This window comes from Allobosea sp. 01N443 (assembly GCF_056399325.1).
Map to the genome: position 1 here is coordinate 1 of NZ_JBFTRC010000040.1, position 48,941 is coordinate 48,941.

51 protein-coding genes are annotated in these 48,941 nt (G+C 64.9%); 23 read left to right on the forward strand and 28 right to left on the reverse strand.

The window, feature by feature from the left end:
* Together AC1DRP_RS12735 and AC1DRP_RS12740 are read right to left on the reverse strand one after the other, a co-directional pair.
* The coding region (locus AC1DRP_RS12735; protein WP_476768638.1) for a sodium:solute symporter family transporter at positions 1-425 on the reverse strand (425 nt) is incomplete at its 3' end.
* Between the two features lie 54 nt (positions 426-479).
* The gene (locus AC1DRP_RS12740) at positions 480-686 is read right to left on the reverse strand and encodes a DUF3311 domain-containing protein (protein ID WP_441507327.1); all 207 of its coding nucleotides are present in this window, start codon (positions 684-686) and stop codon (positions 480-482) included.
* A gap of 287 nt (positions 687-973) precedes the next feature.
* Here AC1DRP_RS12740 and AC1DRP_RS12745 point away from each other — a divergent pair, with 287 nt between their 5' ends.
* Positions 974-2,371, forward strand: a complete 1,398-nt coding sequence (locus AC1DRP_RS12745) for a DUF2252 domain-containing protein (RefSeq protein WP_476768639.1) — start codon at positions 974-976, stop codon at positions 2,369-2,371.
* Between the two features lie 240 nt (positions 2,372-2,611).
* Here the strand turns inward: AC1DRP_RS12745 and AC1DRP_RS12750 are convergent, their stop codons facing one another.
* From AC1DRP_RS12750 to AC1DRP_RS12760, 3 genes are all read right to left on the reverse strand, one after another.
* Entirely contained in the window at positions 2,612-3,967 is a 1,356-nt protein-coding gene (locus AC1DRP_RS12750; RefSeq protein ID WP_441507325.1) for an MFS transporter, read from the reverse strand.
* Positions 3,968-3,975: 8 nt separating this feature from the next.
* Positions 3,976-4,254, reverse strand: a complete 279-nt coding sequence (locus AC1DRP_RS12755) for a metal-sensing transcriptional repressor (RefSeq protein WP_441507324.1) — start codon at positions 4,252-4,254, stop codon at positions 3,976-3,978.
* A gap of 219 nt (positions 4,255-4,473) precedes the next feature.
* Complete coding sequence (locus AC1DRP_RS12760) at positions 4,474-4,833, reverse strand: DUF2200 domain-containing protein (RefSeq protein WP_441507323.1); 360 nt, start codon at positions 4,831-4,833, stop codon at positions 4,474-4,476.
* A 365-nt stretch (positions 4,834-5,198) separates the two neighbouring features.
* On the opposite strand from AC1DRP_RS12760, the gene AC1DRP_RS12765 reads away from it, so the two are divergent.
* From AC1DRP_RS12765 to AC1DRP_RS12780, 4 genes are all read left to right on the forward strand, one after another.
* On the forward strand, positions 5,199-6,311 hold the full coding sequence (locus tag AC1DRP_RS12765; protein ID WP_441507322.1) for a Gfo/Idh/MocA family protein: 1,113 nt from the start codon (positions 5,199-5,201) through the stop codon (positions 6,309-6,311).
* Positions 6,312-6,422: 111 nt separating this feature from the next.
* A complete protein-coding gene (locus tag AC1DRP_RS12770) occupies positions 6,423-6,743 on the forward strand; it encodes an ArsR/SmtB family transcription factor (protein ID WP_441507321.1) in 321 nt (106 codons plus the stop codon).
* A complete protein-coding gene (locus AC1DRP_RS12775) occupies positions 6,740-7,204 on the forward strand; it encodes an SRPBCC family protein (RefSeq protein ID WP_441507320.1) in 465 nt (154 codons plus the stop codon). The genes AC1DRP_RS12770 and AC1DRP_RS12775 overlap by 4 nt, the downstream gene beginning before the upstream one ends.
* 208 nt (positions 7,205-7,412) lie before the next feature.
* Positions 7,413-7,829, forward strand: a complete 417-nt coding sequence (locus AC1DRP_RS12780) for a GFA family protein (RefSeq protein WP_441507319.1) — start codon at positions 7,413-7,415, stop codon at positions 7,827-7,829.
* Between the two features lie 77 nt (positions 7,830-7,906).
* Here AC1DRP_RS12780 and AC1DRP_RS12785 read toward each other — a convergent pair whose 3' ends face one another.
* Together AC1DRP_RS12785 and AC1DRP_RS12790 are read right to left on the reverse strand one after the other, a co-directional pair.
* Positions 7,907-8,734 carry an acid phosphatase gene (locus tag AC1DRP_RS12785; protein WP_476768640.1) on the reverse strand — a complete coding sequence of 276 codons (828 nt, stop codon included), beginning with the start codon at positions 8,732-8,734 and terminating at the stop codon, positions 7,907-7,909.
* A 47-nt stretch (positions 8,735-8,781) separates the two neighbouring features.
* Complete coding sequence (locus AC1DRP_RS12790; protein ID WP_441507317.1) at positions 8,782-9,522, reverse strand: porin family protein; 741 nt, start codon at positions 9,520-9,522, stop codon at positions 8,782-8,784.
* Positions 9,523-9,871: 349 nt separating this feature from the next.
* Between AC1DRP_RS12790 and AC1DRP_RS12795 the strand changes: the two genes are divergently transcribed.
* From AC1DRP_RS12795 to argE, 5 genes are all read left to right on the forward strand, one after another.
* Positions 9,872-10,873 (forward strand): helix-turn-helix transcriptional regulator, encoded by a 1,002-nt coding sequence (locus AC1DRP_RS12795; protein ID WP_476768641.1) that lies wholly within the window; start codon positions 9,872-9,874, stop codon positions 10,871-10,873.
* A 105-nt stretch (positions 10,874-10,978) separates the two neighbouring features.
* Positions 10,979-11,809 (forward strand): AraC family transcriptional regulator, encoded by an 831-nt coding sequence (locus AC1DRP_RS12800; RefSeq protein ID WP_441507316.1) that lies wholly within the window; start codon positions 10,979-10,981, stop codon positions 11,807-11,809.
* Between the two features lie 157 nt (positions 11,810-11,966).
* The gene (locus AC1DRP_RS12805) at positions 11,967-12,692 is read left to right on the forward strand and encodes an alanyl-tRNA editing protein (RefSeq protein WP_476768642.1); all 726 of its coding nucleotides are present in this window, start codon (positions 11,967-11,969) and stop codon (positions 12,690-12,692) included.
* Positions 12,693-12,702: 10 nt separating this feature from the next.
* Complete coding sequence (locus AC1DRP_RS12810) at positions 12,703-13,638, forward strand: DMT family transporter (protein ID WP_441491260.1); 936 nt, start codon at positions 12,703-12,705, stop codon at positions 13,636-13,638.
* Complete coding sequence (gene argE, locus AC1DRP_RS12815) at positions 13,589-14,647, forward strand: acetylornithine deacetylase (RefSeq protein WP_476768658.1); 1,059 nt, start codon at positions 13,589-13,591, stop codon at positions 14,645-14,647. Before AC1DRP_RS12810 ends, argE begins: the two co-directional genes overlap by 50 nt.
* Positions 14,648-14,701: 54 nt before the next feature.
* Here the strand turns inward: argE and AC1DRP_RS12820 are convergent, their stop codons facing one another.
* Positions 14,702-15,679 (reverse strand): ABC transporter substrate-binding protein, encoded by a 978-nt coding sequence (locus AC1DRP_RS12820; RefSeq protein WP_476768643.1) that lies wholly within the window; start codon positions 15,677-15,679, stop codon positions 14,702-14,704.
* A 185-nt stretch (positions 15,680-15,864) separates the two neighbouring features.
* On the opposite strand from AC1DRP_RS12820, the gene AC1DRP_RS12825 reads away from it, so the two are divergent.
* From AC1DRP_RS12825 to AC1DRP_RS12850, 6 genes are all read left to right on the forward strand, one after another.
* Entirely contained in the window at positions 15,865-16,851 is a 987-nt protein-coding gene (locus tag AC1DRP_RS12825) for an alpha/beta hydrolase family protein (RefSeq protein ID WP_441507311.1), read from the forward strand.
* Between the two features lie 851 nt (positions 16,852-17,702).
* The gene (locus tag AC1DRP_RS12830; RefSeq protein WP_476768644.1) at positions 17,703-18,980 is read left to right on the forward strand and encodes a PQQ-dependent sugar dehydrogenase; all 1,278 of its coding nucleotides are present in this window, start codon (positions 17,703-17,705) and stop codon (positions 18,978-18,980) included.
* 351 nt (positions 18,981-19,331) lie between these two features.
* The gene (locus tag AC1DRP_RS12835; RefSeq protein ID WP_441507309.1) at positions 19,332-19,646 is read left to right on the forward strand and encodes a c-type cytochrome; all 315 of its coding nucleotides are present in this window, start codon (positions 19,332-19,334) and stop codon (positions 19,644-19,646) included.
* A 187-nt stretch (positions 19,647-19,833) separates the two neighbouring features.
* Complete coding sequence (locus AC1DRP_RS12840; RefSeq protein ID WP_441507308.1) at positions 19,834-20,277, forward strand: hypothetical protein; 444 nt, start codon at positions 19,834-19,836, stop codon at positions 20,275-20,277.
* 229 nt (positions 20,278-20,506) lie between these two features.
* The gene (locus AC1DRP_RS12845; protein ID WP_441507307.1) at positions 20,507-20,809 is read left to right on the forward strand and encodes a hypothetical protein; all 303 of its coding nucleotides are present in this window, start codon (positions 20,507-20,509) and stop codon (positions 20,807-20,809) included.
* Between the two features lie 270 nt (positions 20,810-21,079).
* Entirely contained in the window at positions 21,080-22,465 is a 1,386-nt protein-coding gene (locus AC1DRP_RS12850; protein WP_441507306.1) for an RNB domain-containing ribonuclease, read from the forward strand.
* Positions 22,466-22,543: 78 nt separating this feature from the next.
* Here AC1DRP_RS12850 and AC1DRP_RS12855 read toward each other — a convergent pair whose 3' ends face one another.
* Positions 22,544-23,548 (reverse strand): helix-turn-helix transcriptional regulator, encoded by a 1,005-nt coding sequence (locus tag AC1DRP_RS12855; RefSeq protein ID WP_476768645.1) that lies wholly within the window; start codon positions 23,546-23,548, stop codon positions 22,544-22,546.
* A gap of 153 nt (positions 23,549-23,701) precedes the next feature.
* Here AC1DRP_RS12855 and AC1DRP_RS12860 point away from each other — a divergent pair, with 153 nt between their 5' ends.
* Positions 23,702-24,526 (forward strand): hypothetical protein, encoded by an 825-nt coding sequence (locus tag AC1DRP_RS12860; RefSeq protein WP_476768646.1) that lies wholly within the window; start codon positions 23,702-23,704, stop codon positions 24,524-24,526.
* A gap of 202 nt (positions 24,527-24,728) precedes the next feature.
* Here the strand turns inward: AC1DRP_RS12860 and AC1DRP_RS12865 are convergent, their stop codons facing one another.
* From AC1DRP_RS12865 to AC1DRP_RS12930, 14 genes are all read right to left on the reverse strand, one after another.
* Positions 24,729-25,541: a c-type cytochrome gene (locus AC1DRP_RS12865; protein ID WP_476768647.1), complete on the reverse strand. Its 813-nt coding sequence runs from the start codon at positions 25,539-25,541 to the stop codon at positions 24,729-24,731.
* Positions 25,538-27,157, reverse strand: a complete 1,620-nt coding sequence (locus tag AC1DRP_RS12870; protein WP_476768648.1) for a cbb3-type cytochrome c oxidase subunit I — start codon at positions 27,155-27,157, stop codon at positions 25,538-25,540. Before AC1DRP_RS12870 ends, AC1DRP_RS12865 begins: the two co-directional genes overlap by 4 nt.
* Complete coding sequence (locus AC1DRP_RS12875; RefSeq protein ID WP_441493118.1) at positions 27,147-27,683, reverse strand: cupredoxin domain-containing protein; 537 nt, start codon at positions 27,681-27,683, stop codon at positions 27,147-27,149. Before AC1DRP_RS12875 ends, AC1DRP_RS12870 begins: the two co-directional genes overlap by 11 nt.
* The gene (locus AC1DRP_RS12880) at positions 27,676-27,900 is read right to left on the reverse strand and encodes a hypothetical protein (protein WP_476768649.1); all 225 of its coding nucleotides are present in this window, start codon (positions 27,898-27,900) and stop codon (positions 27,676-27,678) included. Before AC1DRP_RS12880 ends, AC1DRP_RS12875 begins: the two co-directional genes overlap by 8 nt.
* 4 nt (positions 27,901-27,904) lie before the next feature.
* Positions 27,905-30,136, reverse strand: coding sequence for a xanthine dehydrogenase family protein molybdopterin-binding subunit (locus AC1DRP_RS12885; protein ID WP_476768650.1), 2,232 nt, complete (start codon positions 30,134-30,136; stop codon positions 27,905-27,907).
* Positions 30,133-30,603, reverse strand: a complete 471-nt coding sequence (locus tag AC1DRP_RS12890) for a (2Fe-2S)-binding protein (RefSeq protein WP_441493121.1) — start codon at positions 30,601-30,603, stop codon at positions 30,133-30,135. The genes AC1DRP_RS12885 and AC1DRP_RS12890 overlap by 4 nt, the downstream gene beginning before the upstream one ends.
* A gap of 51 nt (positions 30,604-30,654) precedes the next feature.
* Positions 30,655-30,867 (reverse strand): twin-arginine translocation signal domain-containing protein, encoded by a 213-nt coding sequence (locus AC1DRP_RS12895; protein ID WP_476768651.1) that lies wholly within the window; start codon positions 30,865-30,867, stop codon positions 30,655-30,657.
* A complete protein-coding gene (locus tag AC1DRP_RS12900) occupies positions 30,864-32,021 on the reverse strand; it encodes a hypothetical protein (protein ID WP_476768652.1) in 1,158 nt (385 codons plus the stop codon). Before AC1DRP_RS12900 ends, AC1DRP_RS12895 begins: the two co-directional genes overlap by 4 nt.
* 10 nt (positions 32,022-32,031) lie before the next feature.
* Positions 32,032-33,531 (reverse strand): DUF4331 family protein, encoded by a 1,500-nt coding sequence (locus AC1DRP_RS12905; RefSeq protein ID WP_476768653.1) that lies wholly within the window; start codon positions 33,529-33,531, stop codon positions 32,032-32,034.
* A 79-nt stretch (positions 33,532-33,610) separates the two neighbouring features.
* The gene (locus AC1DRP_RS12910; protein ID WP_441508427.1) at positions 33,611-35,371 is read right to left on the reverse strand and encodes a di-heme-cytochrome C peroxidase; all 1,761 of its coding nucleotides are present in this window, start codon (positions 35,369-35,371) and stop codon (positions 33,611-33,613) included.
* Between the two features lie 62 nt (positions 35,372-35,433).
* A complete protein-coding gene (locus tag AC1DRP_RS12915) occupies positions 35,434-35,985 on the reverse strand; it encodes a HupE/UreJ family protein (protein ID WP_441508436.1) in 552 nt (183 codons plus the stop codon).
* Positions 35,986-36,210: 225 nt separating this feature from the next.
* The gene (locus tag AC1DRP_RS12920) at positions 36,211-37,275 is read right to left on the reverse strand and encodes an extracellular catalytic domain type 1 short-chain-length polyhydroxyalkanoate depolymerase (protein ID WP_441508426.1); all 1,065 of its coding nucleotides are present in this window, start codon (positions 37,273-37,275) and stop codon (positions 36,211-36,213) included.
* A 50-nt stretch (positions 37,276-37,325) separates the two neighbouring features.
* Positions 37,326-37,718 (reverse strand): CopG family transcriptional regulator, encoded by a 393-nt coding sequence (locus AC1DRP_RS12925; protein WP_476768654.1) that lies wholly within the window; start codon positions 37,716-37,718, stop codon positions 37,326-37,328.
* Between the two features lie 143 nt (positions 37,719-37,861).
* Positions 37,862-38,365 carry a YciE/YciF ferroxidase family protein gene (locus tag AC1DRP_RS12930; protein WP_441493127.1) on the reverse strand — a complete coding sequence of 168 codons (504 nt, stop codon included), beginning with the start codon at positions 38,363-38,365 and terminating at the stop codon, positions 37,862-37,864.
* A gap of 156 nt (positions 38,366-38,521) precedes the next feature.
* On the opposite strand from AC1DRP_RS12930, the gene AC1DRP_RS12935 reads away from it, so the two are divergent.
* The 3 genes from AC1DRP_RS12935 (at position 38,522) to AC1DRP_RS12945 (ending at position 40,056) form a co-directional block, all read left to right on the forward strand.
* Positions 38,522-38,821, forward strand: coding sequence for a PepSY domain-containing protein (locus tag AC1DRP_RS12935; protein ID WP_441493128.1), 300 nt, complete (start codon positions 38,522-38,524; stop codon positions 38,819-38,821).
* Positions 38,822-38,910: 89 nt separating this feature from the next.
* The gene (locus AC1DRP_RS12940) at positions 38,911-39,447 is read left to right on the forward strand and encodes a hypothetical protein (RefSeq protein WP_441493129.1); all 537 of its coding nucleotides are present in this window, start codon (positions 38,911-38,913) and stop codon (positions 39,445-39,447) included.
* Between the two features lie 123 nt (positions 39,448-39,570).
* Positions 39,571-40,056 (forward strand): pyridoxamine 5'-phosphate oxidase family protein, encoded by a 486-nt coding sequence (locus AC1DRP_RS12945; RefSeq protein ID WP_441508424.1) that lies wholly within the window; start codon positions 39,571-39,573, stop codon positions 40,054-40,056.
* Between the two features lie 120 nt (positions 40,057-40,176).
* Here AC1DRP_RS12945 and AC1DRP_RS12950 read toward each other — a convergent pair whose 3' ends face one another.
* The 3 genes from AC1DRP_RS12950 to AC1DRP_RS12960 all read right to left on the reverse strand — a co-directional run bounded on the left by AC1DRP_RS12950 (position 40,177) and on the right by AC1DRP_RS12960 (position 42,731).
* Positions 40,177-41,613 carry an NAD(P)/FAD-dependent oxidoreductase gene (locus AC1DRP_RS12950; RefSeq protein WP_476768655.1) on the reverse strand — a complete coding sequence of 479 codons (1,437 nt, stop codon included), beginning with the start codon at positions 41,611-41,613 and terminating at the stop codon, positions 40,177-40,179.
* A gap of 85 nt (positions 41,614-41,698) precedes the next feature.
* Entirely contained in the window at positions 41,699-42,043 is a 345-nt protein-coding gene (locus AC1DRP_RS12955; RefSeq protein WP_069881941.1) for a RidA family protein, read from the reverse strand.
* A 67-nt stretch (positions 42,044-42,110) separates the two neighbouring features.
* Positions 42,111-42,731, reverse strand: a complete 621-nt coding sequence (locus AC1DRP_RS12960; RefSeq protein ID WP_441508422.1) for a helix-turn-helix domain-containing protein — start codon at positions 42,729-42,731, stop codon at positions 42,111-42,113.
* A 303-nt stretch (positions 42,732-43,034) separates the two neighbouring features.
* Here AC1DRP_RS12960 and AC1DRP_RS12965 point away from each other — a divergent pair, with 303 nt between their 5' ends.
* The 3 genes from AC1DRP_RS12965 (at position 43,035) to AC1DRP_RS12975 (ending at position 46,675) form a co-directional block, all read left to right on the forward strand.
* Positions 43,035-44,720: a peptide ABC transporter substrate-binding protein gene (locus tag AC1DRP_RS12965; RefSeq protein ID WP_476768656.1), complete on the forward strand. Its 1,686-nt coding sequence runs from the start codon at positions 43,035-43,037 to the stop codon at positions 44,718-44,720.
* Between the two features lie 88 nt (positions 44,721-44,808).
* Complete coding sequence (locus AC1DRP_RS12970) at positions 44,809-45,762, forward strand: ABC transporter permease (RefSeq protein ID WP_476768657.1); 954 nt, start codon at positions 44,809-44,811, stop codon at positions 45,760-45,762.
* A 37-nt stretch (positions 45,763-45,799) separates the two neighbouring features.
* Positions 45,800-46,675, forward strand: coding sequence for an ABC transporter permease (locus tag AC1DRP_RS12975; protein WP_441508420.1), 876 nt, complete (start codon positions 45,800-45,802; stop codon positions 46,673-46,675).
* Positions 46,676-46,922: 247 nt separating this feature from the next.
* Here AC1DRP_RS12975 and AC1DRP_RS12980 read toward each other — a convergent pair whose 3' ends face one another.
* Positions 46,923-47,579, reverse strand: coding sequence for a MarC family protein (locus AC1DRP_RS12980; protein WP_441493136.1), 657 nt, complete (start codon positions 47,577-47,579; stop codon positions 46,923-46,925).
* Between the two features lie 135 nt (positions 47,580-47,714).
* Positions 47,715-48,608 (reverse strand): hypothetical protein, encoded by an 894-nt coding sequence (locus AC1DRP_RS12985; protein WP_441493137.1) that lies wholly within the window; start codon positions 48,606-48,608, stop codon positions 47,715-47,717.
* Positions 48,609-48,941 lie beyond the last annotated feature (333 nt).

Here is a 48,941-nt window from a genome sequence, read left to right on the forward strand (position 1 = left end):
ATATAGGGCATGGTCGCGAGGATGCCCGTGATGGTCACGGCGAGCGCCAGCCAGCGATTGCCGAAGCGGCCGCGGACGAAATCGGCGGCGGTGATGTAGCCGTGCCTGTGGCAGACATGCCAGAGCCTGGGAAAGACCAGGAACAGGATCGGGTAGATCACGATCGTGTAGGGCACGGCGAAGAACGCCACCGCCCCGGCGCCGAAGGCGAGAGCCGGCACGGCGATGAAGGTATAGGCGGTGTAGAGGTCGCCGCCGACCAGGAACCAGGTGATCCAAGTGCCGAATCTGCGGCCGCCGAGGCCCCATTCGTGCAGCTGGTCGAGATCTGCCTTGCGCCAGTTGGCGGCGGCGAAGCCGAGCCACGTGATGAAGCCGAACAACGCCACGAACACCGTGGTGGCGGTCCAGTTCACGTCATGCATGACACGCTCCTGTCGGAGCTCGTCGTCGTCAGGCACAGGGTCTGGTCGGGCGAGCTAGTCCTTGGTCCCGAAGTAGACGGTGGCGGTGAAGGCGGCTCCGATCAGCACCCAGAGCATCTGGTACCAATAGAAGAACGGAATGCCTGCCCAGACCGGGTCGAGCCGGTTGTAGAACGGCGGCCAGAGTACCGCGATGAACTGGACGATGAAGAGCAGGTACCACCAGCTCCATCCGCCCCGACGTTCCCCGGAGCCGTTCATTCCGAACCCTCCCGACATCGTGCCTTTGGGCCAGATTAGACAGTATGCTCCTCTCGGGCATTGTCTGGCAATGTCTCTCCGAATACCTGCGACAACGAGAACAGATGCTTGCGGGCTTTGGAAACGAACAGCATCCGGGTCACGGCCTCTTGCTTGGGCATCGCCCCCGGAGGCTGGTATAAACGGGTCCTGCGCAAGCGACGGGTCGCGGAATACGGCCGCCAAGGACAGGTCCGTCGACGAACAGCATGTCCATGCGGGCCGAAACGGCAAGATCGAGGTCCCCGATGACGCGACATCAACCGGCCAAGCCGCAGCTTCTGTCCCGTGCCGAGCGCTACGCCGCCGGCAAGGCCCTGCGCGGCAAGGTTCCGCGCGAGAGCCATGCCGACTGGGCGCCCCGCTCCAGCAGCGACGCTGTCGCCATTCTCGCCGGGACCGATGACAGCCGCATTCCGGAGCTTCTGCCGATCCGCTACGAGCGCATGATGCTGAGCCCGTTCGCCTTTCTGCGCGGTGCGGCGGCCGTGATGGCGGAAGATCTGGCCGGCCTGCCATCGGCCGGTCTGCCCGTTCAGGCCTGCGGCGACTGTCATCTCATGAATTTCGGCGCCTTCACCACGCCGGAAGAGAACGTCCTGTTCGACATCAACGATTTCGACGAAACGCTGCCGGGCATCGACTTCGCCGTCGATCTCAAGCGCCTGGCCGCCAGTGTCGCTGTGGCAGCGCTCGACGCCGGATTTTCCAGGAGGACCGCCCGGCTCACCGTTGCAGCGACGGTGAGCGCCTATCGCCGCCGGCTGCGCAGGCTGGCCAAGCTCACTCCGCTGGAGGCCTGGCATGCGCGCACCGAACTCGGAGAGGAACTGGAGCGGATCGACGACCCGACGCTGCGCAAGCATGTGCAAGGCCTGCTCACCAAGGCGTCGCGCAATCCGCAGCAGGACAGCAACTTTCCCCGCCTGCATACCGGGGCGGACGGCTCCTGGGGCATCGAGGACCGGCCGCCGCTGATCTACCATCTGCCTGAGGAACGCGACAGCACGCGCTCGCTGCAGGCCCACAAGGTCTTCCATCACTATCGCGAGACCCTGCCGCCCGAGCGCCGCGTGCTGGTGACGCRCTACGGCCTGCGGGACCTCGCCTTCAAGGTCGTCGGCGTCGGCAGCGTCGGCACGTTCTGCGTCGTAGGCCTGTTCATGACGGCCGATGACGAGCCGTTGTTCCTGCAGGTCAAGGAAGCCCAGACCTCGGTCCTCGCCCGGCTGACGAAGAGCAAGAACCCGGGGCCACCGCATCAGGGACAGCGGGTGGTGGAAGGCCAGCGCATGCTGCAGGCGGCCAGCGACGTCTTCCTGGGCTGGGCGGATGACAGCGCCAGCGGGCGGCATTTCTACGTTCGGCAACTCAAGAACCGCCGCCTCGGATCGATCGCCGAAGTGGTGGAGGGCCAGGCCCTGACGGCCTATGCCGAACTCTGCGGCCGCACGCTTGCACGCGCGCATGTCCGCTCGGGCGATGCGGCGACRATCGCCGGTTACATGGGGGCGTCGGGGATCTTCGACGACGCCTTGACCAGTTTCGCGATGGCCTATGCCGCGCAGACCGCACTGGACCACGAGGCGCTCGTTGCAGCCAAGGGGCCCGTCAAGACAGCGCAGGAGCGAGCCAAAGCAGCATGAAGGGCCGCGCGGCCGGGAGCTTCGCTCCCGGCATGCCCTGACCTGACATGCCACATGGTGGCGGAATAGCTTGCCTCCACGATCTGGCGCCGGCCCGCCCGCCTGATCTCGTCGCGCATCCACGGAGCCCGTGCAGGTCATTGCCGGATCGACGACCGGCGCTCGATCACCCGTCCCAGCCATCCATGCCATCGCGGTCATGGCTCTTGCCTGCACCCGGGGCATTGCATCCTGACCACCTCATCTTGCCTCGGCGGGCCACCGACTGTGCAGGTCGTCGATGATGATGGAATGGGAATGGCGCGGACCATGCTCTGCAAGATGAGGATGTCCCGGTGGAAGCTCGCGATGGTCATGCGCAAGGGCATCCGCACTGCCAGCCGGCCAAAGCTGCGATGCGAAGAGCACTGCCGCCAGCGTCGCCAGCGCGAACAGGCCTGCCAGTGTCGCCAGTGGCACTATCGCGCCGAGCCAGCCCGCCAGCGGATAGGTCACCAGCCAGCAGGCATGCGAGAGCGCGAACTGCGCGGCGAACACCGCCGGACGATCCTCGGCGTGAGCTGAGCGTCGCAGCAACCGGCCTGACGGTGTCTGTGTCGCGGAGCAACCGATGCCGAGCAGCGCCCAGGTGACCAGGAGCGCGGCCCAGCCCGTACCCGTCGCCGCCGGAGCGAGTGCCCAGCCGCTGGCCCAGAGGAGTGCAGCGAAGCCGCCAAGGACGGCAGCCAGAAAGGTCGCCGCCGTCAGCATCACCGTTCGATCTGCGACCCGTTCCAGCACACGCGGCAGCGTCAGCGCCGACAGCATGGACCCGCCGCCGAAACAGGCCAGCGCGAGCGCAACCGCGTTGTCGTCAAGGCCGAGCCGCCCCTTCACGATCACCACGGTATTCACGATGACGAGGGCGCCCCCCATCGCCACCGCCATGTTGAGCGCGAGCAGTCCGCGCAGCCTCGGCGTCGCGAGATAGATCCTGATCCCTCGCGTTGTCCTGTCGTAGATCCCGCCCTCGCGTTTCCTGGCTGGAGAGGCCGGTAATGTAAGGGAAAGGACGAGTGCTGCCGAGACGAGGAAGCCGATGACCGTGCCACCGAAAAGCCAGTGAAAGTTGATGACCGTGAGCAAGGCGGCCGCGAGCATCGGGCTGACGATGCTCTCGAGGTCATAGGCCAGGCGCGAGAGCGAGAGGGCTTTGGTGTAGTCGTCCTCGTCCGGCAGCACGTCGGGAATCGTAGCCTGGAAGGTCGGCGTGAAGGCGGCTGAGGCCGACTGAAGCAGGAACACGGCCAGATAGACCTGCCAGATCTCGGTGATGAAGGGCAGCGTGAGCGCGATGGCCGCGCGCACCAGATCCATGGCGATCAGGAAGGCGCGGCGCGGCAGCTGTGCCGCAAACGTACCGACAATGGGCGCGACGGTGACATAGGCGATCATCTTGATCGCGAGCGCCGTACCGAGGACGCCGCCGGCCCTCTCGCCGGCGAGTGCGAAGGCGAGCAGGCCGAGCGCGACCGTGAGGAGACCGGTGCCGACCAGCGCGATGATCTGCGCAGCAAACAGGCGACCGTAGACGCGATTGGACAGGACCTTGAGCATTGTGAGCCTCAGAGGAACTTCGTGATCTGCTTGAATTCGTCGATCGGCTGGCGACGCTCGGTCGGCAGGTCGCCAAGGACCTCGTCGAGGCAGTGATCGAGATGATCCTGCACCAGCGTCCGCTTTGCCTGCGTGATGGCGCTCTCGACGGCCTGGAGCTGCGTCGCGATGTCGAGGCAGGAGCGTCCGGCCTCGATCATCTCGATGACCTTGGCAAGGTGACCACCAGCGCGCTTCAGCCGCTTGATGATCGCGGGATGGGTTTCATGGATGTGGGGTTCAGACATCTTTTGCCTATATCCCCCTAGGGGGGATAAGGAAAGGCGTCCTCCATTTCGACGCGAGGTGTCGGAGTTTCGTCAAGAGTAGACCGCAGATTGCCTCTTCTCACGGCGCTTATCGGTCGTTTGCGGCGAAACCAGCCTCGCATCTCCCGCTTGAAGCACTGCCAATCCGATATCCCGAAGGGGTCAGATCGGCCTTGGACGCGAGCGCAAACGCAAGACCTATCCCGGCCGACGGTGCAGGATCTTATCGATCGCCCTCCCCTGGGCGAGTTCATCGATGAGCTTGTCCAGGTAGCGGATCTCCCGCATCACCGGCTCGGCGATCTCTTCGACGCGGACGCCGCAGACCTTCCCCCTGATGTCGGCTCGCGCAGGATTGAGCGCGGGCGCCTGGGCGAAGAAGGTCTCGTAGTCCGTGTCCTTCGCCAGCTGACAGGCGAGTGCCTCCTGGCCGTAGCCGGTCAGCCAGTGGATGATCTGGTCGACCTCCGCCTTCGTGCGGCCCTTCCTCTCCGCCTTGGCGACCAGAAGCGGATAGACCTTGGCGAAGCTCATTGTGTAAATGCGGTGCTGGGTCATCACGTCCACTACCCCAGGTCGGCGCCGGCGCTGGTGGCGTCCGAATGCTAGCCCAAGCGCCAACAGAGCAAACCTGACGCCATCGTTCAAGGTTCGGGGCGGCCAGAGCCGCCTCCAGCTCGCAGGCGTCCTGTCTGCGCAAGGATCAGCTTCGTCTGCAGGCACGCCCTACCGAAGGAACCGCATTCCGACGCCTTGCGGGAGCGGCTCTGGCCGCCCCGAACCTTGAACGATGGCGTCAGGTTTGCTCTCTTGACGCCTGGGCGCCCCTGGTGGCCGGCGGCAAAGGAACTGCGAACCCTCGGCGGCACCGTCTGAGCCATCCCTTCACCCTGACCAGCCCCCCCAAGCTCGGGAGAACTTGCATGCGCGCTTTTGGCGTCGGCCTCATCGGCACCGGCTATATGGGCAAATGCCACGCTTTGGCCTGGAATGCCGTTGCTCCGGTCTTCGGCGATGTCGCCCGCCCAAGGCTCGCCATGCTGTGCGAGGTGGACGATGCGCTGGCTGCAAGACGGGCGCGCGAGCTCGGCTTCGCCGGGTCCACCGCCGACTGGCGCGCGCTCGTCACCCATCCCGAGGTCGACATCGTCTCGATCACCGCGCCCAACGCCGTCCATGCCGAGATGGCGATTGCGGCGCTAGAGGCCGGCAAGCATGTCTGGTGCGAGAAGCCGATGGCAACGAGCCTCGCCGATGCGCAAGCGATGCTGGCTGCCGCCCGGGCGGCCGGAAAGGTCGCGGCACTGGGCTACAACTACATCCAGAACCCGGCCATCCGGCTGGCGGCGCGACTGATCGGCGAAGGCGCCATCGGGCCGGTCAACCATGTCCGCATCGAGATGGACGAGGATTTCATGGCCGATGCCGAAGCGCCTTTCTCCTGGAAGAGCGCGGCACAATCGGGCCATGGCGCGCTCGACGATTTCGGCGTCCACGCCTTCTCGCTGCTCAAGGTGCTGGTCGGCGAGGTGGCGCAGGTCATGGCCGACATGGCCAGGCCCTATCCGACGCGTCCGCAGCAGGAGGGCGGCGCGCGGCCGGTCGAGACGTACGACATCGCGACCCTCTTGCTGCGCTTCGCTTCGGGCGCGTCCGGGCTCGTCGCGCTCAATCGCTGCGCCTGGGGCCGCAAGGGCCGGATTTTCGTGCAGGTCTTCGGGGCGAAGGGAACGATCAGCTTCGACCAGGAAAAGATGAACGAGATCGAGCTCTACACCACTGAGGGACGCAGCGATCTGCAGGGCTTTCGCCGCATCCTGACGGCGCCGGTGCACGAGCCCTATGACCGCTTCATCCCTGCGCCCGGTCACGGACTCGGCTTCAACGAGCTCAAGATCATCGAGTGCCGCGAGCTCATGCGGACCATCGCCGGCGAGCCGGCTCATCTCATCGATTTCGAAACCGGCTTGCGCATCGAGCGCACGGTCGATGCCGCCGCCAGGAGCTTCCGTGAGGGAGGCTGGAGGACGGTGTAGCTCCCCGGCCTCGGCGCCGCAATCGGCCGTCGGGTTTGCGGTGGGTCCAAGCCGCGATTTGACATGCAGGTATTTACCTGCATAAATTGCCCTCGCAGATGAGTGAGGACGATGGACGCTGACGACGTGTTCAAGGCGCTGGGGGACCCGACGCGCAGAAAGCTGCTGGACCTGCTCTTTGAAAGGAACGGGCAGACGCTCGGCCAGCTCTGCGAGAACCTGGACATGGCCCGGCAATCCGCGACGCAGCATCTCGGCATCCTGGAGGCGGCCAATCTGGTGAGCACGGTCAGGCGCGGCCGGGAAAAGCTGCATTTCATCAATCCTGTGCCGATCCACGAGGTCTACGAACGGTGGGTCCGCAAGTTCGAACGTCACAGGCTCAGCCTGCTCCACGACCTGAAGAAAGACATCGAAGGAAACGAAGAATGACCACGGAAACGACCAGCTTTGTCTATGTGACCTATATTGTCGCGACGCCGGAGAAGGTTTTCGAAGCCATCACCAAACCCGAGATCGCACGGCGCTATTGGGGCCATGAGAACGTCTCCGACTGGCAGGCCGGATCGGGCTGGCAGCATATCCGCGCCAATGACGCGCGGACCGTCGAGCTGGTCGGCAAGGTCGTCGAGGTCTCGCCGCCGTCACGCCTCGTCATCACCTGGGCGAGCCCCGCGCAGGCCGCCGATCCGGCGAGCCATAGCCGGGTCACCTTCGAGATCGACGATTATGACGGAATGACCCGGCTGACCGTCAGCCATGACGAGCTCCAGGCCGGCAGCAGCATGGCGAAGGGGATCAGCCAGGGGTGGCCGGTGGTTCTTTCCAGCCTGAAATCCTTCCTGGAAACCGGCCGGGGGCTCGACGTCTTCGGCAAGAAGAAAGCGGCCTGAGCCCTCAGAGCATCGGCCCGAAAAGTGGATTGCGATTTTCGGAAGAGGCGATGAAAACACAAAGAGTCAGAGCATCGGCCCGAAGGGCGGAATCTGGTTCTCGGAAAGATCCGATGCTCGAACAAGGAGCTGGATCGCCCATCCCCGCGTCCGAACGGACGCGCGGCGATCCAGTGCCCATCGGCAACCTGGCAGCAGGAGAACGACGATGACCAGGCACTTTGCCGGCGGATGCGCCTGTGGCGCGATCCGTTACGAGACAAGCAGCGAACCCATCGTCGAGATCCACTGCCAGTGCAGGGATTGCCAGAAGCGAAGCGGCACGGGGCACAGTTCCTATCTGACCTTCGCCGGGCGCGCCGATGTGGCCATCGCAGGCGAAGCGAAGAGCTGGCGGGTGGCGGGCGACAGCGGGAACGACAAGATCCACGCCTTCTGTCCCACCTGCGGAACGCCCGTTTACCTGACATTCCAGGCCATGCCGGAGCTGATCGCGGTGCATGCGGCAAGCCTTGACGACCCCGGCCAGTTCAATCCGCACATGGTCGCCTATGGCATTCGCGGCCATGGCTGGGACAGGATCGACCCCGCGCTACGGGTCTTCGAGCGCATGCCGCCGGGGTGACCGGCGGCGGACGCGGAGCTTCGATGGACAGCCGGCGCCACCTTGTGAGGCGCATGGCGGCCGCCCAGCTGGACATATTACTGCCCGGACAGCGCCGCGGTCTCGGCAGCACAATCCGGCATCGGGTTCAAGCGCTTCACCTTCGCTGCCTTCACTTCCGCCTTCGCCGCCCTGAGGTCGGCAAGGAAGGCCGGATTGGTCTGCAGCCGCGCAACGGTCGCCGCCCCCATGATGCGCCCGGCATCGACATCGCTCTGCCAGTGGGCGTCGCAGATGACGCGGCTCTGCCCGAATTCGATGCCGCGCTTGAGCAATTCATTCGAGCGCTCGGGATTGATCTGCGCGAAGACCAGGGCCCATCCCCAGCCCGCGGCGGTGTGGCCGGACGGATACGAGCCGTCGGTCCTCAGAATCGCCTCCTGATCCGCCCTGCAGGTCGATTCATTGTGAACGACGAAGGGCCGGACGCGGTTGTATTTGTTCTTCACGCCATAAGTGGAGAGGCCGAAATCGGACAGCATCTTCTGCGTCATCGCGTAGAGGCGCGGGGTCTGCTTCTGGTCGATCCTGACACCCATCGCGCAGGAGAAATTGTCGGCCGCCTGCGGAAAGGCGAGATCGGCATCGGTAGAGGCGAGCTTCCAGCGACTGGTGTTCCGCAGCGGGAGCGTCGCCTTGCGCGCTTCTTCGTCCCTGGCCAAGGCAGCCGAGTCCTTCTCGGGCGGCGGCCCCAGCAGGACCAGGCTGTCGGGCAGTTCGGATGGCTTGAGATAGCCCGGCGCGATCTTGAAATGCGGATCGGTGACCTTGGACTGGGTTTCACCCGCTTGCGCAAAGGCCTGCCCGCAGAGCGCGATGAGCGCAACCATCGAAACACCTGCGGCCCGAACCGCGCTCGCCGTCATAGACATATCCATTCCTTTCGCCATCGTCGAACTCATAGGCAGACCGGTCAGAACCGGTATGTTGCCGCAATCGCGGGACCGTGCTGCGTCACATCGTAGGAAAAACCGCCCCTGCGATAATCGACATGGAGCGCCCTGTAACCGGCCTTCAACGTCAGGCTCTCGCTCCAGGCGTAATTGACGCTGCCCAAGCCCTGCCAGGTCAGGTGCGAGCCGACGCCGAAGCCCCCGACATCGCCTGCAACCGTCACGCTCCATGGGCCACCGAGCTTGATTCCGAGCCGGGCGCCGAGGATGGGGTCGGCCCAGATCTCGGAGTCGCGGTGGTCGATCCGGAGATTGGCCGGGCCCGGCAGGACCTCCAGCTTATTGTTCAGGTTCCAGAACCGGACGCCGCCGCCCAGGTCCAGCGAAACGGCCGCGTCCTCATAGACGCGATAAAGGGCGGAGCCCTGCACGATCGTGCTCTGCGAGCGCAGCTTCAGCGCGGAGAAGAAGGGCCCGGGCAGGTTGCCGCCGGTCGTCACCTGCGAAAACTGGCCATCGACCAGGAAGCCCCAGCGGTCGATACGCATCTCTGCGGAGGCCATCATCGCGCCGTTCAATTCCTTCAGCACGTCGCGGAAGCGCAGGTGGATATCCGCGGCCGGCAGCGGCGGGAAGGTTGCGCTCTTTCCGTCGATCGCCGTCGCCCAGAGATAGCTCGTGATGGAGAAGCTTGGCCCTGAAGCAATGACAGGGGCTGGCGGCCGGGCTGGCTGCGGGAGATCGGACGCCCAGGCGGGCATGTATAATGCTGCCGACGTCAACGCGATGATGAGAGAGCGCACCGTTTCCCCTGACATTGATCTCTGGTCTCGTGGCCTGTCCGTGGCCTGTGTCGACCCGCCGCACGGGCGGAGCGACGGCGTTGCCGACCCTTCGTGCAGGCGGACCGTCCGCGGAAGCCGACGCCTCCGTGCCGCCGATCATGTCCCGACCGGCAGGCGAACTCCGTTCCCAGCATTTCGTGCATGGGCAGATCGCAGTCTTGCCATTTCGCGCCAATCGCGACCGGCTATTCTGCGCGTCGTTGGCGAATCCTGGGGTAGCCCTGCCCCAGGAAACGCGGCGCCCCGATGATCACGGCGAGATCCGATGGCTGATATCCCTTTGACGCGCGGCCAGTTCCTTCTGCCCTTCGTCGGAATTCTCGACGAGAGGGGGGCGCCGACACATTCGCTCCTGGAGAAGTTCCGGCTTCCCTCGTCCCTGGAGGAGAAGAGCGACTTCTACCTGCCGCTCCTGCCGGTGCTGCGCTTCGCGGCAACCGCCGGGAGAACCCAGGGCATCGAGGATTTCGGCTTCCTCGCGACCCAGCGGCTGCATTTCCTGCATTTGAGAGAAAGGACCCGGGCGCTGATCGCGCACGCCCCGACACTGCTCGTTGCGCTCAGGCACGCCTGCCGCTGGGCGTCACGGGAGGATACGATCCTGAGCATGTGGATCGAACACCATGACGATCATGCGCGCGTCTGCAGCAGGCTCGCCGGGACAGATGGGCTGCTCAATCTGGAATACGCACAATGGATCCAGAATATTTTCCCGGTCTACATCATCCGGCAGTTTGCAGGGCCCGACTGGATGCCGGGAACGATCGCCTTCGAGACGAGGTACACGCCGGGTCCTGCGACGCGGGCCGCCTGGCCCAATGTGCAGTTCCTGTCAGGCCAGCACGCTGCCTGGATCAGCCTGCCGGTCTCCCACCTTGGTCTTTCCAACCGTTCGACCGACTCATTTGCCCCCCCGCACGATCACGCGGATGGTCCCTCGGCCTTTGACATCGTCGAACTGCTCAAGCTGATGTTGCCGGCCTATCTGGATGAGCGAACCCCGGCTCTGGCCGAGGTCGCGGAGATGGCAGGCGTCAGCGCCCGCAGCTTTCAGCGCAAGCTCGCCCATGTCGGCCTGACCTATTCGGACATCCTCGACACGGTCAGATATGAGAATGCGGCCAGGCTTTTGCGCGACACGGATTCCAGGATCATCGATGTCGCATTTTCGACCGGCTACACGGACCCGGCGCATTTCAGCCGCGCCTTCCGCCGCATTGCCGGCGTAACGCCGCGTCAGTTCCGTGAGCAATCGCGGCTGGGATGAGCGCGTTTCGAGGAGCCGATGGCGCGCCTTCGGCAATGCAGCATGGTTGCGATCCGGCCTGGATCGTCGCACCATCGCACCCGTCCTCACCGTCCGGATCGCATCTTGGCCCGCATCGACCTCCGCAACTCCTCGCGCTACTGGCACGACCCGCGGGTTCCGGGCCTGAGCTGCCTCGTTGCCGATTTCACCAGCCATGATTATGCGCCCCATAGCCATGACGGCTTCGTCGTCGCCGTCACCGAAGCCGGCGGCGCCGAATTCAAGAGCCGCGGACGCAGCGACGAGGCCAGGACCTCGAGCCTCTTGGTGTTCAACCCCGACGAGCCCCATTCCGGGCGGATGGGCTGGAGCCGGCGCTGGCTCTATCGCGGGTTCTACCTGACGCCACCGGCGATCGAGACGCTGAAGACCGCGCTGGGCCTGGATGAGACCGCCTATTTCAGCCGCAACACCGTCCACGACCCCGATCTGATCGAGGCTTTCCTCGGCCTGCACCGCATCCTCGACCAGGGCGACGATCCGCTTGAGGAGCGCGAGCTGCTGCTGCGCAGCTTCGGTGCCCTGATCCGGCGCCATGCCGCGGGCGAACCCCGGCTGGTGCTGCCGGCGCGGGACCGCGCCAAAGCCGCCCGCATCCGCGAGTTCATGCGGGAGCGTCATGCCGAGGACCTCACGCTGGAGCAGTTGGGGCTGGAGGTCGGTCTGACGCCGTTCCAGCTCATCGCCCTGTTCAAGCGCAGCACGGGGTTGACCCCGCATGCCTATCTCACGCAACTGCGCCTCAAGGCGGCGATCAGGGCGCTCGGGCGCGGCGCCACGATCGCCGCTGCTGCGCTCGACGCCGGCTTCTACGACCAGAGCGCGCTGACGCGGCATTTCAAGCGCAGCTACGGCATTACGCCGCTGCAATGGGTGCGCGCCGCGTCCGGCTGAAGCATCGGCAGGAAACGTGGATTGCGGTCTTCGGCAGAGCCGCCGCACACGGGCGATCTGATCGCGCTCTCAATTTTCGCCAATAGACACGCGCCGCGCCGCGCCACTCTCGCCTGCAGGCAAGCCCCTCGTCGGGGCTGCCCGCAAGGTGAGTTTCATGTCCCGCTATTACTGCCTCGATCATCCCGATGTCCTGACGCTGGCGACGGAGGTCGTAGAGACACGGCCAGGCCGGGTCGCGCTTTCAGAGAGCCCGTTCTATCCCGGCGGCGGCGGCCAATTGCCCGATCGCGGCACGCTCGCCTGGACTGGCGGCGAAGTCGCGATCGCGGGTTTCGAAAACGAGGGCGGCCGGCTCTGGCACATGCTGGCGGAACCGCTCGAACTGCCGGCGGCGCCCGTGGAAGCGAGGGTCGACGGGCCGTTCCGGCAGCTGATGCGGGCGCTGCACACCGATCTGCATATCGTGAATGCCGTCGTCTTCCAGGATTTCAATGGCGCGCTCGTCACCGGGGTGCAGATGAACGAGGACGGCACGGCGCGCATCGATTTCGACTTGCCCGAGGCGGATAACGAGCGCCTGCGCGCCATCGAAGGCACGGTCAACGATCTGATCCGGCGGGATTTTCCGGTGCGGCAAAGCCATGTCGCGGAAGCCGCGGCCTTCGCGGAGCCCGGCCTGATCCGCTCGCGCTCTGTCGCCCCGCCGCCGACGGCGGACGGGCAGGTCCGCATCGTCGAGATCGTCGGGCTCGACCGGCAGGCCTGCGGCGGCACGCATCTCGCGTCGACCGGGGCCTCGCCGCCGATCAGCATCCTGAAGATCGACAACAAGGGCCGGCATAACCGCCGGCTGCGCATCGGCCTCGCCGGCGTCGCGTAAGGCGCTCGCGATGTATCTCTTCCAGCGTCTCTGGTCGCAGCCCTTGCTGCTCCTGCCCCTGCCGCCGCTGTTCTGGGCCGGCAATCTCGTGCTCGGCCGGGCGCTCGCAGGATCCTTTCCGCCTGTCTCGCTGGCGGTCGGCCGCTGGCTCGTAGCGCTCGCCTGCCTGCTGCCCTTCGTTCTCGGCACGCTTCGTGCGCAGCGGCAGGCGCTCATCCGCGCGCGTGGCCTCGTCTTCGCCTGCGGCGCCTTCGGCATCGCCGGCTACAATGCGCTGGGCTATCTCGCCCTGCAAAGTGCACCGGCCGCGAGCGTCGCCTTCCTGAACTCGACCCTGCCGCTGATGGTGCCGCTCGCCGCCTTCATGCTCGGCGTCGAGCGTGTCTCGGCCCGCACGCTGGCCGGCATCGCCATCTCCTTCGTCGGCGTGAGCTGGATCGTCGCGCGCGGTGCGCCTTCGACGCTGTCGGGCTTGAGCCTCACCGGCGGCGAGCCGCTGGTTCTAATCGCGGTCGCCAATTACGCGGTCTATTCGGTGCTGCTGCGCCGCCGCCCGGCCGATCTCGACCCGCTCCTCTTCCTAGCCGCGACGATGGCGGCGGGGCTCCTGGTGCTGCTGCCGTTCTGGATCTGGGAGCTCGCCCAGGGCGCGACGATCCCGATATCGCCCGGCCCGATCGCGGCGGTGCTCTATATCGGCGTCTTCGCCTCGCTGCTCGCCTTCATCATCTGGAATCGCTGCGTCGGTGCGCTGGGGCCGAGCGTGACGGGCGCCTCCTTCCATCTCGTCGCCCTGTTCACCGCCGCCCTCGCCTTCCTGCTGCTCGGCGAGCCCGTGCAGCCGTTCCATCTCGTTGGCGCGGCCTTGATCCTCGGCGGCTTCGGCCTCGCCGCCGCTGGCGGCCGCCCGTCCGTATCCCGACGCCCCGGAGAAGCCAGATCATGACCGTGTTTGCGCAGGAGGATTTAGCCATGACGAGGGTCGCGGCAAGGCCAATATCCTCGCGAGCTTCGGCCCCCGCGCGCCGGGCGGCGTCGTCCTCTCCGGGCATACCGACACGGTTCCCGTCGACGACCAGAGCTGGTCCTCCGACCCCTTCCGGCTGAGCGAGCGCGACGGCAAGCTCCATGGCCGCGGCGCCGCCGACATGAAGGGTTTCATCGCGGCCTGCCTTGCTGCGGCGGAGAGTTTCGCGGCCGCCGATCTCGCCCGCCCGATCCATATCGCGCTGTCCTATGACGAGGAGGTCGGCTGTCTCGGCGTGCCCGGCCTGATCGCCGATCTGCTCGCCCATGAGGAGAGGCCGGAGCTCGGCATCATCGGCGAGCCGACCCTGATGCGGCTCGGCGACCGCCATCGCGGCTTTCTCGGGTTCCGCACGCGTTTCGAAGGCAAGGCGGCGCATTCGAGCGATCCGAGCGCGGGGGCGAGCGCGATCTATCCCGCGGTCGATTTCGCCGGCTTCCTCAGGGCGGTCGGGCACCGCGCCGGGGCGATCGACCGCACGACCGTCAATCTCGGCCGGATCGAGGGCGGCTCGGCGATCAACATCGTGCCCTCCGCCTGCGAGCTGCTCTGGGAATTCCGGCCGGTCACGCCTGAGGATGCCGAGGAGACCGAACGGCTGGTCGCCGCCTATCTCGCCCGCGCAACGCCGCCCGACATCCGCCAGTCGACGCGAAGGCATGTCCATGTTCCGCCTCTGGCGAGCGCCGGCGCCGAACCGGCTCTCGCTGTCGTCGCCGCACTCGGCGGCATCGGCCCGCCCTTCGCGATGCCCTTCGGCACGGAGGCCGGTTTCTTCCAGGCCGCCGGCATCTCCGCGGTGGTGTGCGGGCCGGGCTCGATCGCCCAGGCGCACCAGCCCGACGAATGGATCGCGCCCGCGCAGCTCGGGGCCGCCGACGCCTTCCTGGCCCGGCTCGCGGGCTGGGCCGGCCGCCGTCACTCCTGAAGGGCCGCGCCCACGATGCCGGTTTCGCCGGCGCAGGCGACCGGAGCCGGCGCACTATTCGATCACGCGATCGGCGCGTTCGATCAGAGCTGGCTTGACCTCGATGCCGAGCGCCCTCGCCGTCTTCAGATTGAGCACGAATTCGAACACGGTCGGGCGCTCGATCGGCAGTTCCGCCGGCTTCGTTCCCTTCAGGATGCGGTCCACGTAATAGGCGACCCGCCGATAGGATTCAGCGAGCTTCGGTCCGTATGTGTACAAGGCGCCGGCCTCCGCAAAATCGGCCCAGGCCGAGACGACGGGAATGCGGTGTGCGTTCGCGACATCGACGATCTGCCGGCGGTTCGTGAAGGTGATCGGATCGGGAAAGACCACGATCGCCTGCGGCGGGTCGGCGGCCAGGCCGGCATAGGCCAGACGGAGCGCATCGGGACCCGGGGTGGAAAAATATTGGATCGCAATGCCGAGCTTCTCAGCCATCTCGATCGAATTGCTTCGCTCCAGCTCCTCTCCGGCATGCGTCGGACTTGCGATGATCGCGACACGATTGATCTGCGGCATCACTTCCCGCAGCATTTCCAAGCGTTTGCCGTTCAGCTCGACCGAYATCAAGGTGATTCCGGTCATCTTGCGTGCGGGCCTGGCAAGGCTCTCGGCGAGCCCGGCCAGAACAGGGTCGGCGCTGAACACATAGATCACCGGGACGACGGCGCTGACCTTCTGAAGCAGGCTCGTCGCCGGACCATGGGTGACGATCACATTCACCGGCATGGYGGCCGGTTCGTCCGCCAAGGCCACGACCCGGTCACTGTCGCCATCGGCATAGCGCGCCGTCATCGTGAGATTGCGGCCCTCGACATAGCCCAGGGCGGCAAGCCCGGCACGCAATGCGTCGAGAAACGGGCTGACTTCGGCGACCCGTCCCATGGTGAGCCAGCCGAGATGGACGGCCTTGGGCTGCTGCGCACGCGATCCGAGCGGCCAGGTCAGCCCTGCGCCAGCGAGCAAGAGGACGAAATCCCGTCGCGTCATCGGCCAACCCTCCGGTGGCAGGGGGGCCATCTTGCCCGATGCGCGCCGAAATGTCGTCAGATGTCGCCGCTTCGCCCGCGGGGCGGGATGGCGTTCGCCTCCGCCCGCGAAATGAGCCAATCATGCCCTGTCCATGGATCGGCCGCGCCTGTACCGGTTCGGCGGCAACGCGTTTGGAGTCGAGGATGCGCGGTATAGGAGCTTCAAGCCGTCTCGGACTGCTGACGCTGACATTTGCCGCGGCGCCAGGACTGGCGCCGGCCTCCGCTCAATCCATCCCCGAGCGGGCGAATTTCGACCCGATCGCCGTGGTCGATGGCATCAGGATCAGCCGGACCGAGTGCGCGGCGCTGGAAGCCAAGAATACCGCGATCTGGCTCGAAACCCAGGCGACATGCCTGCGATATTATGCGGCCGGGCTGAAACCTGGCTCCGGCACGATCCCCATCGCCGCGATCTGGCTGAACGGCGACGTACTGGGACCGAAGGGGGCGAATGCGGACAAGCGGCAAAGCGGCTTCGGCCCGACGGAGATGGTCGCGCTGCAGCAGAGGCTTTCGGCCCGCTTCGGCATCCCCTCGATCTTCCTGGGGCGGCCCGGAACCTATGGAAGCGCCGGCAAGCACTACACGATGCGCGGTCGCCCCATCGAAGCGCAGCTCATCTCGGCTGCGCTCGACGGTCTCAAGGCGCGGTATCACATCCAGTCATGGGCGCTCGGCGGGCATAGCGGTGGCGGCACGCTCGTCGCGGAGATGCTGGCGCAGCGCGACGATCTGCGCTGTGCGGTGATCTCCTCCGGCGCAGCCGCCTATCGCGCCTATCTGGAAGCACGCGGCCTCGTGAGGCCGGGGCAGAGATCGGAGCGTTTCGACCCCTCGGCTGCGCTCGACAAGGTGCCGACCGATCCCGCACGGCGCGTCTTCGTGATCGGCGATCCGCGCGAGACGAATGTGCCGTTCTCCTCCCAGAAGCTCTATTTCGAAGGCCTTGCGCGCCGCGGCCATGCGGCCTGGCTGATCCCGCTGGAGCGCGCCACGGATGCCCGCCACCATGATCTCGTCGATTTCGGCGAGACGGCGAACGCGCTCTGCGCGGCAGGCGCGGGCACCGACCGGATCGTCGGCACGCTCACCTCCATGCCGGCACAGGGACCTCGCTTGTCAAACTGAGCTGTTGCAAGTGCCAAGCGGTGGCTCAGATGGCGCGAGATTCCCGTTGGCCGCCTTGGTCGGGAGTTGACAGGTCGGCGCCAGACCCTGCCCTCGCCCTCAGATTGAGATTCATCCCTGTCCTCTATCGCATTGGAAAGACGAGGTTTCCAGAAGAGGGCAGGCGGTACCCGGAGATCGGCGACGCGCGATGCTGGAGCTCTTTCCCGAACGGGATGGCGAGCGGGCTACTCCAGATCGGGACACCGGTCGCGCGCGCTCCAGAAATCCTCCGTCGCCCCCAAAGCCACTCTGCCGAAGGACGCGTATTGCGACGCGAACGGCGGATGCTGCGCCTCGCCACCATGCGAGCTGGCCGAGATTGGGGCCGGGGCGTACCGGGCCCGGGCGCCCTCCCCGGCGATCCGGCCCCGGGCTGGCGAGCCTCGCAAAGTAGCTCCCGGATATGGCCGAGACTAATCTGGAAATTCTCCAGTCTATATCTGCCCATTTTCCAGACCGTCGGCACTCAGAGCGAACCACGACTCAGCGATCATCAATTCACCTATCGTCATCGCGGCATGCAATTGGGGCGTGCCCTCGGATAACGGCATATCGCGCCGCATCCGGCGGCCTATCCTCTTGCGTAAGACTTTTCGTCATCTCCAATATTGACGCTCGCGTTAGCCAAGCAAGCTTAGCGCTGCCCCAGCGTCTCTGCCGCGGAATCGACGCACCACCTCGACGCGAAACGATGTTGCACGACATTGGACGCTCGCATAACAATCGACCTGTCGAACAATGCTTTCGGCCCAGGATCCAGCGGATCGCTGGCCTTTACAGGGATGCACAATAACTCGGAGGAGACATCGATGACTCGACGTATTCGCTTCGTGTTGCCTTATACGTTACTGGCTTCATTCGCCCTATCCGGGGCGGCGACGGCCCAAAGCCCCGGCGGAACGCCCGGGCTCACCAGCACCACGGTGATGTCCGGACGCGAGCTGACCTGGGACATGGCCTTCCTGCCCGACGGCACGATGTTCTTCACCGAGAAATGCGGTGGGCTCTCGGTCCGGCTCCCCTCCGGCAAGATCAACGCCCTGCTCGGCATCAAGGATTCCAAGAACTACCCCGAGACCGCGTCCGACCTCTTCTGCAGCGGCCAGGCCGGCATGAGCGGCGTCGCGATCGACCCCGACTTCAACAACAACCGCTTCATCTACGTGTCCTCGGCGTCGAACATCACCGCGCCGGGAACCAATCGGGTGCTGCGGCTCGTGGTCAGCCCCGATCTGACCAAGGTCTCGAACCGGCAGGATATCGTCACCGACATCGCCTACAAGGCGGCGCCGAGCAACCATCCCTTCGGCGATGCCGGCGCGCATAATGGCGGGCGCCTGCGCTTTGGCCCCGCGGACGGCTTCCTCTACGTGACGACGGGCGACACCCATAATGGCGAGGTGCCGCAGGGCCCGACCCGCATTGGGGGCAAAGTGCTGCGCATCGACCGGGACGGCAAGGCCGCGCCCGGCAACAACCCGCCACAGGGCTTCGATAYGCGCGTCTTCACCTACGGCCACCGCAACCCGCAGGGCATCTGCTTCCGGCCCGGCACCAACCAGCCCTACACGGCGGAGAACGGCCCCTGGCATAGCGACGAGGTGACGGCGCTGACCGCCGGCGGCAACGCGGGCTGGGATCCGCGCCCGAACATCGCCGGGCGCGCCGACTGCCCCGACAATTATTGCGGATACTCGCCGAACCAGATGGGCGCAGTGGATCCGAAGGAGCGCTCGGCCTTCATGCCGATGACCGACACCAAGACCTATCCCAACGCGATGAAGCCGGCCTGGAACAACGACACGCTTTCGCAGGGCATGTCGTCATGCGTATTCCTGAACGGCCCGCAATGGAAGGACTGGAACGGCCGGATGGTCGTGACCTTCATGGGCATCGGCATCCACGGAACGCCGGTCGGCAACCGCCTCGACGTGCTCAACATCACGCCCGATGGCGCGTCCGCCACGCGCAGCACGGTGTCCCTGCCGATGCCGGCCGGACGCTTCCGCTCCGTCGTGCAGGCGCCTGACGGCAGCATGTACGTGGCCACCGACCAGGGCGACGTCTACCAGCTCAAGCCCAACTGAGCCTGATGGGCAGCCGCGCCTGCCGCAGCGGCGGCGCGGCCGACCTTCCGTCTGCGGGCCCAGCCTGGCCGCGCCCGCAGACCTGACGCGATCAGCATTCGCAACCGCTTCGGACAGCGACCAGCACGAGACGATACGGACAGATGGAGCTTGGGCTTCTCGCCTGGCGGCGGACAAGTGCCGGCTCCGGCAGCGCTCGCGTTTCAGCGCATGTCCCGCAGATCATCGCGTGCCTGGCCGCCCCGACCGGAGAGCCGATGATGATCCTTGCGTTGGTGCTGTCCGCTTCGTTTCGACCACTGTTCCGCGATACCGACCGATCCGGATCGCGCATGATGGGAAGCCTGGTCCATGGTTGACTTTCGCCACCTCGCCGCAGCCGCTTTCGTCGCGCTTCTGGCATCCTCGCCCGCTTTCGCAAGCCCCGAACTGGCCAGGAGCAAGAACTGCGTCGCCTGCCATTCCATCGAACGCAAGATGATCGGTCCAGCCTACAAGGCCGTGGCCGAGCGTTATGCCAAGGACGAAGCCGCGCTCAAGACCTTGAGCGAGAAGATCATGAAGGGCGGGGGCGGCAATTGGGGTCAGATGCCGATGCCGCCTCAACCTGGCGTCTCGCCCGAGGAGGCCGAAGGTCTGGTGAAGTGGATTCTGTCCCAGCAATAGGGACCGTCATCGGCGGCAGCGGCGGCCTCCGGCACCGGTGCCGCCAGATACTGGAGCCGCTCAGCGGGTCACCCCCCGTCGGTTAGGACGACTTCTGCTTCCGGCCCATCTCTGACAATCTCGGCGGAGTGTCGCGACGTCGACAGCCGGCCTGCTGCGCGACCGACAGCGGAGAGGAATGGAAGTGATGAAGCGCATCTTCGTAGCCACGGCCCTTGCGGCAAGCTTCGCCTGGCCCGGCCTGCTTGCCGCCCAGGATCTCCCGCGGTCGATTGTGGATCTCGGCTTGACCGACATTCAGACCCGCCCGAAGCCGCACATCGCCTATGGCAGATATGTCTACGGCACCCTGCCCGGCGGCGCTCGCATCAAGGTCGAACTGGAGCAGAACGGGGAAATCGATGAAATCGAAGCGCGGGGGCGCGGCCTCTTTCCCATTGACCAGATCCGCTCGCTGGTTCCGGCCCCGGTGCTGCAAAACCCGTCCTGGCCGGCCGGTGCTACGCTCGAAAGGATTGAGTTCGAGCGAGGCGGACGCATCAAGATCGAAGGCCGCCTTGCCGATGGGATCAAGTTCGATGCCGAGTTTGCAGCCGATGGACAGCTGATCGATTTCGATAGGGACGGCTGAAGACGCGGCCAGCGCGCGCGAGTGGCCTCCTGCCAAAGGTCGATGCTACCAAGACGCAGGGATCGCCGCGCAGCCACACGCCGTCCGTGTCGCGAAGCATTTGCGACGTGAGACGCGCCAGCTTCTGTCATTCCGAGGCTATGCGGCCACCGTCCGTATCTGGGAAAGCTGCCCAAACAAAATGGGGCTCGGTTCCCTTTCGGACCGTCGGAAGCCTGAGGAGGGCTGATTGAAAGGCAGGGGGTTCTACGTATGGCTTACCGCCTTCGTCGTGGTCGTGGGCGTTCTGGTTTGGAGCCTCAGCCCCGGCCCTTCAGAACATCCATCGATCGGAGGGGGCGGTTATGACCTCTCCGGCCCAGTTTACACCTTGGTGCTTCTGGCATTCACGGGCCTCTGGACGCTTGCAACACTGCTGACCGGCCTGAACCACAGCGAGGCAGGGACCCGTCGTCGCGCGTTCATCCTGGCGGTCATCGGCCTCATCACCTTCTCGCTGTCGATCATGATCTGGGGCAACAACCTGAGTTAGCGGGCACGCGGGCGTGACACTGGAAACAGGCTATTCGCGAGGCGCAGGTCGATCGTCGATCCCACCGGCGTGCCTATCTCGAGTCGAGCAAATTGCGCCCCACGTCTGCGGGAAGCGAAGTGCGCCCCGATCCAGTCTGAGGCGCATCGCTCGACATGACCGATCGCTATCGTTGCATGTGATGCCCAAACGGTTGCAACTATAGCAGTTCGCGAACCTTCGCGCGGGCTGCTTCGCAGCAGCTCAACAACGGGCAGAGGTCTCGCGAGGATGAAGACCCTCATTGATTCCACCAATGCGCTGATCGGTGGAATGGCGGCGATACGCCGCCAATTCGGCGTGCCGGAGCAGTTTCCGCCCGCGGTTCTTGCAGCGGCGGAAACTGCTGCCCATCGCGCGCCGACCGCGCATGTCGACCGCACGGACCGGCCTTTCGTCACGCTCGACCCCGCGACATCGACGGATCTCGACCAGGCCTTCACGATCGAGCGCAGCGGCAACGACCTTTTGCTGCATTACGCCATCGCCGATGTCGCTTGGTTCGTCGACGATGGCGACGCGGTCGACCGGGAAGCGTGGCAGCGCGGCACGACGCTCTATCTGCCGGACGGCAAGGTCGGGCTGTATCCGCCGGTTCTCGCCGAGGGCGCCGCGAGCCTCCTGCCCACCGGACCTCGGCCGGCGGTGATCTTCACCACCCGGATCGACACCGATGGCAACGTCCATCTCGACAATGCAGAGCGGGCTGTCATCCGCAGCACCGCCAAGCTCGCCTATGACAGGGTCGGCGCGTCTGATCTGCCGCCCGATTTCGATGAACTGGCCCGCCGCATCGAGGCTGCCGAGAGCCGGCGCGGCGCAGCGCGCGTGGACCCACCTGAACAGGAGGTCGATGCTCTCGGCGACGGCCGCTACCAATTGATCTTCCGCCCGCGCCTACGCGCCGAGGAGCAGAACGCCACCCTGTCCCTGGCCAGCAATATCGCGATCGCGGCTGCACTCCTGACAGCCCGGACCGGCCTGTTCAGGGTCATGCAGGAACCGGATCAGAAGGCCGTCCAGCGCCTGCGCCAGACCGCGCGCGCCCTGGGCCTGTCATGGCCGGAGATGGAGACGCTCGTCCAGTTCGAGAAGACGCTGAATCCCGCCGACAGCAGCCACGCGGCCTTCATGCTGGCGGTGCGGAGGGCTAGCGGCGGCGCGAGCTATGTTCCCTATCGCGAAGGCATCGTGCCGTGGCATGCGCCGATGGCGGCGACCTATGCGCATGCCACGGCACCGCTGCGCCGTCTCGCCGATCGCTATGTGGTGCGCGCCGCCCTGGCGGTGGCGAACGGCCAGCCGGTTCCGCCAGCGGTATCGGCCGCATTCGAACAACTGCCTGCGGTGATGGCGCGGGCCGATGCGCGCGACGGTCAAGTGGACCGGGACGTCATCGATCTGGCCGAAGCTCTTATGCTCCAGGGCAGCGAAGGAACCGCGTTCGAGGCGGTCGTGACCGACGCGGATGAGCACGGCCTGCGCATCCAGCTCTGCGAGCTGCCGGTGGTCGCGCGGGTTCGCGGGCAGGACAGCAAGCCGGGCGATAGGATCCGGGTCAGGCTGACATCTGCCGACCCCCTGCAGAACATGATCACCTTCGAACGAGCAGGTTGAGGGCGATGACGCTCCGAGAACCCGTCCTACAGCCGGTGCGGATCGCAGAGCTGCGGGGTACTGCGGAACGGTGCGCGACTACATGTCCGAGCGAAACTCCCGGGGTGTGCGGCCGGTCGCCTTCTGGAAGGCGCGCGCGAAATTGGCGGGAGAGGAATAGCCCATCTCCGCCGCAACACGGGTGATCGAGCCGTTCATGTGCCGAAGCAATTCGGTCGCGCGCTGGAGCCGTGCCGCGTTTGCCAGGCTGCGGAAATCGGTGCCGGCCCGGTTCAGCTCGCGCTGCAACGTCCGGACGCTGGTCCCCATCGGTCGCGCAGCCCGATCGATCGAGACGCTGCCGGTGAGAACCTGGGCCCGGACCTGTGCCATGACGACGTCGAGCAGATCGTGTGGCGCTCCGCCGGGCCGGTCTCGCGCMACGTCCTCGATGGTGACAATGGGCCATGACCCGCGGTTCGGAGCAGCCGACAAGAGATGGCGTTCGATGACGATCGTCACGGCCGGCGCGTTGAACAGGACCGGGCAGTGGAAGAGATCTTCGAACAGGCCGGTTTGGCGCGGCCTCTCGATATTGAGCTCGATGCGCAGCGGCCGCCAGTCGAACGGCAAATAGGCCCTGATGACGCTGAGCAGAACGCCGGCCGCCGCACCGGCGATCATCTCGTAGCCAGCGTGGYCGGCGAGCGCAAAGACATAGCTGTAGCGCGCCTCGTCGCCGGTGATCGCGAGCGACATCCGGTCGTGGGTGCTGTGATAGCCAAGGGCCGCAATCGCCCGCTCGATGGAGTGGCCGAGCGTCTCGGCTCCCAGGATATAGCGCCCGAAACAGCCATAGTTGCCGGCGTTCATCATCGGGGCGATCAGGAACCCGAGATTGGGCTCGCCGGCGACTCTCGCGGCGGCATTCACGAAGCCGAGCACTGCGGCATGCGGGATGAAGCAATTGCGGCCCTCGGTCAGCTCGATATCGAAGCCTGCCGCACGGTTCGCCCGCAGAAGCGCCCTCTCCCCGAGTTCATGCCGCAGGAACGCTGGCAGGCCGTGCAGGATATGGCTGGAGATGACGGGGATTTCAGACACGCGCTGGACACTCCGGAATACCGTAAAGTTGGCGCAAAATGAGTGGTCTCGAAATCCGATTGCTGTTTTGTCGCACAGTATAAGTGCCGCGGGCAAACGGGAAACCGGTTTTGGCCGTCGGCAGCTTTATTGTCGATGAAGGAATTTCCGGCCGTGAGCGCGAGGACGTTGTTCAGCTTAGCCAGACTGACACTCTTCGCGACCTTGTCGTGTTCGGGAGGAGCGCTGGCGGAGGCTTCGACGAACAGCACGGCCGATCTGGCCAAGGCGGCGCAGAACCCCGTTGCCGACATGATCAGCCTGCCCTTCCAGAACAACTTCAACTTCAATGTCGGGCCGCATAGGCAGCTGCAGAATGTCCTCAACATCCAGCCCGTGATCCCGATCACGCTGAACAAGGACTGGAACCTGATCACGCGCTGGATCACGCCGGTGATCTCGCAACCGGCCCTGACGGTGAATGGTGACCGCGAGTTCGGCCTCGGCGACATCAACCCGAGCTTCTTCTTCTCGCCGAAGCAGCCGACGCACGGCATCATCTGGGGCATCGGGCCGACCTTCGTATTCCCGACCGGCACCGACAAGACCCTCACCAGCGGCAAGTACTCGGCGGGCCCGGCCTTCGTTGCCCTGGCGATCGAAGGGCCCTGGGTCGTCGGCGTCCTCGCCAACAATGTCTGGTCCTTCGCGGGCAAGAGCAACCGCAGCGCGGTCAATGCGATGACGCTCCAGCCCTTCGTGAACTACAATTTCCACGGCGGCTGGTATCTGACCTCGTCTCCCATCATCACCGCCGACTGGGAAGCCGGCCACGGCGACCGCTGGACGGTGCCGATTGGAGGCGGTTTCGGGCGCGTGTTCAAGATCGGCCATCAGGCCATCAACGCGCAGCTTGCAGCCTATTACAATGTCGCAAAGCCCAGCGGCGGCGCCGACTGGCAACTCCGGGCCCAGGTGCAGTTCCTGTTTCCGAAATAGCCCGGCGAACACGCCGCATCGAACGTTCAACCCAGTACCGTTCTGGTTAGGGCTGCACCATGGCAGCCGCGACTGGTTCGGCCCATTCCTCACTCCCCCTCGCATGGTTTCGCGAGGCTAGCCCAGCAGGAACCGATACCCGCTTGCAATCAGCAGGCCGCGCGCCGGCAATCCTTTTTGATGAGGCAACGCTTCCCCGCGGTTATTGCTGGCCAAGGCCGGAATAATAGGCAGCAATCATCGCGATCTCTGCGCTCGTCAGCTGGCGAGCGATGGAGCRCATTTGCTCCCTGATGTCATTGCGGCGGCTCTCCGTGGCAAAGGCCTGCAGTTCCTGTTCGAGATAGGCACGCTGCTGGCCTCGCAGGCTCGGAGCGCCAATCGTCAAGCCGAGCGGTCCGTGACATGCCGCACAGGGCGCCATGCCTCGCCGGGGATCGCCGACTTCGATCAGGGTTCGGACGTTGGAGGTCGCTGGATCGCTCTTTTCCGGAGGCCCGGCAACGGGGAGCGAGAGCGACGCAAAGTGCTTCGCGAGATCGAAAACATCCTGCTCCGACAGGGATGAGACGAATACTCCCATTACCACCGGGTTGCGCTTGCCGCTCCGGTAATCCGCGAGCTGCTTGTAGATCGCGTCCGCGCTCTGACCGACGAGATTTGGGAAGGCCGCGTCAGTGCTGATGCCGTTCAGGCCGTGGCAGTTGTTGCAGTTGACCGCAAGCGCTGCACCGCGCGCCGCGTTACCTTGCGCAAGCTGCTGTCGCGTCGAGGCGGTCCAGGCAACCGTCGAAGCGGGCTGTGCGGCTATCGCGACGGGAGCCCGCGCACTTGCGTTGGGCAGGCCGACTGCACGGCAAATCACGCTCCAGAGATCGAGACCTTCGGCGCCCCTCTGGACGGATGGCAACCATATGAAGCCGATCAGCACCGCGACGATGAACAGCGCGACGGTGGCGCTGATCCATACGGCGAACCGGGAATCGCGCGATGCTTGGCGCCCCCCGCTGCTCATCGTACCTGGCTCGAATAGGCAGGAACGCTCGTCCTGTTCAGGAAAAGAAACTGGGCCAGTGGATAGCCATAATTTGCGGCGGTCAGGGCCACGACCAGCAGCGTCCAGACCCCGAAACTGTTCAGGGATTTGGGCAATCGGAGAGGAGGATTGACCGCAAGGGAAAATCTCAGCGGCGGGATCGCGGCTTTCGGCGCACGATGAGATGCGACCAGCACGCCCACGAGCAGCATCGCCGAGACCACAAGAATGAAGCCGCCGACCGTCGACACGCTCACCCAGATCGCCTGAGGCGCGAGTGCAGAATTGGTGAAGTCGAAATAGGCCATGCGCCGCGGCTGTCCCATGACACCGACCAGATGCCAGGGTAGCGTGACGACCATCATGCCGACGAACCAGGTCCAGAGCTGCAGCCGGACGAGATGCGGCGATGCGAGCGGGCGACCGGTCAGGCGCGGCCAGAGTTCATAGGCAATCGCGAAATACATGATCACGATCGCCCCCCCGTAGATCAGGTGGAAATGCCCGGTGACCCATTGGGTGTTGTGGATCGTCAGGTTGAGCGCATAGCTCATGTTGATCAGGCCGCTGGCCCCACCCATGCCCAGCATGACCAGCGAAAGCACCGAAGCCAGCACCAGTGGGCGGTCCCATGGCAGAACGGCGATCCAGCCGAAAAGACCGCGCCCGCCCCGCAGGCGGCCCGCGATTTCGAGAGACGCGCAAATGGTGAAAATCGTGAGCAGCGTGGGGACCGCCACCATTCCCGTGAAGACCGCATGGAGAAACTTGAAGCCGGCACCGATCTGCGGATCGGCGAAGAGATGATGAAGGCCGATCGGCATCGCGAAGATCAGCAGTTGCAGGAAGGCGATCCGGCCCATCTTGTCGCTGTAGAGCCGGCCGCCGGCGGCCTGCGGCAGCAGCACGTAGAAGGCGATATAGGTGGGGATCAGCCAGAAGTAGACGATGGCATGCAAGGTCCAGGAGAACAGCAGACGCGCAAGGGCGGGGTCGATCGTGTCCGTCCAGCCGAAGGCATTGGGCAGGATCAGAAAGACGATCTCCGCCCCGACTCCCAATGACGTCCAGGCCCAGAGCAATGCGCCGGCCGTGGTGGCAAACATCGCCAGCGGAACCGGGAGATCCGGATAATCACGCTTCCAGCGCCTGAAATGCGAGATCATCAGGCCGACCCAGATCCATGAACCGATCACCGCAATCAGGATGCCCAGGTAGTAATACGGGCTGCCCAGCAGCGGTGGATAGAAGGTGTAGAGAACAGTCGCCTTGCCGGCCGCCACGGTCGCGATCGCCAGCACGCCCCCGGCGATCACCAGTCCGAGAGACGCCCAGGCAAGCCGCGCCCCGTGCATCGGCCGGCCGAGCGACACCGCGCAGACCGCATAGCCAAAGCCCATCGCAACGAGCGTCGGGAAGACATAGGCGAGCGAGGTGCCGTGCGCCGTGACCGCCCGGTAGTAGAGTTCCGGGTCTATCCACCGATGCAGCGGGCTACGCACCAGCATCTGCCAGGCGCCGAGCGGAATCATGACGGCGAAGACCGCGAAGGCGGTCCAGAAATGGGCGAGCACGAGGCGGTTGCTACCCTGCACAGGACGCTCGCAATCTGCCGCCATAGGATCGGGCGAATTCGAGGCGATCGACGACCTTCACCCGCGCCCACATGCCCTGGTGCCCAACGCTGCAATATTCCTGGCAAGGCATCAGGTGTTCGCCGGGCCGCTCGAAGCGCGTACGCGCCTCGGAGACAAACCCGGGCACCACCATGCTGTTCACATTCGTGCCGGCGATCAGGAAGCCATGCACCACGTCGGGGCTGGTGACGCGGAAAACCACCCTGGTCTCGGTGGGAACGACGATGCAGGCCGGCACGAACGAATATTGCTCGGCGACGACGCGCACGACCACCGATTGATCCGCCACGACCTCGGTGCCCAGATTGGTCTCGACAAACTCCCCGGCGAGATGGAGGCGATCCGCATCGATCGTTTCGACATTCGACGGGGGTTGCACGGCCCAGTGCACGCCGTTGAACGTGATCACCGCAAGCACGAGGACCATGACCCCGGTGACGACCCAGGCCCATCTTCGTTCGGATTCGCCTGTCAGATCAGTCAACAGCGCCTCGCGGGAGATAGATGAACAGGAGGAAGGCGAACCAGATGACGAGGATGGCGGCCACCGCCAGGCCGGCAACGGCCATGGCGCCGCTCACGCCTTCTGCGGCGACCCTTCGGATTTCGTCGGGGCTGCCCACGATGGCGACGTTTTCACGCCGAAAAGCGGAGGAGACGTAGTCCTCTCCTTCGTGATCCTGTGCTTCCACGGTGCTCATCCCGCTATCTCGCTTTCGCCAGGCGCATAGCCGCCAGAACTTTGGCCGCTCTGAACGGCACCGATCGCAAGCGCACGCCGGTCGCGTCGAAGACCGCATTCGCTATGGCCGAGGGCACGACGGAAGTAGTCGGCTCGCCCGCTCCCCATGGCGCTTCGTTTGGCCGGTCGATCAGGTCGATCATGACCTGAGGGACGTTCGGAAAGGTCAGGATGGGGTAGCTACCCCAGTTGAGGCTCGTGACCGCACTGCGGCTGAAGGTGAGTTGCTCGACCAGCGTCCGGCTGATCGTCTGGACGACGTTGCCTTCGATCTGATTGCGCAGCCCGTCAGGGTTGATGATCTGGCCGCAGTCGTGAACGACGAAGACGCGATCGACCTTGATCCGGCCGTCCGACCAATCGACCGTCACATCGGCGACGATCCCGACATAGGTCCGGACCAGCTCGTATTTGGCGTAGGACACGCCCCGCCCCCGCACCAGCATGCCGCCATCGCGCGGCCGCGAGCCGCGCGGCTCCCACTGCGCGAGGTTCCGCAGGCTCTCGAGCAGCTCGAGCCCGCGCGGGTCCTTGAGATTCCGGGTGCGGATATCGAACGGATCGACAGCCGTTGCGGCCGCAATCTCGTCGAGAAAGCTCTCATTGCCAAACGTGTTCTGCAGGCGTGCAGGCGCGCGAATCCATGCCGCCGGGAGCGGCGTGTCGGCGAGCCAATGCGCGGTCAGCTTGCTGTTGGCCAAGGCATAGGGGATGCCGAGGCCCGGATTATACACCCCGGCTCCCGACCCGAATTTCGGCAGTTTCGCGAGAGTGGCCGCCAGGAGCGTCGCACCCGAGCGCTGCATCGGTCGTTCGCTGAGGAAGATGTCGGATTGCCAGCTGGCAATTCGGCCCTGATCATCAAGACTGGCGCGGTAATCGAGCAGGACCGGCGGCCCCTTCGGATCCCAGCCATGTTCGTCGCTTCGCATCCATTGCAACCGGACCGGCCGGCCGAGCAGCTTTGCAAGCAACGCGGCTTCGGACGAGCAATCATCGGCTCCGTTGCGGCCATAGCATCCTGCGCCTTCGACAAAGATGCAGCGCACGCGCTCCTGCGACAGTCCCAGCATGGTGGCGAGTTGCGACCGCAGCAGGTGGCTCGCCTGTGACGGTGTCCAGACAGTGAGAACACCATCCTTGAAATCGGCCACCGCGCAGGACGGGCCGATCGAGCCATGCGTATTGAGGGCCAGGTCGTAGGTCGCTTCGATTATTCTGCCGCTCGCACTCTCGTCGCCGGTCGTATCGCCGGTGTTCTGTAGGACCTCATTGCGGACGACTTTCGAGCTGCGAACATATTCGAACAGCCTGGCCTCGTCGGGCAGGCCTGCCCAGGCCGACCAGGTCGCGACGATCGCGGTCGATGCCCGGATGGCCGCCCATTCATTGCCGGCGACTACGGCCAGAAAGTCGCCCTTGCGGACCGTCCGCACATAGCCCGTGATCTTGCGGCAGGCGGCGTCGTTCCAGGCTTCGAGCTTGGCGCCGAGCGCCGCTGGATGAACCATCCGCGCGTGCAGCATGCCAGGCAACGTGAAATCCTGGATGAAGGTGAACCTGCCAAGGACTTTCGCGGGAATATCAAGGCGAGGCACGGGCGTGCCGACGATCGTGTAATCTTTCGGGTCCTTCAGCGCCGCGGCGGGATCGACCTTGATCGTCAGCCGACGTTCGCCGACCAGTTGGGCATATGACAGGCCCTGGCCGCCTTGCCGGGGCGTGATCACGCCGTCGCGCACCTCGAGCATGTCCTTGGCGACCTTGAGGCGAATTGCAGCCTGATCGAGCAATGCGGCGCGTGCGGTGGCCGCAGCACGGCGAATCTGCATGCCACCGTCCTGAATGGTCAGGCTGGCATAGGTGGGCCCCTGGTTGGGCGTGAGTTCGGTATCACCCTGGATCATCGTTACCCGGCCCATCGGGATGGACAGCTCCTCGGCCGCAATCTGGGCGATGGCGGTAAGCGCACCGGTGCCGAGCTCGACCTTCCCGGATTTGATCGTGACGAGCCCGTCGGCACCGATCGCGATGAACCCGCCGACTTCGTCTGCCGCGCCGCCGTTCGCCGCGGGTGGGGCTTGCGCCCATGACGGTGATCGCAGGGCTTCGAACGTTACGACGAGCGCTCCGCCATAGGTCAAGACTGCACGACGAGAGAGTGGCGCCCCGGAGATCTGCCCCCCCGCCCTCATGACATCTGCTCGGCGGCGCGCATCACGGCGCGCAGTATCCGGACATGTGTGCCGCATTTGCAGAGGTTACTCGCCAGTGCCAGTCGGGCCTGTTCCTCCGTCGGCCGCTTCGTGGTCGAAAGAAACGCGGCCGCCTGCATGATCATGCCGTTGATGCAGTAGCCACATTGGGCAGCCTGTTCGTCGATGAAGGCCTGCTGCACCGGATGCGGCTTTTCCGCCGTCCCCAGGCCTTCCAGGGTCACGATCTCGGCCCCGGCGACCGCCGAGACCGGCATGAGGCAGCTACGCAACGCTTCCCCGTAATAGTGCACGGTGCAAGCTCCGCACTGACCGAGCCCGCAGCCGTAGTGCAAGCCATGCAGGCCAAGCTGCTCGCGCAACGCGTAGAGCAACGGCATATTGGGATCGTCAATACTTAGGACACGTGCCTCGCCATTGACGGATAGCTTGATCGTGTCGGCCAAGGTGATTCTCCGCACATAGCTTTCCGTGTCGTCGTCAGAGCCCTCGTCTCATCATCGCCAGGCCGTTCGCCATCCATGACCGACGCGCAGCCACACCTGCTCCGCCGTGTCGCCGTCGTCCGGATTGCTCCAGCCGGCGATCATCAGGACAGGCGCGATTGCGGTCGCCGGCGCCGGAGAAGGTTGCGGCAAGGACAAGGCGATGGCGGGTGTGACGGCAGCCAGGCCTGCGCCCGCTACGAACCTGCGACGGTCGATCATCATGCGACGGCTCCATCGGTTTCGGCAGCACCGTGTCGTGCCAGCGACGACAGTCGGAACGCGGCCGTGGGGGCCCAGCGTCGACGCGCCGACGCGGCGATCGCGGCGGCGGCCTCGGTTTCGCCAGCGCCAATGGCGGTCTCATGAGCCTGCTCGAAGGCGCGTAGCGTCGGTCGGTTCTCGAGATTGATCCGCGACAGTTCGAAGGCTCTCCGAGCATCGCCACCGCTGCCGGCGTAGAACTCGGCGCCATGATCGGCAAAGGCCAGCAGATGCCTGGCGAGGAGCGCTTCGAAGCCTGAGCGTGCGGCGTCCAGATACGCGTCGGCCTCGCTGCGCCTCTCGTCGGAGACGGCCAGCGTATCGGCTAGGCGCCAGAGCACTTCGGGGTCGCCGCTTGCAATGGCGGGAACAAGAGTGGCTTCAGCTTCCCTCGTCCGGCCGTCACCGGCCTGGATTTCGGCCAGATGCACGCGGGCCTTCACATAGCAGGGCAAGCAGGCGACGGCCTTTCGGTACCAGCGCTCGGCGCGGGCCAAATCGGGTTCCGGCACGAGTTCGCCCCAGAGCACGCCGAGCTGGAAGCAGGCCCAGGCCACGGGGAATGGCGACACCTCGCGGTAGTCGCGGAGCGCCTGCCGGTAGATTTGGTCGGCGCCGGCAAAGTCCCCGAGATCGGCCAGCAGGGCGCCGAGCGCCACCTGATCCGGCAAGAGCCCGGATTGCTCCGCGATACGGCGCCGCTTCTCCAGCACCGCGTCCAGCGCGGTGCCGCAGGCCTGATCGATCGTCAGCAGTAGATTTTCCGCCGCTGAAGCCTCGCCGAGGCTCGCTTGCGCCACATGTCCCCGCGCCTCGGCAAAACGGTGCAGGGCTGACGCGACCTGGGCCCGGATCAATGCGGTCCGTGGCGACGAGGGGTCGAGCCGCGCCAGCAGATCGGCCAGCGTTTCCATGCGGTCGAATGCGGACAAGTCGCCCAGGAGTTGCGCCGTCAGTTGCTCATGTTCGAGTACGGTTTCGGAGACGCCCGTTCGTTGCGGATCCTGATCGAAACGCGTCCAGGAACGCAGGCGCGCGCTATTGAGATTAATCGCGGCGATCTCGCCGTCGGTGGTCTGAAAGACCACGTTGTCGGACTCTGCTTGCGCAATCATACCCCTGTCCTCAAAAGCGCGACTTGAGGCTATCGAGCCCGGTCTTGAACAGCGTCGACACGATCGTCTTGACGATAATCGTGCCTTGGCCGTTCGGAACGAATTGTGCGCGCCACTCGACGGTGCTGCCTGAGCCACTCGGCTTGACCGAGAGCATTCCCGTGTAATTCGCCACCGGCAGCCCTGCGATATTTGTATAGCGGTAGAATCTGGCCGTGCTGTCGCTTGCGTCGAGACGTTCGATGATCTGCTTGCCTTCCGTCGTCTGGATCGTGCGCAATTGGCCAACACCCGTGCCCGTCAGCACGATCTGGGCGACCAGCGGGTGCCAGGTGCCGCCGAATGGTCCGATCAAGTCCCAGATCCGGTCGGGTGGAGCACTGAGCTCGACGGTTTCCATGATGGTCTGCAAGTCGGTGTTGGGTGTGGCGAAGTAGGGGAAATTCCTGGTGCCGGGCTTCGTTGCCTTGGTCGTACCGCCCTGGAGGTGGGTGCGGTCGCGATTCACCAGCCAGGTCAGAAGCACATCGATGACATCGGCATCGACGGTGCGTCCGCCGCCGGTCTGATAGGGTTTTCCGTTCAGCGTGCTTCTTTCGATTTCGAAATGGCTCGTATCGGTGATCGGCTTCGCCACGTCGAACAGCATGAAGTCGTCGAGAAACATGCTGGCGTTGGATGCCAGCGCGGCCGGGGTCCAATCCTGCCTGCCGTCGCGCATATCCCAGTTGGCCAGGCTGTCCTTCAGGCGCTGAAGGAACAGGGGCTTGAGCGTTTCGTCGATCGCAAACGGTGTCTGCTGGTTCCAGAGATCGCGCAGATCGTCCACGCCGGCCAGCCCACCATTGTTGAGCCGGACATTGGTCTGTTCGGGACGGCCGACCCAATCGAGGCGTGGCGGTTCGTGCCCAACAAGAGCGCCGGCATGCGGCAACGGCACCGTCTCGGCGATCACTCCAAAAAGAGCCCCCCTGTCGGGATCGAGCACACGTTGCGTATCAAATTCGATAGCGATGCAGAGCACGTTGTCGTTGTACAGGAGGTTCTCGAACTTCCTCATGCCATCGCCCCCGAGCAGCCACGCGAGGATGAATGGATCAGACCGCACCCCCGCATAGACCCTGAAGACGCCATCGGGCGTGGACGCACCGCGCTCGTCGTTGACGACGAAACGAAGCGTCTGACCATCAGGCAGGGTGCAGGTGCCACGCTGGATCGGAGGCTGTCCGGCCGCGCCATGTTCCAGCGCGTCGAACCGACAGGAGAACCGGATTTCCGGGTCGCTCGTCTCGAATTTCGTTGCCTCGCCAACCCCGGCTACCTTCGCGCGACGAACCACGATTGCGAAGCCGACAGCATTGGAGAAGATCGCGTCCGCACCACAGGTCGGAAAGGCATTGGCGGCCAGCACCGTACGAGCCGGGTTTTCGGGGCTCGTGAACGCGAACAGGTCAGTGAGATCGGCCGAGGGGTCGCCGATCTGCCTCGGCCCATCGATATGATCGGACATCGCCCGGCTCCCGTTTACGCTGTCAAAACCTCGCGACCGCCCGGCCTGATGCCGGACGATTCCCCACGCGCCCCGAAGGTCACGGCCTCGGGGGAAGGCTGGCTTGCGCTGGGCCTCCGAACGGCGTCACGCGGCCGGGCTCCTCCGGAATGGATTTCAGGTACTCGACAAGCGCCCAGCGCTCCTGTTCCGCCAGCAAGGGGCCGATGATGCCGTTTCCGCGCGGCCCGTTCTGGAACGAGTGACCAGCGTTCGAATTCCCCAACAGTGACGTATCCACGAGGAAGGTCCCGGACGTCGCGGTGGTATCGAGGCCCACCTTGACGGGATCGAAGTCGCCGCCGAGGTAGAATTTCTTGGTGCGTTCTGCCGCCGGTATCAGCATCTCGTAGAGGTTGGGCACCGACCCGTTGTGCAGGAATGGCGGTGTAGCCCAGACCCCGTCCCGCGGAGCAGCCTTGTAGACATGTTCCGCCGGGCGTGGCGTAGGAAGCTCGCGATAACCGCGCAGGTCCAATAGCTGGGCTTCGGTGAGCTTGAGCTTTGCAATCGCCAGGCCGCGCACCTCGTCACCAATCAGTGCGTTCAACAGCATCGGCGGCAAGAACGGTTGGCCGCGGAATTCGGGGGGCAGGAATTTGCTCAATTCGCCGGTAAACGCCAGTGGCTTCGGCGCCTCGATCTGGGCCCTGTCGGTGCCTACATATGTCTGTGGAGTCAGTCCAACGAGGACGAATTGCTTCCCGTGTTTGTTCGGTTCGGTCCAGCGATAAGGCCAGGCATTATGGCAGCTCGCGCAAAGCTCCACGAACAAGCCCTTGCCCACCTTCGCTTTGTCACGGTCGATCCTGCCGAACACCTCTTCCGGCCAACTTGGCGGCGCCAGTCGTTCCAGTTGCTTCTCGACCCGCCCAAGATCGAGGATGGCTGCGTTGGACTGAAACAGTCCTTCGGCGGGAGATTTGGAGCTCAGGTCAACCGGCAGGTAGACGCCCAGCGTTTCTCCAAAATTGCGACCGATCGGATTCTGGGCGAACGCGCCCCACTGTGTCCATAATCCCTGCGGAGCGTTCCATAGGAACGGCGGTTTGACCGGTGCAATTGCCATCGCCCAGTTCTCGGGGATTCCCGGTAGTGTCGCGGTCGTGCGATTGATGATCAGCGAGAGCGCGTCCATGCGGCCGGGACCCCATGGGTGCGAAGTGCGGGACGTTCGGGTGGCATACTGATTCACCCGCTCCGCTTCGCTCTCAACCCGTTTGCGCAGCTTGTCCTTCCCGTCAGGGGCAGTGGCTCCGAGCCGCCCCGCCAAACGGTCGAATTTCGCCGCATCGGTCAAAGTCGCCTGCACCGCATCGTTCAGGCTCTGAATCATCCTCTGTATATCGAACGCGGTCGCGATGCCGCCATCAATGCGAATGGCCTTGTCCTTGTAGTTCAGCTGCCCCTGATGGCAGGCGGCGCAGGTCAGACCAGCATAATCACCAGCCGGCCAACCCTTTACGGTTTCAGAAACAGCGGTCTTGGTGACGCCGATCGGCAAGCCATCCCTGTTATTGGCGCTCGCGGATTGGGGGGTAAGTCCGTGGGCCTTGTTGTTCGCGTCGGATCGAAACAAATCCTGGCTGTTGGCGACTTCCAGGTTCAGATAAAGATCGTACGTAATAATCGCGGAACCCTGCGAGAAATTATAATACCACTCGCGATCTTCCTGCGACCAAGCTTGGTTGAGATAAACGACGGACGGGCTCGTCGCAGGCGGAGCAGCCTGCTGTGCGCTTGCCGATACTGCCAGACATGATCCAACGGCGAGCAGCGACGCGTAGTTTGCCTTTTTCATGCGAGCGCTCCTGAGGACTGGCTTGAGTGATCCGGCTGGGTGCCACCGMGCCTCGATGAGCGTCACACCGTGCCGGTCAGAAAGGCGATCCCGGTGCACGCGATGGCGGCGCCTGCGGCGCAGACGGGGACCGAGCCCCAGTTCCAGCGCGTCAGCAGGCCCATCCCGATGCCAGCGAGATGAAGCAGGCCTGTCGCGACAACGAAGCCGACGAAGAACGTTACCGCCTCCGCGGCGTCCGGCACCTCACGACCATGCGCATAGCCATGGAAGACGGCGAACGCCCCGACGAGACCGGCGGCGATCCAGAGCGGCGCGCGCACGGCGAAGGCGACCATCAGGCCAAGCACAAGCGCAGATGCTGCTATTCCGCTTTCGAAACCAGGCAGAGGAAGGCCAAGGACAGCGATCACCCCCCCCAGAACCATGACGAGGGGAAAGACGATCGGCAGGACCCAGATGGCCCGACCACTGAGGTAAGCGCCCCAAAGACCAACCGCCAGCATCGTTGCGACGTGGTCGAGTCCGGTCAGGGGGTGATGAAAGCCCTCGGCAAATCCAGCGAAGGCGCTCGCCTCCGTGTGCGCCAAGGCTGGCACGGCCAAGCCGATCACAAAAATGAGCGAAGACAAAACAAGACGGCGCAAAGCACATGCTCCTCAACCGGACGGAAGGGTAGGCTTGGACTTGCCTTGGCTAAGCCCGGCCAAACTAAGGGGGCGTCCCGAGGATTGTCGACCTGTCCCTTGGGCCAGTAGCAAGCACGATCGTTACCCCAGCGACTTTGACATCAGGCTCCTTTTCCCGCCCCCCCCAGCATGCGAGGAGAGACGATCCCGTCAGGTCTCCAGGAAGAACCGGATCATCTCGCGCGAGGCATCGGGGCCCGACACATCGGTGAAGCTTCCCGCCCCATCCCCGCCCGACCACGCATGACCGGCTCCCTGGACCAGCCAGTATTCCGTGGTGGCCGGACCATGGGTGGGTCCGACCAGCGTGCGGGTGACATGCCGGCCGTTGACGACGGCATCGGTCGTCAACTCCCCCAGCGCGCCATTGCGGGCGCTAGCCCGAGCAAACAGCGTCTCGCCATTCGAGGGGTGAACGGTGGCATCGGCCGTACCGTGGAAGATGATCTGCCGGGCGCCGCTTCCCGTCCCCCGGGATATCGGCTTCGCATTGCCCTTCATCGCCGCAAAGGCCGACATGACGTCGCTTGCGGCGCCATGGGGAAGGCCGGAATGGATGCCGGCGGCGGCAAAGATATCGGGATAGGTCGAGGACAGCACATCGGCCATCGCGCCGCCCGCAGACAGGCCGGCGACAAAGACGCGCGCGCGATCGATGCCAAACTCGGCAGCGAGTTCCTGGGCCAGGCCCGCGAGAGCCGCGGGCTCTCCCGCCCCCCGCCGCTGATGACGCGGATCGAACCAGTTCCAGCAGCCCTGGGCATTGGCCGAACGCGGTTGGTGGGGATAGGCGACGATGATGCCGAATTCGTCGGCGAGCCGGTTCATCCGGGTTCCCCGCGCAAAATCATCGGGATCCTGCGTGCAGCCATGCAGCATCACGACGAGCGCGAGTTCGCGCCCGGCATGATCCGCCGGCACGTAGAGCTTGTAGGCCAGAGCTCCGGCGGCGCTGCGAAAGCTGCAGGAACGAAAGCGCCCGTCCTCCTCTGCCGGGCCAGGCTGGCGACGCGCCGTGCCGGGCTGATCGGCGACGCGCGCCTGTACAGTCCGAAGCGATTGCAAGACGTCACCGAGGCGGCGCGGGACGATCGACCCGGCCGTCCCCGTCTCGTCGCCGCCGGGTTCTTGCGGGGGCTGAACAGGCCGCCCGGCGAGCGCCTGCTGAATGGCCGCAGTCGCGCCTGCAACATCGGCGCCTCTCAGACGTGTCATGGCTTCGCCCACAGCGGAGCGGATGCGGATGTTCATGTCGCTGTGCCTTTTCATGCCAGTCGGTCGGCCAGGGCGGCCTTGATTTCGGGGGCGGCATGGAGCGCGCCGAGCACGGTCAGTGAGGCAATCGTCTCCCGCGCGAGGTCCGGCGAGACATCCGCTTCGATGACGGCGAGGCCGAGGACGCGGATCTCGAGGCGTTCGCCGGCGGCCTTGGCCGCTTCGAGATCGCGCCTCGTGAAGACGCGCAGGCCCAGCTCGAGAGAGAGCCGCGTCGTCGCCTGCGCGKCGACATCGGCATGGGTCGCGAGTTGGTTTCGCACCGCAGTGCGAATGAAGTCCGAGCGGTTCGAATAGAACCCGTCCCGGACGAGCAGGTCGATGCGCCCGAGATCGACGAAGCCGAGATTGAGCGTGAGCTTTTCGCTATCGGGCATTTTCATCTGGTCATCCATATACCATCCATAGGGATGGTATATGGATGGAATTGGCCGAAGCACAAGGGCATCGGGCGCCCCCTGTGCGAGATCGAGCCAAAGAAACGGCCCCGGCAGCCTTGGCCGCCGGGGCCGGATCGGCCGTTCGCTCAGGCCGCCTTGGCAACCGCTGCGGAATTGGCGGGCCCGCCAAGCTGCGTCAGGGCCTTGTCGGTCCTGGTCTCCTCGGCAAGGGTCGCGTCGAGCAGCTTGACGGCATCCTTGTGGCCGAGCTGCTGCGCCCATGCCTTCAGAGTGCCGTAGCGCGCCATCTCGTAATGCTCGACTGCCTGCGCGGAGGCGACGAGACCCGCATCCAGAGCCGGGCTGTCAGCATAGTCCTCCATCACGGCTTTGCCCTCCTCGAGAATGCCGAGGATGGCATCGCAGGTCTTGGCGCGCGGCGCCTTGCCGATCAGATCGAAGACCTCGCTCAGGCGTTCAACCTGGCCTTCCGTCTCGGCCCTGTGCGTCTCGAACGCCTTCTTGAGCTCGGGCGAAGTGGCGACCTTGGCCATCTTCGGCAACGCCTTCAGGATCTGCTTTTCCGCGTAATAGACGTCCTTGAGCATGTCGTGAAACAGCTCATCGAGTGGCTTCGGTGTTGTGGCCATCGGGTGTCCTCCAGCGATTTCAGGATAGCGCTGGCGAAACCGACGACGCAGCCATGTGTTCCACCCATCAGAAGTATTTATTTGCGGAACTCTCTGCCGGGGGTGCCGGTTGATACGACATCAGGACGTACAATCGCGAACCTGCGGAGAATTACCATGAAAAAGCTTCTCATCGCCTCTTTGATCGCCTCGACGACTGCTTTCGGAGCGCTTGCGCAGACCTCGACGACGTCGCCAATGCCGGCACCAAAGGCAGAGGCGGACAAGAACGCCCCGTTGCCGGGCGCAAACAGCTTCACCGAAGGCCAGGCCAAGAGCCGCCTTGAAGCCAATGGCTATTCGAACGTGACAGGCCTGAAGAAGGACGCAAACGGCGTCTGGAAGGGCACGGCCATGAATGCCGGCGCCAAGGTCGACGTCTCCGTCGACTATCGCGGCAACATCGTCCGCCACTGAGCGCCAGATCACTGAGCGCAGATCACTCGCCGCCGGCTCGCCCGGCGCCAGATCGCGCCTCCCGCTTTCTCAAAGCAAGAGAGTTGAACATGACCCGCACCATCACCCGTTCCTATGACAGCTATGAAACCGCTCTCTCGGTCGTCGAGCAACTCGAGGCCGCAGGCGTTCCCAGTCGCGATGTCAGCCTCGTCGGCCGACACAGCAAACCCGAGGAGAGCAATGCAGCCGAGGGCGCCGGGATCGGCGCCGGCGTCGGCGGCGCGGCCGGTCTGCTCGCCGGCCTCGGCATGCTCGCCATCCCGGGCATTGGCCCGGTGGTGGCAGCCGGCTGGCTCGCCTCAACCGCGGCCGGGGCGGTCGCCGGCGCGGCGGCCGGCGGGATCGTCGGGTCCTTTACCAGCGCCGGCGTCGACAAGGACGAGGCCGAATACCATGCCGAGACGGTGCGCCGCGGCGGCACGGTGATTGCGGTCAGGGCCGAGCCCGAGCACGAAGCCACCGTCGTCGCGATCATGGACGGAGCGACGCCGATCGATCGCTCCACCCGCGAGGCCGAATACCGCGCCGCCGGCTGGAGTCGCTTCGACGAGAACGGCACCGCCTATCGTCCGCCGGTCGTCTGAGGGCGGAACCGGAAACCCCGCGGCCTCGCCGCGGGGTTTTTCCGCGCATCCGCCGCCAGCGGGGACCACCCCGAACATGGCCATCACGCGGCCGTTCAACGCAAGGGAAGCAGGAGGAATGCCATGCCGACGCCAAGCGAACTGGAAGCAAAATTCTGGAAGGCCCTGAAGTCCGACATGACCGTCATGCTCGGCCTGGCCGGTTCCGAGCAGGGCCATACCCGCCCGATGACTGCGCAGCTCGAGGCCGATCATGGGCCCATCTGGTTCTTCGCCTCCCGCGACACCGAGCTGGTCAAGGCGCTGTCGGGCAGCAAGCCCGCGGCCTTCAGCCTGGTCTCGAAGGGCCATGACCTGTTCGTCTCGGTCGAGGGCGATCTCATGATCGACATGGACCGCCAGGTCATCGACCGGCTCTGGAACAGCTTCATCGCGGCCTGGTTCGAAGGCGGCAAGGATGACCCCAATCTCGCCCTGCTGCGCTTCGACCCGAGCAGCGCCGAGATCTGGGAGAACGCCAACAACCTGGTTGCCGGCATCAAGATGCTGCTCGGCGTCGACCCCAAGGACGACTACCGGGACAAGGTCGCCAAGGTCCGGCTGGGCTAAAGCATCGGCCCCAAAAGCCGATGCGGACACAAAAACCTAAAGCATCGGCCCGAAGGGTGGATTGCGGTTTTCGGGAAAGCCGATGCAAACACAAAGGGTTAGATCATCGGAGCGCGGCTCTCAGCGCGTTCCGATGCGCAGGCCGAAGAGTTTTGGGATCGCCGCTGCGGCGCTCATCGCGGAGCCAGCACGCTCGCCCCTTTCCTCGGCCTCCTCGCATCCAATGATGCCCCATCGCACCAGCCGGCCGCCGACGGCGCGGAACGGCTCGGGCGGAAGCGAGGGAAGGCTGCGGGTGCACAGCGGCAGGCTCGCCCAGTCGTCCCTGGCATTGAGGACCAGCGAGGCCAGGCATTGCCCGCCGATATAGGTCGGGTTCACGCCATGGCCGGAATAGCCGCAGCCATAATGGACGCGCGTGCCCGGCACGGTGCGGAAGAAGGGCAGCCGATCGGACGAGACGTCGATGCCGCCGCCCCAGATCTTGGCGATGCCGACATCGGCGAAGCCCGGCAGCAGCCTGCGCAGCCCCTTCTCGGCCCGAGCGGCCGAGGCGAGGTCGGTGGTCAGGCGCGGATCGCGGGCATTGCCGCCGAAGCTGATCGGGCCGGAGCCCGAGCCCATCAGGATGCGCCCGTCGACCGTCTTGCGGAAATAGTGGACGAACATCCTGAGATCCGCGAGCCCTTCATCGCGGGTCCAGCCCATTGCGGCGAGCTTCTCGGGCGCCGGATCGGTCATCAGCGCAAAGGAGGAGAACACGCTGACATGCGGCTTCACCTCCGGGCGCTTCGCCAGCTCGGTATTGGTGGCGAGCACGACCTCCCGGGCGATGATCTCGCCATCCGGGGTTCGCACGCGGCTCGGCGTGCCGGCATCGAGCGCGACCATCGGGGTGTTCTCGAAGACGGAAACGCCGGCATCGATCACGGCCCGCCGCAGTTCGCGCGCCAATCTGGCAGGCTGAACGGTTGCGCCCTCGGCCAGGTAGACGCCGCCGCGGAACACCGGCGAGCGGCAATAGGCTGCCACCTCGTCGGGCGAGAGCTCATGGGCCATATCCGGCACGCCAAGACGCCGCGCGGTCTCGACATACCCCTTGATCTTGGCATCCTGCGCCGGCGAGGCCGAGACGCGGATGCTGGCGCCGTCGCGCCACCAGACATCGCGACCGGGCGCCGTCGCGAAGGCGCKGATCGCGTCCTGGGCGCGGGCTCCGGAACGGGCGACCGCCAGCGCGCCGTCTGAGCCGATATTTACTTCCATCCCGGCAAGCGAGCCCCAATAGCCCGAAACCTTGCCGCCGTTCTTGCCGCTTGCCCCCGAGCCGCAGCGCGAGGCCTCGATCAGCGCGACCGAGAGCTGTGGCGCCCGCTCCTTCAAGGCCAGCGCCGTCCACAGCCCGGTGAAGCCCCCACCGACGATCGCCACATCGACCGTGATGCTGCCCGACAGCGGCGCTGAATCCGGCCGGCCTGCTTCAGCGCTCATGGCCTCGATGAACCACCAGGACGGGTCGCCGGGGACGACGCTCGGAAGGGCAGATGACTGAGGCATGGCGGACCGCTTGCGCTGGAGGACGCGAGGATTTGGGGACACGCGAAAAAAGTCCGCCGCGATCACGCGCGGCGGACGTTGAGGCTCAGACGAGGGCCTGGACCTGGATCTCGACGAGAATGTCGTCCGCAGCCAGGCGCGACTCGACGGTCGCCCGTGCCGGCGGCTGCTTCGGGTCGACCCAGGCTTCCCAGGCCGCGTTCATCTCGCTGAAGGTGCTGATGTCCTTCAGCCAGATGTTGCCGACGACGATGCGGGTCTTGTCCGTGCCGGCCATCGCCAGATAGGCGTCGATCTGGGCGAGGATATCGGCGGTCTGCTCCTTGACGCCGCCGCTGCGGTCCTTGGCGGTGAGGCCCGACAGGAAGGCAAATCCATTGGCGACCAGCACCTTGCTGAGACGGCCGGTGACTTCGTGACGCGTGATCATGTTTCCTCTGGGTCTGCTGGAATGGCAGGCGAAGGCGGCCTTGCCGGCCCCGCCTGATACGATCGCCCTACAGGTGCGATTCCCGGATATTGATGATCCAGATCAGCTTCGCCTCGCTCGCGGAGCGGTTGACGACCTGATGCGGAATGGTGCTGGGGAACTGGAAGCTGTCCCCCTCCCCGATTTCGAAGACCTCGTCGCCGATGCTGAGCTCGACCCGACCGGAGAGGACATAGCCGCCCTTGTCGCCGGGCCCGCTCAGGAAGCTGCCGCTCTCGGCGCCCGGCGGTACGGTGAGGATCATGAAGCGCAGCTCGTTGTTGTCGCGCGGCGACAACAACTCCTTGGTCAGTTGATTGGTGCCGACGACGATGCGCGGGCGATTGGCCTGGCGCCGGACATATTGCGACTCGCGGGCCGGTTCGGCCGCGTCGCTTTCCAGGAACGACCAGAGCGTGACGCCAAGCGCGGCGCGCAGCTTCTGCAGCGTACTGACCGACGGGTTGGAGGCGCCGCGTTCGATCTGGCTGATGCTGCCGGAGGAAACGCCCGCCTTCGCCGCCAACTCCAGGATCGTCAGCCCACGCTCGGCCCGCAGGGCTCGCAGCCGCTGCCCGATCCTCATGGCCTCGAGCTGCTCGTCGCTGTCGATGTCGGCGTTCTCGGCGGGCAGCACTGTATCCGGCATGGGGTCCCAGGGAAGCGATTGAAGGCCCGCAAACGATATGATGATGAAAATGCCCGCGCAACTATTTTGATGAAATTCCGATGATTTATAAAATTACCCTTTAAATACAACGCATTGCTTGTAATACCGGCCAAATTCCACAGACCGGAGCGCCCTCAGACCTTGACGCACGATATCATATGATGAAGATTTTTAGCCGAATGACGCCCATTATGAAAATGGGTTGCCGCTTGTGTTCATTATTATGATGATGCCTTTCAGCGCATTCGCTGAAAGCGGTTGCCTTGGGAGAGGGGAAGCACGATGCGAGACAGTCACGATCCACGGCGGTTTTCGAACTGGAACCTGAACCGGCGCGATCTCTTCGGCCTCGGCGCCGGCGCGCTTGCCGCGAGTTTCGGCTTTGCCGCACGAGCTCAGACGGCGACTAAGCCCACCGCCCCGCCGCCGGCCAAGCCGACCGGCGTCGTCGTGGTCGGGCTCTCGCAGGAACCGGTTTCCTTCAACCCGCTGATGCCGGGCGTCGAGGTCGACGAAGTCGTCTGGACCAGCGTTTTCAACTCGCTCTGGGTCGCCGAGCCCGATGGCACGCTGCGCCCGGATCTCGCTCTCGCGGTGCCGAGCGAGGCGAATGGCGGCATCTCGGAAGGCGGCCTCGCCTGGACCGTGAAGCTCCGCGACAACGTGAAATGGCATGACGGCACGGCCTTCACCGCCGAGGACGTCAAATACTCGCTGGAACTGATCAACACCGCCGGCTTCAAGGCGCGCACGCGCGTCGGCCATGCCTTCGTCAGGGATATCGTGGTCAAGGGCCCGCACGAGATCTCGTGGCGGATGGAGAAGGCCTACGCCCCCTATCTCGCGATGCTGGCGAACACGCATATCGTTCCCAAGCACATCCTGGGCAAGGCGGCGGACCCGAATACGGCGCCGTTCAACAATGCTCCCGTCGGCACCGGCCCGTTCCGCTGGGGCACGCGACAGCCCGGCGACATCATCACGCTCGTCGCCAATGAGAGCTATCACGGCGACGGCCCTTATCTCGAGAAGGCGGTTCTCAAATACATCCCGGACCTGACGGCGCTCTATGCCCAGTTCCGCACCGGCCAGGTCGACCTGGTCATCATCTCGGGCATTCCCGCGAATTTCTACCAGGAGGCGATCAAGCTTCCCGGCCGCAAGGTCGCGGTCGCGCCGAGCGGCAATCTCGAGATCATCATGCCGAATCTCGGCAACAAGGTCTTTGCCGAGAAGGCCGTGCGGCACGCGCTCTATGCGGCGATGGACAAGCAGGCGATCATCGACGCGATCTATTATGGCGTGCCGAAGCCGACGGAATCCTTCGCGCCGCGCGAATCCTGGGCGTTCAACCCCGCCCTCCCCGTCCAGCAGCGCGATCTTGCCCGGGCCAACAAGCTGCTCGACGATGCCGGCTGGAAACGTTCCGGCTCGGGCACGCGAATGAAGAACGGCGTGCCGCTCGAGTTTGCGGTCTCGACGACGACCGGCAACCAGCTGCGCGAGCAATGCCAGCAGCTGATCCAGCAGGATTGGCAGCAGGTCGGCGCCAAGATGACGATCAACAACATGCCGGCAGCGGTGATCTGGGGCGAGTTCTACGTGCGCTCCAAATTCGAGTCGCTGCTGGTCGGTACGACCTTCCGCACCGGCGTCGACCCCGACCCGGCCTCGCGCTTCGCCTCCGATGCGATTCCGGTGAAGGGTGGCAGCGGCGGCAACTACATGCAGTGGGAAAATGCCGAGGCCGATGCGCTGATGAAGGAAGGCCAGGAAACCTTCGATCAGGAGAAGCGCAAGGCGATCTATTTCAGGCTGCAGGAGATCGTCCGCGAGGAGCTGCCGATCCTGCCGATCTTCCAATACGCGCCGATCGAGGGCGTGAAGGAAGGCCTGATCGGCTATCGCCCCAATATCAACCAGCGCCAGAACGCCTGGAACATGGGCAGCTGGTACTGGGCCAAGTGATTGGCACCGAGCGAAGTGATTGGCACCGGGTGAAGTGATTGAACGGGCGAAGTGACATGAAGCGCGGAGCGGCCGGGAGAACGGCGCCATGATCGGATTCCTCCTGCGCCGCCTCGGCCAGTCGCTGCTGTTGCTGCTCATCGTCTCGGTGATCGGCTTCGCCATCCTGCACCTGGCGCCAGGCGGGCCGCTCTCGCAATTCGCCGCCGGTGGCGACATGACCCAGGCCGATCTCGACCGCATCGCGGAACAGCTCGGCCTGAACCGACCCCTCCCCGTGCAATATGCGGAATGGCTCTGGCGCATGCTGMGCGGCGACTGGGGSCKSTCCTATCGCGACCAKCAGCCGGTGCTGCASRTCATCGCCTCCCATATCGGGSCGACGMTGGARCTGATGCTGASCTCGACGCTGCTCGCCATGCTGCTCGGCGCCTGGSTCGGYATYCTYGGCGCGATCAAGCGCTATTCGATCTTCGACTCGCTGGCGACGATCGGCGCGATGATCGCGCTCTCGATCCCGACCTTCTGGTTCGGGCTCGTCATCATCTATGTCTTCTCGGTCGGCCTCGGCTGGCTGCCCGCCGGCAACCGCTACACGGTGGGCGACGGCTCCTTCCTGAACCAGCTGCATCACCTGATCGGCCCCTGCATCGTGCTGGCGCTGGTCTCGACGGCAGTCTGGAGCCGCTACATGCGCTCCTCGATGCTCGACGTGATCAACCAGGATTACGTGCGCACCGCCCGCGCCAAGGGCGTGCCGGAGCGGACCATCCTGCTGCGGCATGTGCTGCGCAACGCGCTGCTGCCGATGATCACCATCACCGGACTGCATGTGCCGACGCTGCTGTCGGGCGCGCTCGTCACTGAGACCGTCTTCACCTGGCCGGGCATGGGCCGGCTCTTCCTCGATTCGATCAGCTACCGCGACTATCCCGTGGTGATGGGCATCCTGATGTTCTCCGCCATGCTGGTGCTGYTCGGCAGCCTGATCGCCGACCTGCTCTACGGCGTCGCCGATCCGCGCATCGCCGGAAGCCACTGATGAGCCGGATGTCACCGATGAGCGAGAGGCGCCCTTCATGAGCATGGCCGAACCGATGCTTGCGCCCGCCCCGGGCTTCTGGAACAGCCCGGGCATGCGGCGCTTCCGGCGCCACAGGCTTGCGGTCTTCGGGGCTGCGACCATCACCCTGCTGACGCTCGCCTGCATCGTCGGGCCGTGGCTGCTGCCCTATACCGACACCTTCATCGACATCCGCTCCCGCTTCGCGGCGCCCTTCTCGGGCCCGCATGTGCTCGGCACCGACCCGCTCGGGCGCGACATCCTCGCGCGGCTCCTGATGGCGGGCCGCATCTCCCTCGCCGTCGGCTTTTCCGCCATGGCGATCGCGATGGCGATCGGCGTCGTGGTCGGGCTGGTCGCGGGCTTCTACGAGGGGGCCCTGGGCGCCGCGCTGATGCGCTTTGTCGACGCGATGCTGTGCTTCCCCTCGATCTTCCTGCTGCTGGCGGTCTCGGCGCTGATCCAGCCCTCCGTGCCCTCGATCGTGCTGCTGATCGCGATGACCTCCTGGATGGAGGTCGCCCGCGTCGTCGAGGCGCAGATCCGCTCGCTCAAGACKAGGGAATTCGTACAGGCCTCGGTCTCCTTCGGGGCCAGCAGCAAGCGCACCATGTTCCGCGTCCTGCTGCCCAATGCGGTCGCGCCGATCGTGGTTGCGGCCACGCTCAATGTTGCGCACGCGATCCTGGCCGAAAGCTACATCTCGTTCCTCGGCTTCGGCATCCAGCCGCCGACGCCGAGCTGGGGCAACATGCTCGAAAGCGCGCAGAGCTACCTGACCAGCGCACCCTGGCTGGCAATCATCCCCGGCGCCGCGATCACGCTCGCCGTGACCTCCTTCAACTTCATCGGAGATGGACTACGCGACGCACTCGATGCGCGGCAGGCTTGAGACGCCCATCAGACGGCCGCTCGAAAGCGCGGAGCGCGAGCCAGGGCTGCGCCGGCTTAACGCCGCGCCCGACATCGCCGGTCTCGCCGCCCATGTCCGCCGCCGCCTGCCGAAGCTGGCGCCCGCTTGAAGCCGGCCGCGGCCTGTTCCGAGCCTGCCCTCGCAGCGCGGGCAAAAGCCGCCCTGCCCAATAACAGATTTTGCCCCTCCATTTTTCGCAGGCACGCTTCCCGGACGGAGACGTCGCTCAGTGCAAAGTGGTCATGCCATGCATTTCCAGAGCTTCGACCACGCCGTCGAAAATCAGGCCGCCCCCGATCGCGGAAACAAAGAACCCGACAATGCGCGTGATCGCGTCGATCCCCATCGGGCCGATTCTTTGCGTGAGCTTCTCGGCATAGATCAGGCAGATATAGGTGGTGAACATCGTTGCCAGGATTGCCGCAGAAATGGCGATGAACGAGAGGATTTCCTTGGATGAATCCTTGATCGTCGCGGTCATCCCGATGATCGTGGCGATGCCGCCGGGACCGAACATGATCGGCATCGCCAGCGGCACGAAAGCGATGTTCGCTTCGCCGGTATCGGCGCCCGAGAGACCCAGATCGTCGCCAGATTTCTTCGGCATGAACAGCTCGAAGCCGATCTTCATCAGGATGATGCCGCCGACGACCCGCACCATGCTGAGCGGAACGCCGAAAATCCGGAGCAGGAGCGTTCCGAAAATGAAGAAGAAGAAGCAAAGCAGCAGCGCGTAGACCGAGGCTTTCAGGGCGACCGTGCGGTGCGTTGCGTTATCCTTGCCGGACAACAGCTTGAGGTAGACCGGCAGGACCTCGAACGGATTGATGATGGCAAGCAAGGTCGTGAAGGTGCCCACGAAGAGAGAAAGCTCGGTCCTCATCCGCATCTCCCCTTCCGATTGCGTGTGCGCGCAGGCCTCTCTTGTCAGGAAATTGCTCCCGGTCGGCGTCCCTGCCGCGCGTTGTCACCTCGAGAACGTCGGCCCGCCGCCAGGAACCGGTATCCTGGCCTTGCTTCAGAACCGCAGGCTGAGCCCGACGACCGGGCCATGCATCAACATATCGAAAGCATAACGCCGACGTCCCTCTCCCTGGGCATAGTCGGCGTAGAGCGCCCGATAACCGAGGATGCCCGAATAGGTGATGCCGTTCTTCTCCGCGAAATCGAAGCTGTAACCTGCAATGCCCTGCCACGAGAATTTGCTGCCGCCACCACCAAGGTCGCCACGCAGGAAGATTTCGTGGCCCGGCGCGACGCCGATCCGCATGCGCGCGCCGGCAAAACCGTCAACCCAATCCACCGAGCCGGAACGGGCGATCGCGACATTGCGCCCGAAGCTGAGATCGCCGACATCGACGGTCGCGCCCGCATCGAAGGAGATATCGGCGCGCTGATACCAGTAGCGCGCGCCCGCCAGGACGTCGAAGCCGACTGATCCGTAGCGCGCGAACTCGTAAGCGGCCCCAGCTTCAAGGATGGCCATCGAGGTCTTGGCATCGCCGGACGCGCCGATCGCGCCCGAGATATCCGGCGTAACGCTCCGCGTCCTGACGTTACCGCGATCGATGCTGACCTTGAGCCCGGCGAAATTGCCGAGGAGGGAGAACCGGCCGTTGCGGGCCTCGATATCCGCCATCAGGGCAAACAGCGTGCCCCCATCTCCGAGTGTGGCATCGACGATATCGATGAAACTGGCATCAACCTTCGCGGTTCGCCCCTTCACGGTCTGGTTTCCGTTGAGCGAAATGAGCCAGCCATAGGGCGTGAATCGGTAGGTCCATGCCGAAGTCATCACGGGCGGCACGGGCGTGGTCGGGGGCGGCAGATCGGCGGCCTGCGCCACGACGCTGCCGAGCCCGAGCACCATCGACAAGGTGAAGCCGCAGGCCCTCGCGTGGTTGAGTGTCATCGCAATCCCCTTTTCTTGCGATTCATGCTGCGAATTCCACACCCAGCATCCGTCGAAGACTGATCCCGCTCAATGCGCAACTTGCTTCCCACCGCAAAGCAGCGATGGGTGTGACATATTTACTTATCCCACACGCCCAAATTCGGCTTCACAATCACCAGCTTGACGACATGGACCTGGCGTTGCTGCCTTCACGGTCCGCGGCAAGAATGGCCTATCGGATTCGCGCCGCGTTTCCCGAGAGAATCCTCATTACGATCGCCCTAGGATCGAATCGAATACTGTCGCCGGCACAGAGGAACCTCGCGACAACCCTTGCGATAGRTATCCCGC

Bases quoted from the DNA above. Each gene is read 5' to 3' on its own strand.
- AC1DRP_RS12940 (WP_441493129.1), top strand. From the start codon at position 38,911: ATGACCCGCACCATCACCCGTTCCTATGACAGCTATGAAACCGCTCTC.
- AC1DRP_RS12985 (WP_441493137.1), bottom strand. From the start codon at position 48,608: ATGACACTCAACCACGCGAGGGCCTGCGGCTTCACCTTGTCGATGGTG.
- AC1DRP_RS12850 (WP_441507306.1), top strand. From the start codon at position 21,080: ATGAAGACCCTCATTGATTCCACCAATGCGCTGATCGGTGGAATGGCG.
- AC1DRP_RS12755 (WP_441507324.1), bottom strand. From the start codon at position 4,254: ATGTCTGAACCCCACATCCATGAAACCCATCCCGCGATCATCAAGCGG.
- AC1DRP_RS12810 (WP_441491260.1), top strand. From the start codon at position 12,703: ATGTATCTCTTCCAGCGTCTCTGGTCGCAGCCCTTGCTGCTCCTGCCC.
- AC1DRP_RS12960 (WP_441508422.1), bottom strand. From the start codon at position 42,731: ATGCCGGATACAGTGCTGCCCGCCGAGAACGCCGACATCGACAGCGAC.
- AC1DRP_RS12805 (WP_476768642.1), top strand. From the start codon at position 11,967: ATGTCCCGCTATTACTGCCTCGATCATCCCGATGTCCTGACGCTGGCG.
- AC1DRP_RS12740 (WP_441507327.1), bottom strand. From the start codon at position 686: ATGAACGGCTCCGGGGAACGTCGGGGCGGATGGAGCTGGTGGTACCTG.
- AC1DRP_RS12900 (WP_476768652.1), bottom strand. From the start codon at position 32,021: ATGATTGCGCAAGCAGAGTCCGACAACGTGGTCTTTCAGACCACCGAC.
- AC1DRP_RS12885 (WP_476768650.1), bottom strand. From the start codon at position 30,136: ATGAGGGCGGGGGGGCAGATCTCCGGGGCGCCACTCTCTCGTCGTGCA.
- AC1DRP_RS12795 (WP_476768641.1), top strand. From the start codon at position 9,872: ATGGCTGATATCCCTTTGACGCGCGGCCAGTTCCTTCTGCCCTTCGTC.
- AC1DRP_RS12880 (WP_476768649.1), bottom strand. From the start codon at position 27,900: ATGAGCACCGTGGAAGCACAGGATCACGAAGGAGAGGACTACGTCTCC.
- AC1DRP_RS12835 (WP_441507309.1), top strand. From the start codon at position 19,332: ATGGTTGACTTTCGCCACCTCGCCGCAGCCGCTTTCGTCGCGCTTCTG.
- AC1DRP_RS12775 (WP_441507320.1), top strand. From the start codon at position 6,740: ATGACCACGGAAACGACCAGCTTTGTCTATGTGACCTATATTGTCGCG.
- AC1DRP_RS12935 (WP_441493128.1), top strand. From the start codon at position 38,522: ATGAAAAAGCTTCTCATCGCCTCTTTGATCGCCTCGACGACTGCTTTC.
- AC1DRP_RS12980 (WP_441493136.1), bottom strand. From the start codon at position 47,579: ATGAGGACCGAGCTTTCTCTCTTCGTGGGCACCTTCACGACCTTGCTT.
- AC1DRP_RS12780 (WP_441507319.1), top strand. From the start codon at position 7,413: ATGACCAGGCACTTTGCCGGCGGATGCGCCTGTGGCGCGATCCGTTAC.
- AC1DRP_RS12945 (WP_441508424.1), top strand. From the start codon at position 39,571: ATGCCGACGCCAAGCGAACTGGAAGCAAAATTCTGGAAGGCCCTGAAG.
- AC1DRP_RS12920 (WP_441508426.1), bottom strand. From the start codon at position 37,275: ATGACACGTCTGAGAGGCGCCGATGTTGCAGGCGCGACTGCGGCCATT.
- AC1DRP_RS12750 (WP_441507325.1), bottom strand. From the start codon at position 3,967: ATGCTCAAGGTCCTGTCCAATCGCGTCTACGGTCGCCTGTTTGCTGCG.
- AC1DRP_RS12765 (WP_441507322.1), top strand. From the start codon at position 5,199: ATGCGCGCTTTTGGCGTCGGCCTCATCGGCACCGGCTATATGGGCAAA.
- AC1DRP_RS12840 (WP_441507308.1), top strand. From the start codon at position 19,834: ATGAAGCGCATCTTCGTAGCCACGGCCCTTGCGGCAAGCTTCGCCTGG.
- AC1DRP_RS12965 (WP_476768656.1), top strand. From the start codon at position 43,035: ATGCGAGACAGTCACGATCCACGGCGGTTTTCGAACTGGAACCTGAAC.
- AC1DRP_RS12760 (WP_441507323.1), bottom strand. From the start codon at position 4,833: ATGACCCAGCACCGCATTTACACAATGAGCTTCGCCAAGGTCTATCCG.
- AC1DRP_RS12905 (WP_476768653.1), bottom strand. From the start codon at position 33,531: ATGTCCGATCATATCGATGGGCCGAGGCAGATCGGCGACCCCTCGGCC.
- AC1DRP_RS12785 (WP_476768640.1), bottom strand. From the start codon at position 8,734: ATGACGGCGAGCGCGGTTCGGGCCGCAGGTGTTTCGATGGTTGCGCTC.
- AC1DRP_RS12825 (WP_441507311.1), top strand. From the start codon at position 15,865: ATGCGCGGTATAGGAGCTTCAAGCCGTCTCGGACTGCTGACGCTGACA.
- AC1DRP_RS12790 (WP_441507317.1), bottom strand. From the start codon at position 9,522: ATGCCCGCCTGGGCGTCCGATCTCCCGCAGCCAGCCCGGCCGCCAGCC.
- AC1DRP_RS12955 (WP_069881941.1), bottom strand. From the start codon at position 42,043: ATGATCACGCGTCACGAAGTCACCGGCCGTCTCAGCAAGGTGCTGGTC.
- AC1DRP_RS12930 (WP_441493127.1), bottom strand. From the start codon at position 38,365: ATGGCCACAACACCGAAGCCACTCGATGAGCTGTTTCACGACATGCTC.
- AC1DRP_RS12770 (WP_441507321.1), top strand. From the start codon at position 6,423: ATGGACGCTGACGACGTGTTCAAGGCGCTGGGGGACCCGACGCGCAGA.
- AC1DRP_RS12895 (WP_476768651.1), bottom strand. From the start codon at position 30,867: ATGATGATCGACCGTCGCAGGTTCGTAGCGGGCGCAGGCCTGGCTGCC.
- AC1DRP_RS12910 (WP_441508427.1), bottom strand. From the start codon at position 35,371: ATGAAAAAGGCAAACTACGCGTCGCTGCTCGCCGTTGGATCATGTCTG.